Source organism: Bifidobacterium aerophilum (assembly GCF_010667685.1).
GTDB lineage: Bacteria > Actinomycetota > Actinomycetes > Actinomycetales > Bifidobacteriaceae > Bifidobacterium > Bifidobacterium aerophilum.
The window spans coordinates 1-57,671 of the sequence record NZ_WHZW01000006.1 but is presented as its reverse complement, the minus strand read 5'-3'; the positions used below and the strand labels follow the sequence as shown (position 1 = coordinate 57,671).

At 63.5% G+C, this 57,671-nt stretch carries 45 protein-coding genes, 1 tRNA gene and 1 pseudogene; 19 read left to right on the top strand and 28 right to left on the bottom strand.

From position 1 onward, the window contains the following. Positions 1–310: 310 nt before the first annotated feature. From cas2 to GFD25_RS03540, 6 genes and pseudogenes are all read right to left on the bottom strand, one after another. Positions 311–694: a CRISPR-associated endonuclease Cas2 gene (gene cas2, locus GFD25_RS03565; RefSeq protein ID WP_163230051.1), complete on the bottom strand. Its 384-nt coding sequence runs from the start codon at positions 692–694 to the stop codon at positions 311–313. Then, positions 691–1,597, bottom strand: a pseudogene (gene cas1 / locus GFD25_RS03560) (type II CRISPR-associated endonuclease Cas1). The gene cas2 and the pseudogene cas1 overlap by 4 nt, the downstream one beginning before the upstream one ends. A gap of 9 nt (positions 1,598–1,606) precedes the next feature. Further along, positions 1,607–5,017: a type II CRISPR RNA-guided endonuclease Cas9 gene (gene cas9 / locus GFD25_RS03555; RefSeq protein ID WP_204314756.1), complete on the bottom strand. Its 3,411-nt coding sequence runs from the start codon at positions 5,015–5,017 to the stop codon at positions 1,607–1,609. A gap of 187 nt (positions 5,018–5,204) precedes the next feature. Then, entirely contained in the window at positions 5,205–5,789 is a 585-nt protein-coding gene (locus tag GFD25_RS03550; protein WP_163230049.1) for an ACT domain-containing protein, read from the bottom strand. A 78-nt stretch (positions 5,790–5,867) separates the two neighbouring features. After that, positions 5,868–6,632 carry an aspartate kinase gene (locus GFD25_RS03545; protein WP_163230047.1) on the bottom strand — a complete coding sequence of 255 codons (765 nt, stop codon included), beginning with the start codon at positions 6,630–6,632 and terminating at the stop codon, positions 5,868–5,870. A gap of 129 nt (positions 6,633–6,761) precedes the next feature. Next, positions 6,762–7,298, bottom strand: a complete 537-nt coding sequence (locus tag GFD25_RS03540) for a GtrA family protein (RefSeq protein ID WP_163230148.1) — start codon at positions 7,296–7,298, stop codon at positions 6,762–6,764. Positions 7,299–7,444: 146 nt separating this feature from the next. On the opposite strand from GFD25_RS03540, the gene GFD25_RS03535 reads away from it, so the two are divergent. Then, positions 7,445–7,792 carry a tautomerase family protein gene (locus GFD25_RS03535; protein ID WP_163230045.1) on the top strand — a complete coding sequence of 116 codons (348 nt, stop codon included), beginning with the start codon at positions 7,445–7,447 and terminating at the stop codon, positions 7,790–7,792. A 97-nt stretch (positions 7,793–7,889) separates the two neighbouring features. On the opposite strand, the gene GFD25_RS03530 is transcribed toward GFD25_RS03535, so the two are convergent. From GFD25_RS03530 to pnuC, 5 genes are all read right to left on the bottom strand, one after another. Further along, positions 7,890–8,642, bottom strand: coding sequence for a type 1 glutamine amidotransferase (locus GFD25_RS03530; protein ID WP_163230044.1), 753 nt, complete (start codon positions 8,640–8,642; stop codon positions 7,890–7,892). A 28-nt stretch (positions 8,643–8,670) separates the two neighbouring features. Further along, positions 8,671–10,344, bottom strand: coding sequence for a Mur ligase family protein (locus GFD25_RS03525; RefSeq protein WP_163230043.1), 1,674 nt, complete (start codon positions 10,342–10,344; stop codon positions 8,671–8,673). A gap of 2 nt (positions 10,345–10,346) precedes the next feature. Next, complete coding sequence (gene dnaB, locus GFD25_RS03520) at positions 10,347–11,774, bottom strand: replicative DNA helicase (RefSeq protein WP_239512381.1); 1,428 nt, start codon at positions 11,772–11,774, stop codon at positions 10,347–10,349. Positions 11,775–11,903: 129 nt separating this feature from the next. Next, positions 11,904–13,043, bottom strand: coding sequence for an AAA family ATPase (locus GFD25_RS03515; protein ID WP_163230042.1), 1,140 nt, complete (start codon positions 13,041–13,043; stop codon positions 11,904–11,906). 6 nt (positions 13,044–13,049) lie between these two features. Then, positions 13,050–13,874: a nicotinamide riboside transporter PnuC gene (pnuC, locus tag GFD25_RS03510; protein ID WP_239512380.1), complete on the bottom strand. Its 825-nt coding sequence runs from the start codon at positions 13,872–13,874 to the stop codon at positions 13,050–13,052. Between the two features lie 519 nt (positions 13,875–14,393). Here pnuC and GFD25_RS03505 point away from each other — a divergent pair. Next, positions 14,394–15,815, top strand: coding sequence for an MATE family efflux transporter (locus GFD25_RS03505; protein WP_163230041.1), 1,422 nt, complete (start codon positions 14,394–14,396; stop codon positions 15,813–15,815). Positions 15,816–16,108: 293 nt separating this feature from the next. Here the strand turns inward: GFD25_RS03505 and GFD25_RS03500 are convergent, their stop codons facing one another. The 4 genes from GFD25_RS03500 to ftsY all read right to left on the bottom strand — a co-directional run bounded on the left by GFD25_RS03500 (position 16,109) and on the right by ftsY (position 21,545). Further along, the gene (locus GFD25_RS03500) at positions 16,109–17,941 is read right to left on the bottom strand and encodes a [protein-PII] uridylyltransferase family protein (RefSeq protein ID WP_163230040.1); all 1,833 of its coding nucleotides are present in this window, start codon (positions 17,939–17,941) and stop codon (positions 16,109–16,111) included. 355 nt (positions 17,942–18,296) lie between these two features. Continuing rightward, a complete protein-coding gene (locus GFD25_RS03495) occupies positions 18,297–18,635 on the bottom strand; it encodes a P-II family nitrogen regulator (protein ID WP_152357965.1) in 339 nt (112 codons plus the stop codon). A 1-nt stretch (position 18,636) separates the two neighbouring features. Then, on the bottom strand, positions 18,637–19,920 hold the full coding sequence (locus GFD25_RS03490; protein WP_163230039.1) for an ammonium transporter: 1,284 nt from the start codon (positions 19,918–19,920) through the stop codon (positions 18,637–18,639). A gap of 356 nt (positions 19,921–20,276) precedes the next feature. Further along, positions 20,277–21,545: a signal recognition particle-docking protein FtsY gene (ftsY, locus tag GFD25_RS03485; RefSeq protein ID WP_163230038.1), complete on the bottom strand. Its 1,269-nt coding sequence runs from the start codon at positions 21,543–21,545 to the stop codon at positions 20,277–20,279. Between the two features lie 68 nt (positions 21,546–21,613). On the opposite strand from ftsY, the gene GFD25_RS03480 reads away from it, so the two are divergent. The 8 genes from GFD25_RS03480 (at position 21,614) to GFD25_RS03445 (ending at position 30,701) form a co-directional block, all read left to right on the top strand. Further along, complete coding sequence (locus tag GFD25_RS03480) at positions 21,614–22,342, top strand: TetR family transcriptional regulator (RefSeq protein WP_204314761.1); 729 nt, start codon at positions 21,614–21,616, stop codon at positions 22,340–22,342. A gap of 284 nt (positions 22,343–22,626) precedes the next feature. Beyond that, on the top strand, positions 22,627–23,679 hold the full coding sequence (locus GFD25_RS03475; protein ID WP_163230142.1) for a glycosyltransferase family 2 protein: 1,053 nt from the start codon (positions 22,627–22,629) through the stop codon (positions 23,677–23,679). 345 nt (positions 23,680–24,024) lie between these two features. Then, the gene (locus GFD25_RS03470) at positions 24,025–25,977 is read left to right on the top strand and encodes a DUF5696 domain-containing protein (RefSeq protein ID WP_163230036.1); all 1,953 of its coding nucleotides are present in this window, start codon (positions 24,025–24,027) and stop codon (positions 25,975–25,977) included. A gap of 280 nt (positions 25,978–26,257) precedes the next feature. Next, complete coding sequence (locus tag GFD25_RS03465) at positions 26,258–27,034, top strand: amino acid ABC transporter ATP-binding protein (protein ID WP_163230035.1); 777 nt, start codon at positions 26,258–26,260, stop codon at positions 27,032–27,034. A 148-nt stretch (positions 27,035–27,182) separates the two neighbouring features. Then, positions 27,183–28,022 carry a transporter substrate-binding domain-containing protein gene (locus GFD25_RS03460; protein WP_163230034.1) on the top strand — a complete coding sequence of 280 codons (840 nt, stop codon included), beginning with the start codon at positions 27,183–27,185 and terminating at the stop codon, positions 28,020–28,022. Positions 28,023–28,101: 79 nt separating this feature from the next. Next, on the top strand, positions 28,102–28,764 hold the full coding sequence (locus GFD25_RS03455; RefSeq protein ID WP_163230033.1) for an amino acid ABC transporter permease: 663 nt from the start codon (positions 28,102–28,104) through the stop codon (positions 28,762–28,764). Positions 28,765–29,097: 333 nt separating this feature from the next. Beyond that, positions 29,098–30,327 carry a trans-sulfuration enzyme family protein gene (locus GFD25_RS03450; protein WP_163230032.1) on the top strand — a complete coding sequence of 410 codons (1,230 nt, stop codon included), beginning with the start codon at positions 29,098–29,100 and terminating at the stop codon, positions 30,325–30,327. Positions 30,328–30,440: 113 nt separating this feature from the next. Then, on the top strand, positions 30,441–30,701 hold the full coding sequence (locus GFD25_RS03445) for a mycoredoxin (protein ID WP_163230030.1): 261 nt from the start codon (positions 30,441–30,443) through the stop codon (positions 30,699–30,701). A gap of 168 nt (positions 30,702–30,869) precedes the next feature. On the opposite strand, the gene GFD25_RS03440 is transcribed toward GFD25_RS03445, so the two are convergent. Next, positions 30,870–31,259: a hypothetical protein gene (locus tag GFD25_RS03440; protein ID WP_163230028.1), complete on the bottom strand. Its 390-nt coding sequence runs from the start codon at positions 31,257–31,259 to the stop codon at positions 30,870–30,872. Positions 31,260–31,361: 102 nt separating this feature from the next. Here GFD25_RS03440 and GFD25_RS03435 point away from each other — a divergent pair, with 102 nt between their 5' ends. Further along, the gene (locus GFD25_RS03435) at positions 31,362–32,522 is read left to right on the top strand and encodes an ATP-binding protein (protein ID WP_163230026.1); all 1,161 of its coding nucleotides are present in this window, start codon (positions 31,362–31,364) and stop codon (positions 32,520–32,522) included. A gap of 357 nt (positions 32,523–32,879) precedes the next feature. Continuing rightward, a tRNA-Lys gene (locus tag GFD25_RS03430) sits at positions 32,880–32,952 on the top strand. A gap of 150 nt (positions 32,953–33,102) precedes the next feature. Here the strand turns inward: GFD25_RS03430 and msrA are convergent. Next, a complete protein-coding gene (msrA, locus tag GFD25_RS03425; RefSeq protein ID WP_163230024.1) occupies positions 33,103–34,050 on the bottom strand; it encodes a peptide-methionine (S)-S-oxide reductase MsrA in 948 nt (315 codons plus the stop codon). 330 nt (positions 34,051–34,380) lie between these two features. On the opposite strand from msrA, the gene GFD25_RS03420 reads away from it, so the two are divergent. From GFD25_RS03420 to nrdF, 4 genes are all read left to right on the top strand, one after another. Continuing rightward, the gene (locus tag GFD25_RS03420; protein WP_163230022.1) at positions 34,381–34,638 is read left to right on the top strand and encodes a glutaredoxin family protein; all 258 of its coding nucleotides are present in this window, start codon (positions 34,381–34,383) and stop codon (positions 34,636–34,638) included. Next, positions 34,635–35,054, top strand: a complete 420-nt coding sequence (nrdI, locus tag GFD25_RS03415; RefSeq protein WP_163230020.1) for a class Ib ribonucleoside-diphosphate reductase assembly flavoprotein NrdI — start codon at positions 34,635–34,637, stop codon at positions 35,052–35,054. The genes GFD25_RS03420 and nrdI overlap by 4 nt, the downstream gene beginning before the upstream one ends. 115 nt (positions 35,055–35,169) lie before the next feature. Beyond that, entirely contained in the window at positions 35,170–37,314 is a 2,145-nt protein-coding gene (gene nrdE / locus GFD25_RS03410) for a class 1b ribonucleoside-diphosphate reductase subunit alpha (RefSeq protein ID WP_163230018.1), read from the top strand. Positions 37,315–37,878: 564 nt separating this feature from the next. After that, positions 37,879–38,871, top strand: a complete 993-nt coding sequence (gene nrdF / locus GFD25_RS03405; protein WP_163230016.1) for a class 1b ribonucleoside-diphosphate reductase subunit beta — start codon at positions 37,879–37,881, stop codon at positions 38,869–38,871. A gap of 27 nt (positions 38,872–38,898) precedes the next feature. On the opposite strand, the gene GFD25_RS03400 is transcribed toward nrdF, so the two are convergent. The 5 genes from GFD25_RS03400 to GFD25_RS03375 all read right to left on the bottom strand — a co-directional run bounded on the left by GFD25_RS03400 (position 38,899) and on the right by GFD25_RS03375 (position 44,612). Further along, complete coding sequence (locus tag GFD25_RS03400) at positions 38,899–39,672, bottom strand: hypothetical protein (RefSeq protein WP_204314755.1); 774 nt, start codon at positions 39,670–39,672, stop codon at positions 38,899–38,901. Continuing rightward, positions 39,669–41,669 (bottom strand): ABC transporter ATP-binding protein, encoded by a 2,001-nt coding sequence (locus GFD25_RS12115; protein ID WP_338024616.1) that lies wholly within the window; start codon positions 41,667–41,669, stop codon positions 39,669–39,671. Before GFD25_RS12115 ends, GFD25_RS03400 begins: the two co-directional genes overlap by 4 nt. Continuing rightward, complete coding sequence (locus GFD25_RS03385) at positions 41,666–42,457, bottom strand: energy-coupling factor transporter transmembrane component T family protein (RefSeq protein WP_163230014.1); 792 nt, start codon at positions 42,455–42,457, stop codon at positions 41,666–41,668. Before GFD25_RS03385 ends, GFD25_RS12115 begins: the two co-directional genes overlap by 4 nt. Next, on the bottom strand, positions 42,457–43,083 hold the full coding sequence (locus tag GFD25_RS03380; protein ID WP_163230012.1) for an MptD family putative ECF transporter S component: 627 nt from the start codon (positions 43,081–43,083) through the stop codon (positions 42,457–42,459). Before GFD25_RS03380 ends, GFD25_RS03385 begins: the two co-directional genes overlap by 1 nt. A 215-nt stretch (positions 43,084–43,298) precedes the next feature. Further along, positions 43,299–44,612, bottom strand: coding sequence for a putative ABC transporter permease (locus tag GFD25_RS03375; protein WP_163230136.1), 1,314 nt, complete (start codon positions 44,610–44,612; stop codon positions 43,299–43,301). A 291-nt stretch (positions 44,613–44,903) separates the two neighbouring features. On the opposite strand from GFD25_RS03375, the gene GFD25_RS03370 reads away from it, so the two are divergent. The 3 genes from GFD25_RS03370 to GFD25_RS03360 all read left to right on the top strand — a co-directional run bounded on the left by GFD25_RS03370 (position 44,904) and on the right by GFD25_RS03360 (position 50,585). Next, positions 44,904–47,600, top strand: a complete 2,697-nt coding sequence (locus GFD25_RS03370) for a YhgE/Pip domain-containing protein (RefSeq protein ID WP_163230010.1) — start codon at positions 44,904–44,906, stop codon at positions 47,598–47,600. Then, entirely contained in the window at positions 47,597–49,792 is a 2,196-nt protein-coding gene (locus tag GFD25_RS03365) for a YhgE/Pip family protein (RefSeq protein ID WP_163230008.1), read from the top strand. The genes GFD25_RS03370 and GFD25_RS03365 overlap by 4 nt, the downstream gene beginning before the upstream one ends. A 205-nt stretch (positions 49,793–49,997) precedes the next feature. Continuing rightward, positions 49,998–50,585: a TetR/AcrR family transcriptional regulator gene (locus GFD25_RS03360; RefSeq protein WP_163230006.1), complete on the top strand. Its 588-nt coding sequence runs from the start codon at positions 49,998–50,000 to the stop codon at positions 50,583–50,585. 315 nt (positions 50,586–50,900) lie between these two features. On the opposite strand, the gene GFD25_RS03355 is transcribed toward GFD25_RS03360, so the two are convergent. From GFD25_RS03355 to GFD25_RS03330, 6 genes are all read right to left on the bottom strand, one after another. Beyond that, on the bottom strand, positions 50,901–51,458 hold the full coding sequence (locus GFD25_RS03355) for an FMN-binding protein (RefSeq protein WP_163230004.1): 558 nt from the start codon (positions 51,456–51,458) through the stop codon (positions 50,901–50,903). A gap of 15 nt (positions 51,459–51,473) precedes the next feature. After that, the gene (locus GFD25_RS03350) at positions 51,474–52,280 is read right to left on the bottom strand and encodes an ABC transporter ATP-binding protein (protein ID WP_163230134.1); all 807 of its coding nucleotides are present in this window, start codon (positions 52,278–52,280) and stop codon (positions 51,474–51,476) included. 25 nt (positions 52,281–52,305) lie between these two features. After that, positions 52,306–53,583 carry an ABC transporter permease gene (locus GFD25_RS03345; protein ID WP_163230002.1) on the bottom strand — a complete coding sequence of 426 codons (1,278 nt, stop codon included), beginning with the start codon at positions 53,581–53,583 and terminating at the stop codon, positions 52,306–52,308. Positions 53,584–53,637: 54 nt separating this feature from the next. Continuing rightward, positions 53,638–54,987, bottom strand: coding sequence for an FtsX-like permease family protein (locus GFD25_RS03340; RefSeq protein ID WP_163229999.1), 1,350 nt, complete (start codon positions 54,985–54,987; stop codon positions 53,638–53,640). A 206-nt stretch (positions 54,988–55,193) separates the two neighbouring features. Further along, on the bottom strand, positions 55,194–56,462 hold the full coding sequence (locus GFD25_RS03335) for a DUF2318 domain-containing protein (RefSeq protein WP_163229997.1): 1,269 nt from the start codon (positions 56,460–56,462) through the stop codon (positions 55,194–55,196). Positions 56,463–56,748: 286 nt separating this feature from the next. Then, positions 56,749–57,441, bottom strand: coding sequence for an iron transporter (locus tag GFD25_RS03330; protein ID WP_163229995.1), 693 nt, complete (start codon positions 57,439–57,441; stop codon positions 56,749–56,751). Positions 57,442–57,671: the final 230 nt, after the last annotated feature.

The following is a 57,671-nucleotide window of genomic DNA, read 5'->3' as shown; positions in this document are numbered from 1 at the left end:
TTCGTAACTTGCATGAGGATGGGCCAATGCATTTGAAACATTTTGATAACGTTAAACGTGTGGAGTGGGTTCCTGCGGTTCGTTGGGAATTAGCATTCACCCCTCTTGATAAGCTTGATGCCTGGCACGTCCATACACAGCACATGTTGGGAATTAGCATTCACCCCTCTTGATAAGCTTGCAATGAGATTTCACCCAGCGAAGCATCCGTTGGGAATTAGCATTCACCCCTCTTGATAAGCTTGTCCCACGCGGGCGCGGATGACCGCGGTAGTTGGGAATTAGCATTCACCCCTCTTGATAAGCTTGATCACTTCTTGAGAGGGGCTGTTTTCTGCGGCTTACAGCATATTTTCACGATCAAAAAAAGCGTGAACAGCTCAGGCGTTTCCGCATCATCCAACTGCTCCGAATTAGAAAATCGTAACGCCGATGACCACTGATGATCACTGACATGTAGGACACGCACATATCCTTGTGCAGGTAACGCCGCTTTGATCATCTGCACCGTTGCGCGATTGCCCGCCTGAGTGGGCGTATATCTGGCATAGACGGAGTACTGCACCATACCGTAGCCCATATCCAGCAGCATGTTTCGAAAATCAGTAGCAGCATTACGCTGTTGCTTGGTCTTGACCGGCAAATCGAACATCACCAAACACCACATACCGCCGCTATCCTCATCCTTCTTCATTTCACTCCCACATATTCAGGCACGGGAAGCCGATCCATACGCCCTTCGCAGTACAAAACCATATTGTTGCGCAAAATCGTTCAAAGAACTCGGAATCGTCAGACCGGTACCATTCATCTGCTGATTGATCACCTCCACCAAATACCGTTTGACACTCCTTTCAGCAAGAGATGCCTCCGAGCCCAGTTCAGCAACCCGACGATCAATTGCCGGGCGATACGGTTCCAACAGATCATCGGCTAAGCAAAAATAGTTTCCCCGATTATGGTGGTGCATTCCCAATGCGGGAATAAGCCCGGCAGCAATAACAGCTTTGACCGCAAACCCCCGCAATACCGTATATGCATAATCCAATTGCGCATTACGGCCGACACCTTCGCCGGGCATGCGATGAAAATCCTCATCTGCCGGGAACATGAACTTCCAATACTCCCGTGCCGCATGCCCTTCACAATTCGAGGGATCTCCGGATCTTACCGAAGCAGCGATGCCTCGCAATATTCCACCTCCATCAATGCCGAGCGAGTCCAGGCAAGCGGCCTGTCCTCGTATCTTTGCTTGCACGATTCTGCCCCATGCATTCTTCCGACGCGGCAATGTCATATCCGACTGAGCCAACTGACGTTGCGTGACAGTAGTCGGCGTATCCGTCCAAGCATGCAGCGCCGCATCCGGTATCCCACGCCAGTCGCAGAGCATAACCGATACTCCATGACGAGCCATTTCATGCAATGCGGCTGCAGAACATGACACCTTCAACCCAAGCAACACCACAGCGGTCTGCGCCAACGGCACATCCGCAACCGTGTCGTCATCATCACGTTTCACACGCATATTGCCGCGCGTATATGAGATATAGCCGGACATTTCCGTGCAATCAATGACCCGCCATTGACCTTGCATGGCTCAGCCTTACTGAGACCATCGCCACGAGCACGGCATCCCCGCTCGTGAATGCCAACGAGGTTCGGCAAAGGCATTACGACGCACCACAACGGGGAAAGAACTTCCAAGAGCATTTACCGTAGAACGCCAGCCTTTTCCTTCCACTATCTTTCGAACACTCTCCGGCAAAGAAGACATTTCCGGAATATTCTTCAACCCTTCGGAGGCCAACAGTCGGGGACGCATTATTACATGCATGTTGGATTCAAAGCCAACGAGTACCCAAGTACACCGAACAATATCCGCAGAATCAGAATCGCCACACCACTCAGCAAACTCACCAATCTGGCCACTGAGTTTGCTACGCGAAAAATGCACGCGAATCTCGTCCCCAACAACCAGCCAACCAAGATACTCTGCGCATCCATCTTGAATCGCCTGTACGGTACGAGGCTCTCCCCAGCGCATCGATACCGACTGCGGAGGCAGCGGCACCGAGAATAAATCATCGCCATGGTCCTTCAATAAATCCACTTGAAACACGCGAATCATGCCATACCAAGGCTTACCGTTTCGTTTCCAGCAGCGGTACACACGTGCATGGTGAATTGCCGAACCGATGTCGGAAGAACCTCCACGGACGATAATCCGCGCCGACTGACCATCAAAGAAATTCACCTCATCATCAGCCGAATACGTAGTACCGTGCACGACGATTCGTCTCATGTCATCAGATGGCAAACCACTCTTTACGTCATAATCGGGAAGACGAGTCAACGCACACCATAACGCAGGCGTAGAGGCGCGGCGAATCAAGTCGGCGCTCATCGCATCTCCAAGATGAACGCTCTTCAACGCTTTGACGGTCGCATCGTGCGCTATCGAATTCCCAAGCTGCAACCTTACCGACTGTCTTACGGCCACTCGATCGCAGTCAAGAGCCTCATTAAGCAGTTCAAGTAACATCTCCATGCCAATACGCCACCGCTGGAACAAACCGTATTCGTCGCGCCCTTCATACGGGTATTCCTTCCAACTACGTTCGCCTTCGGCCAGCCGTCCCGAAATCATCTGAGCCTCACGTATCGAATCACGTTCGAGCAGCATCTTTGCTACAGACGGCCTCATCAGCGCGATTACAGAAGCATCCACCGCATGATGCCGACGATCGAGACGCGTCTTGTATCGGGCGCCAAAGAAATGGATGCGACCCTCCAATCCGCTTGCCCGTCGCGCTAGGGCTGTGACACGACCTTGGAAAACCAGTACCGTAACTGCGACATGAGGACGCTCCCTGTCATGTTCAGCAAGATACCGTTCCGCATTGAAATACCAGTCAATACGACGATGCAACTCATCGGCCATCCACGCGACCGATTCGATGGAACGGTTATCAATCGGGGCATCGTCTTCGGTCTGCTTGAGACGAGTCTTAACCTCTTGCTTAAAACGACGCCAAGTCTGCGGAGTATCAGCGTTCCTGTCATACAGCATATGGTCAACCCTATTCAACGCATCCTGTAGACTGACGCCACGTTTTTGCGCCTGCTCGGTTTTTGCCCACACCGAGAACAACGTTTTCGATTTGGATCGGTTGCAATCAATACATACTGCAGCCAGATTGGCACGAGTGTTCGTGGACCCCACGCCTTTGCGTGGCACGATATGATCCATTTCGCACGTGTCAAACGTAATCGGCCGGCCGCAGTACAGACATTGGCCATTCTGGCATTGTATTGCTTCAAGCCTGCGGATATCCGACGCACGGACACGGTCACGGTGTTCAGTTTCCCGCAATTGCGCAGCTATTTTAGACCGATATACACTCCGATTCCCCGTACGACGTTCATATTGTCGCGCAGTCGCCACTGAGTCGAATGCAGAACGCACATGCTCGATCTGCACAGACACGGGATCGCCCCAGCGACCACTACAATTAATTATCCACTGATTGACGATCTTCACTACTCGGTCCACCGAAGGATTGCCCAACGGCGCACCGATCGGATCCGCTGGCGGACGCCAATAATCAGACACGTGGAACAATGCCTTGCGCGCAGCATGAAGATCATCATCGGTAGTCAGCATGCGTTCGGTGAGCTTTTGCAATGTCCTCTCACCATATGCAGCACGGCCTGACGGCAAATCGACTGAATCCAGTTTAGCCAGCCCATCGTCATCCAACGAATCGATAAACTCAATGGCTTCAGAATAACTAACATCTTCATAGACATCATCAAAATCTACAGTGTTGGACAATAGTCTGATCATCGACTCCCGTGCAGCATCTGACACTTCCGCCCACCACCGTCGTAACGGTTTGGAGATCTTCCTGTCAGCTTCGCATATTCGTTGAAAAGACGTCATCCTTGGCGGGATGTTTGCAATGCGTTCTTCACCGTCGCCAGCCAATCTGCCAACGCCTCGAATCTGATTCCTCTCAATTCCAAGATGAGTCGCGATATCCGCCCAGGTGATGTCCTCCGCCGAATCAGAGGAAAGCAATGCATATGTCGACCGCTTCTCACCAAGCGTCAACGACCGTTCATGTCCATTCTCTCGAATGCGGAGATTTGTCAGCACATTCGCGATACGATACCGCTGGAACACTAATGATGCTTTTAATGCGCGCAGTTGAGAAGCATCGAATGGATCACGCCCGACCCGCTTTTCGGCAGCTCCCCGAGGTGACACTGAGCAGAATACATAACGAAATAGCGGCTCCCACTCTCTTTTAGGTATGCGCTGCACTGAGAAAATGCGCTTCAACTCATTCGCATTGTCTTCCTGCATCAGTTTCTGCGGCAATAGTCCCTCACCGTACTTGGTACTGGTCCGCAGACGCGGCGATTTCTCATATCCTGCCGACAATACAGAAACGACGAGTTGAGCAGGTGTGAAATCCTCATTGAGAACATGTCCTATACGCTGTTCTGCTCGTGATTTCAGCTCAGCATGCTGACCCGAGTACGGGTTGTCTGCCAACAACGATTCCACGCGATGGTATGGATTGCGCCATCCCCTATGCCGAGCGATATGACGTATAGCGATGGACAGATCCTCGCGACGAGTGGATTCATCCTCGATGAAAGACCCAGCCAATCGCGCGCGGACATGCCACTCTTCAAATGGCATGCTCAATGATTCAGGATCAATGAGCGGATATCCGAGCTGCGAAAGCTTGGCGTCAAGATGGTCGAGACGCTCACGACGTCTACGCACCATTCGTCTCGCCCGCCGACTCACGCCAGAGATATTTTTCCGAGTAATTGCTTCTTTGCTCTTAGTTGGATCAACTCCTCCGTCATGAATGACCGACTGCGCATTGAGAATGCGCATAGGCATGTCGTCATCATCGACCTCTATCGCGGCTAATCCCACCGAATTCAAACCTACATCAATTCCGATTCTGTAACGTGCAGTATGCACCTGCCTCATTTTCCTTCGAAGTCTTGGGTTACAGAAATAGTACCGGAAAAACGGGGCGGACTATAGTCCGCCCCTGACAGAAAACCTGCCGAGCAATCAAAGCGGCTAACTTGTCCGCTCTTATTGAGAATTAGCGTTTCTCAGTCTACTACACAAGACAAGCAGCCACGCCCGACTCAGATGTCCGAAAAGAAAATCAGCGACCGGTGCCGCCGTAGACGACGGCTTCGATCTGGTCGGAATCCAGGCCGTACGCGGTGTGCAGCGCGCGCACGGCGTCGTTGAGCTGTTCGAGCGGCACGAGCGCGGCGATGCGGATCTCGGAGGTCGAGATCATGAGCACGTTGATGCCCTTTTCGCTCAGCGCGGTGAAGAACTTCGCGGCCAGACCGGAGTGCGTCTTCATGCCGACGCCCACCACGGCCACCTTGCCGACGTTCGTGTCGATGTCGAACGAGCGGTAGCCCAGCTCGTCGTGCTTGTCGAACAGCACGTCCTCGACCTGCTTGACGGTCGATTCCGGCACGGTGAACGAGATGTCCGCGGTGCCGACCGACGCGCCGGCCTGCACGATCATGTCCACGTTCACGCCGGCGGAGGCCAGTTCGGTGAACACCTTCGCGGCCATGCCCGGCTCGTTCGGCACGCCGCGCACGGTGGCGAGCGCTTCGGAACGGTCGTGCGCGATGCCGGAGATGACCGGGGCCTCGGGGCCGAGGTCGGGGAACAGGTCGCCCATGGACTTGGCGTCCTCGTTGCTGACGGTGGTGTTGTCGCTCATGATGATTGCCTTACTCGTGAAAGTCTGAAAGTCGGTGATTGTTACGTTCGGTGGTACGTGTGGCGGCCCGGACCGCGGTCAGTCCAGGTTCGGCAGCGTGCGCGGATCGACGCCGTCCGGCACGACGAGCGTGCCCGGCCGATGCGAGAAGGAGCTGCGCACGTGCAGCGGCATGTTGAACCGCTGCGCGTATTCGACGCAGCGCAGCGCGAGCACCTTGGATCCGCAGCTGGCCATTTCGAGGATCGCGTCGTAGCCGATCACCGGGATGCGCCGTGCGGTCGGCACGATGCGCGGGTCGGCGGTGAAGATGCCGTCCACGTCGGTGTAGATCTCGCAGATGTCGGCGCCGAGGGCCACGGCCAGCGCGACGGCGGACGTGTCGGAGCCGCCGCGGCCGAGCGTGGTCGCGTCGCCCTTCGCGTTGATGCCCTGGAAGCCGGCGACGATTGCGACGTCGCCCAGCGACAGCGCGTTCTTGACGCGATCCGGCTTGACGGCCTTGATGTGGGCCGCGCCGTAGCGCGCGTCGGTGAAGAAGCCGGCCTGCTGTCCGGTGAACGAGTGCGCGCGGTCGCCTTCGGCATGGATGGCCATGGCGAGCAGGCTCATGGAGATGCGTTCGCCGGCGGTCATGAGCATGTCCATCTCGCGCTCGGGCGGGTTGGAGTCGATGCTCAGCGCCTGATCGATCAGGTCATCGGTGGTGTCGCCCATGGCGGAGACGACCACGGCCACTTTGTTGCCTTTTTTCTTCGTCTCGACGACGCGCTTGGCCACGCGCTTGATCGAATCGGTATCGGCGACCGAGGAACCGCCGTACTTCTGCACGATGAGAGCCACTGCTGTCCATTCTCTCTTGGGATTACATTGCCGCCTATTCTACGTAAGCGGCACGATTATAAGGATCATGGCATCATTGCCATGAACGCGCACCCATCATGCGGACGCAATGCCTGCCGCCCGAACCGTCTACTTCGGCCAGCCCTTGGGCGTATGCTCCAGCGACCACACGCCGAGACGATGCGAGAAGCTGCGCTCCCACTTGGCTTCGAGCTCTTCGGGGGTCAGTCGGTTCTCGGCCTTCTTGAGGCGGTTCATCGCGTTCGTGTGCGTATCGTCGAGCAGCCACTTGCGGATCACGAAGTTCCACACCATGACCACGGCGGTGGCGATCAGCTTGCCGACGTTCGTGCGCAGCAGGTATTCGGCGTGCTGCGACACGTACGCGTCGTGGTTCATGCCGTACGTCGAGATCCAGATGATCGCGTCGTTCATGAGCAGGCCGACCACGGCGGCGGCCACGAAGATCACGATCTCCATCCAGCGCGCCATGTCGGGACGGTGCTTGAACACGAACTTCATGCTCGCCAGATAGTTGAAGATCAGGGAGATGATGAACGAGATGGTCGCGGCGACCACGTTGTGCATGTGGAACACGCCGACCAACAGGTTCAGGATGCCCCAGTCGATGACGAACGCGATCACACCCACGATGCCGAATTTCATAAGCTGCGCAATCAGTTTCTTCACGGGAAACATTTAACACGTTGCGTTTGACTCGGCCCGATCAGGTGCGGCCGGACCGGATCGCGCGCGGTCGTGCGCGATTAGGATGGAGGGTGACGTTAGACCCATCCGATCAAGGAGGAATCATGCCCGTCATTCACACCCACGTTTCCGTCAAGACCACGCCCGAGCAGCGCGAGGCGCTCAAGGCCGCGTACGGCAAGGCGATCAGCGCCGTGCCCGGCAAGTCCGAGGGTTGGCTGATGTGCCCGTTCGAGGATGACATGCCGATCTACTTCGCCGGCGACGACAGCAAGCCGGCCGCGTACGTCGAGGTGAACGTGTTCGGACGTTCCGTGCCGGGTTCGGCTTGGGAGAAGCTGACCGAGTCGATCATGGCCGCGCTCGAGGGCACGCTCGGCATCCCGCAGGATCGCACGTACATCCGCTACACGGCCACCACCGACTGGGGCTGGAACGGCGGCAACTTCTAGTCGCTCACCTCACCTGCGGGAAGCCTCCGGGCTCCCCGCTTTACGGTTCGGGGCGGCAACTTCCGAGTTGCCCGCAATCACAAATGACCTACGCGGGTCAGCGCGGGCGTGAGGCGGCGACGCGACGCGCCTGTTCGGCGGTCGCGTTGATCCGCGCCAACGCCTCGCGCTGATCCGCATTCTGATGCCGTTCCGGCTCGAACGCACCGTAGCGGCGTTCGACGGCCGTGCGGATCAGGAAATCCGCGACCGCCGGGTTCTTCGGCAATAGCGACCCGTGCATGTACGTGCCGATCACGTTGTTCACGCGCGCGCCTTCGGTATGGTCCTCGCCGTTGTTGCCGCAACCGTCCGCGTCCACCCGGCCGAACGGACGCACGCCGTCGCGCAGGAACGTCTGTCCGGAATGGTTCTCGTAGCCGATCACGTCGCCGAAATCATCGCTGTGTTCGACGAGGTTGCCGATCATGCGCACGTCCTGGCCGACCGTGTACGCGCCGATCACGCCGATGCCGTCGAGCCGCGTGCCGTCGACCGTCTCGAAGTACTCGCCGAACAGCTGGTACAGGCCGCAGATCATGAGCATCGGCACGCCGTCGGCAGCCAGATCGCGCAACGTGTCCGCCCGCAGGAACAGGTCGTCGATGATCTTCTTCTGACCGGTGTCCTGGCCGCCGCCGCCGAGGATCATGTCGACGTGGTCCGGCCATTCGTCGCCCTGGTTGTATGCGGTGACGCGAGGCTCGTAGCCGTAGAGCGCGAGCCGGCGCGTGACGGTGAGCACGTTGCCGGAGTCGCCGTAGATGTTCATGTCCTTCGGGTACAGGGACATGATGTCGATCGTGGTCATATTAAAGCTCCTTGAAAGAACGACTGCATCACTGGCCGACGCCGGCGTCGGCGACGTCGGCGATGCGGGCGAGCGCGGCGCGCACCTTGAGCATGGCGGTGTACGTGCAGTAGATGTGCTTGCGACGGCCGGGCCGCGCCGGGTCAGGCCTGACGAACGCGGCGAGCGCGGCGTCGATGTCGGTGTCGACCGCACCGACCGGCACCCGGTCGTATTCGAGGCGCAATGCCATGTCCCACGCGCGCATGCCGGAGACCTGTTTCACGCCCGTTTCACGCAGGCTGGTGAAGTCGACGTCCCACAGCCAGCTCATGTCGCGGCCGTCGGCGTACTCGTCGTTGATGACGATCATCGTGTCGGTATCGGCGTTCGGCGGGAAGCTGGCGAGCGAGAGGCGGAAGCCCATCGGGTTTTTGACGAGCAGCAGTTCGGTCGGCTGGCCGTTGACGTCGATGACCTCGCCGCGGCCGAATGCCGGCGTGACATGGGAGACCGCGGCGAGCAGGGTTTCGATGCGGGCCTCGCGTACCAGTTGGACGCGTTCGAAGAGGTCGCCGTCATGCTCGATGGCCGACCGCAGTCCCGCGAACGTCCGCTCGCGAGGGGTTTCCTCGCGCGGGCCGCCAATGCCGCCGCATACCGTCAGGATGCCGAACCGTTCCGCATCGGCCTGCACCGCGCGCACGACGGCGAGCGCGGCGGCGGCGTTGTACAGGTTGTACACGCCTTCGAGCCTGACGGTGGTGGTGCGCGGTTCGGATTCGCCGGCGATGAGGAAATCGGCCTCATGATCGCCCACGCGGGTGAGGGTCACGTCGGCGGGGAGCGCGGCCGTCGCGGATACGGACCCCCTCAGTCCGGCTGCGCCGGACAGCTCCCCCTCCCGGGGGGAGCAAGACTCTACTGGAGGCTCTCCCGATGCTCCCCCCGGGAGGGGGAGCTGTCCGCGCAGCGGACTGAGGGGGTCGCTGGCTTCCGCCGTCGCCGCTCCTTCGACCGCGACCGTGGTCGCCATGTCGTCGTCGGACGGGAAGAACGCGCGCAGGTCGTCGCTCAGTCCGAAATACCGCACGTCGGCGCCCGGCTCGCGCACGAGATCGGCCAATCGCGCGATGCGCGGGTCCTCGCGGTTCAATACCACCGTGCCGGTCGTCGCCTCGGCCACATGGCCGAGCAGGCGCGCGGTGTTGTCGATCTCGCCGAACCGGTCGAGCTGGTCGCGCATCACGTTGAGCAGCAACGCATACCGCGGCTTGACCTGCCGCACAAAATGCACGGCGTACGCCTCGTCCAGTTCGAGCACGGCGATGTCGGCGTCCAGCCGGCCGCCGAGCGTCACCTGTTCCAGCAGTGCGGAGACGACGCCGCGCGTGAAGTTCGATCCGGTCGGGTTCGTGAACACGCGCAGTCCCAGTTCGGACAGCATCGACGCGACCATGCGCGTGGTCGTCGTCTTGCCGTTCGTGCCGGAGACGAGCACGACGCCGAGCGGCAGTTGGGCCAGCGTGCGCGCGAGGAATCCGGGATCGATCCGTTCGACGACCTTGCCCGGGAACGCCGAGCCGCCGTGACGGGTCAGTCTTGCGGCCTTGCGCACGAGCTTGCCGATGGCCGGCGTCGCGAAGGAATTCCATGCCTTGCCGTCACGCGCACGTGCCGTATTCGTGTTGTCGTTCGCGTTGCCGTGATTGTCACGTCCCATCGTCACACCCCCTGGCTGTTGTAATCCTGCGGCATGTTGTTGAAGCGGGAACGGTCGCCCTGGAAGACCAGATGGAAGGTTTCGGTCGGGCCGTTGCGGTGCTTCGCCATGATGATGTCCGCCTCGCCGGGCCGGTCCTCCTTGTCGTAGAAGTCCGGACGGTGCACGAGGAACACCACGTCGGCGTCCTGTTCGATCGAGCCGGATTCACGCAGGTCGGACAGCTGCGGCTTCTTGTCGTTGCGCATTTCCGGACCGCGGTTGAGCTGCGAGAGCGCCACGACCGGCACTTCGAGCTCCTTGGCGAGCAGCTTGAGCGCGCGGGAGAACTCGGACACCTCCTGCTGGCGGCTTTCGACGTGCTTGCCGGAGGTCATGAGCTGCAGGTAGTCGATCACGACGAGCTTCAAATCGTTGGTCTGCTTGAGCCGGCGGCATTTCGCGCGGATCTCCATCAGCGACATGTTCGGGCTGTCGTCGATGAACAGGGGCGCGTCGTGCAGCTTGTTCCAGAAGGTGTTGAGCGTGTTCCAGCGCTCCGGCGTGATGTCGTCGGCGCGGCGCATCGCCACGAGCGGAATGTTCGTTTCGGCCGAGATGATGCGCTGTGCGAGCTCGACCTTGCTCATCTCGAGGCTGAACACGATCGTGGTCATGCCGTGGTGCAGCGAGGCGGCGCGCGCGAAGTCGATGCCGAGCGTGGACTTGCCCATGGCCGGACGGCCGGCGACGACGATCATCTGGCCGGGCTGCAGGCCCTGCGTCACGTCGTCGATGTCGGTGAATCCGGTCGGCACGCCCTTTTCCATCTGGCCGTTCTGCAGCTTGTCGAGCTGGTCGAGCGCGTCGTGCACGACCGGGCCGATCGCCTGGTAGTCCTGACGCACCTTGCCGACGGACATCTCGTACACCTCGGCCTGTGCGAGGTTGACGACGTCCTCGGCCTGCGATCCTTCGGCGGAATAGCCGAGCTGGGCGATCTTGGTGCCTGCGGCGATCACGTTGCGCAGCACCGCGCGCTGGTGCACGATGTCGGCGTAGTACGTGGCGTTCGCGGCGGTCGGCACGGAGGCGACGAGGCTGTGCAGGTAGTCGGCGCCGCCGACCTTGTCGAGGTCGCCGTCGGCGAGCAGCTTGTTGGCGACAAGCACCACGTCGACCGGCTGCGACGCCGAGAACAGGCCGATGATCGCGTCGTAGATCGTCTGATGCTTCGGCTGGTAGAAGTCGGTGACGTCGATCATCTGCGACACTTCGCCGATGGCGTCCTTGCTCATCAGCATGCCGCCGAGCACGGCCATCTCCGCGTCGTCGTCGTGCGGCGGGACGCGGTCGAACAGCGCGTCGCGCACCGGCGCATCGCCGCCGGTGCCGCCCGCCGCGGAACCGTTGCCGCGGCGGTTCTCTTCCCAAGTGTTTCCGTCTGCCATAGTCACCGAGTATAGAGCGCCCTCGGCATACCCGGCCGTTTTTTACCGGCGTCTACCGAGCGGGCAGAGCCGGCAGAGCTGGACGGGTTGGCCGGGTTGGCCGAGGGCGAACGGCTTGCCGGCGGCGGTCTACCGCACCGGCCGCGGTTCGAATCCGGTCTTCTCGCCGATCACGCGGATCGCGTGAGCGTCTCGTTCGGCGAACGTGCGGTCGTCGAGCATGACCACGCGGTCGGCGTACGGCGACTCGTTCAGCACCTTCATCAGCGTTTCGTGGAACCTGTACCGGTCGGACGCCCACTGCATCGCACGGAACCCGTCGTCCACGTATTCGGTGACGGGCGGGATCACGAGCACCAGATCGGGCCTCTCCTGCCGGATCACCATGTCGAACGTCGAGTCGAGCCGCGCGGCTTCCTCGGGCGGCAGGTACCGTTCGACGTAGGTCTTGGTGACCATCGCGTCGGTGTCGAGGAAGACGATGCCGTGGTTCGCGTCGGAGGCGAGCGCCTGCTCGTTCTGCGCGAACTTGCTCAGGATCAGCCGCTGGTAGTCGAATGCGGTGAGCTCGTCGTCGTCCACGTTGCGGGCCTCCTCGAACTCACGCGCGTATTCGACGGCGATCGGGGCGTCGAACAGCTTCGACAGGCGCGTGACCATCGTGGTCTTGCCGACGGACGCGCTGCCGACGACGAGCACGATCGTCGTGAATTCGCGGCGGAACGTGTGGTTGATGACCGGCCAGTATGCACGGTTATGCGGGGCGGCGCAGATCGTGCGCTGCAGTTCGTCGGAACCGTCGACGAACTCGCCCACGGACCAATGGTCGTCGCCGTCCCACGCGTTGCGCAGCGCACGGTCGACGTCGCGGATGTCGGTGACGACCGTGAACGTCGGCTTCGCGGCGACGGAGGCCGGGTCGATGGCCGATCGGACGACGTCCTTGAGCTGTTTGATCCACGCGGGCGCGTCCGCGGACGTTTCGGTATCGGACCAGATGAGTTTCTTCGGGCTGATCGCCGGATCGTCGTTGAACGCCTCGCGCAAGTAGCGGTAGCGGTTGCGCGCGCTCAGGCCGGTCAGCGAGTCGAGGCCGATGCCGTCGGCCGGGTCGGGTCGGGAGGCGAGCACGAGGATCACGCCGTCGTAGTTCGAGGCGAGGTCGTAGATGCGACGTTCCAGACCGGCGTGCAGCGGGCTGAACCGGCTGACGAGCACGGCGAAACGCGAACCGGCCAGCGGCGCGGTGGACAGGTTGCAGCTGGGCATCGCGGATCAGGCCTTCGCGACGGCGGGTTGGGCGGCGACGGGCTGCTCAGAGGCACGCTCGGCCGCGGCGGAGACGCTGTCCTTGTGGAACCACACCCACGTGCCGTAGAAGCCGTTGACGAGCATGACGACCTGCAGCACGAACATCGACATCGCGCCCGGGCCGCCGGCGGCGAGCTGGTTCCACCAGATGACGACCTTGATGACGTCGAGCAGCAGCCATGCGATCCACTGCGAACGGTAGCCGTAGGTCATGAGCACCTGGCCGATGATGCCGAGCGGCAGCAGCGTGCCGTCGAGCCAGATCTGCACGCCGCCGGTCGCATGCGAGGTGAACACGACGATCAGGTAGACGGCGACGGTGAAGACGACGGCGAGCAGGCCCTGCCACCAGGTGATGTTGCGGGCCTTGACCTCGGCCGAGCCGACGGCGGACGCGTCGGAGCCGGCGCTCTTCTGGCGGTCGAGCTGGCGCTGCCAGACATACACGCCGACGAACTGCATGACGACGTAGAAGATCTGGGAGAAGATGTCGCCGACGAGGTGGTTCAGCACGGCGACCCACAGCCAGGTGGCGCAGCCGAGGAAGCCCCACAGGTAGTTGGTCAGGCGACCGCGGTCGACGAGGATGAGGTTGAAGACGATGCAGATGCCGGAGATCAGGCCGATCCAGTCGGCCAGACCGTAGGAGCCGGCGAAGACGAAGGAGATGATCTGCGCGAGCAGCATCACTGCGATGAGCAGGAATTCGCCGGGCTTGAAATCGGTCAGTTCGCGCAGCACGCGCTTGGGGTTGACGGCGTTCCTCACGCCGTTCATCAGGTCGTTCATCGGTACCTCTCTCCGTGGGCTCCGCGGTGTCTTGCGTTCGGTTCGCGCCGCGGATGATATGTCATGGATCATGTGTCACGGATACGGTACAACGAGATATAGTCACAACGACTATTAGTCGTCCGACTGTCGGACGCCCCACCTCCGAAGCCCCGAGCAAACGCAGCCGTCATCTTCCGTTCACAGTGGCGCCATCGGCGCGACACGCACGGATTGTGCAATGTGGATAAGAAAATCGAGTTATCCACATTTCGGGGATCAACCTGTGCACAATCCACCGAGTTATCCACATATTGGGGATAACTCGGTGCATAACTTGGGGATAACCCGTGGATAACCGATTGCGCGTGGACAATCCATTTGCCTTTCACAGGTCAATGTGATATAGGCCACATGCGCACATTAAATGCCGCAACAAGACACAACACGACCGCAACCGCCGATACGGAACGCGGCCTCTCCATTACCGTCTCCCGCACGCATCACATTGAGCACGGCAATTGAGTACGGTAGTGGATCATGACCATCACGAACCGCGACGACCAGCCCTCGTCTCGCACGCCAGCGGCCTCGGCGCAATCCGGCGACACTCCCGCTCCGCCATCCGCAACGTCCGCCTCCTCCTTCGCATCCGCGAACCGGCGCATCCTCGCGCTGGCGATCCCCACGTTCGGGCAGCTCATCGCCGAGCCGGCATTCATCCTCATCGACACGGCCATCGTCGGACACATCGACGACGCGGCACTGGCCGGACTTTCGGTCGGTTCGACCATTATTCTCACCACGGTCGGCCTGTGCGTGTTTTTGGCGTACGGCACCACGTCGCAGGTGGCGCGGCTGATCGGCTCGGGCCGGCGACGCGAGGGACTCGAGGCGGGCATCGACGGATTGTGGCTGGCGCTGGGCATCGGCATGGTCGTTTCCGCCCTGCTGTTCACGGCCGCCGGGCCGCTGTGCGCGGCGATGGGCGCACGCGGGGCCGTGCTGGCGAACGCGGTCGCGTATGTGCGGACCGTGGTGTTCGGGTTGCCAGGCATGCTGCTGGTCTATGCGGCGAACGGCATTTTCCGCGGACTGCAGAAGGTGCGGATCACGCTGGTGGCGGCGGTCGCCGGCGCGGTCGTGAACACCGTGCTCGACGTGCTGTTCGTGTTCGGGTTCGGATGGGGCATCGCCGGCTCGGGAGCAGCGACGCTGATCGCGCAATGGTTCATGGGCGCATTTCTCGTCGTGCCGGCGTTGCTGTGGGCACGGTCGGACGGCGCGAGTTGGAGGCCTCGGCCGGGCGGCATCATGCGCACGGCCGGCGACGGCGTGCCGTTGTTCGTGCGCACGCTGGCGCTGCGCGCTTCGATGGTGGGCACGGTGGTGCTGGCCACGCATATGGGAGTGACCGTGCTGGCCGGATATCAGGCCGTCAATTCGAGCTGGAATTTCGTGATCAACATGCTGGACGCGATCGGCATCGCGGGGCAGACGCTCGTCGCCACGGAACTGGGCGCGGGCCGGCGCGACGGCGCCCGGGCCATGACCCGTGTGGCGGGGCGCGCCGGGTTGTTGTCCGGAGCGGCGCTCGGCGTCGGGCTCGCCGTCATCGGGTCGGCCGCGGCGCCCCTGTTCTCCCCCACGCCCGAGGTGCGGCACCTGATCGTCGTGGGATGCCTCGTGCTGGCCGTGTTCCTGCCGCTCGGCGGCTGGATGTGGGCGCTTGACGGCATTCTCATCGGCGCCGGCGATTACCGGTATCTGGCCATCGGCTGTACCGTGACCACCGCGATCTACCTGCCGGCGCTGGTCGCCGTCAACGCGCTGGATGGCTGTCTCATCACGGGCGATACCGCGCGAATGGTCGCGTTGTGGGTCATCATCAACGTGCTGTTCGTCGGCGTGCGGGCCGTATTCAACGGTCTGCGCGTCCGCACCGATCGTTGGATGCGCTGATCGCACCGCCGCAATGAGCCGGTTTGACGATCAAGAGGTTAAAACCGGCCCCGTCAAAGACCGGATTCAGCCTCTCGATCGTCAAACCTCACATCGTTTCGCAAACCTTGAGGCAGGTTCCTCATCCCGCAAGGGTCATTCCGCAAACTCTGAGGCAGCGCGTTCGTCGCACCGCGCTATTTTGGAGCGGAAACGGAGGTCCGGAGGCCTGTTTGAACGAGGGCACTGCCTCAAGGTTTGCAGAAAGACCTCGCCCGCCGAGAAAAACTGCCTCAAGGTTTACGGATTGCACCTCACATGTGGTACCGCGTGGCGTTGTACATGGCCCTCACCAGCGATTCGCGCCACTTCGACCAGCCATACTGCTTGGTGATCTGCTCGCCCGCGGTCGCCCCGAGCGACGATCCGTCGGCACGGGTCAGATCGAACAGCATGTCGAGCAGCACCGGATCATGGTCAAGCCGTCCGGCCAGGTCATCGCCCACCGCCGGATCATTGGGGTTGCGTCCGGTCGCGAATTCGGACAGCGTCAGGTGCTCCCGCACGAGCAGCGTGGCCCAGCGTACGATGGCGGGCGAGAATCCCATACGCTTCAAAATCACCGGCACATGCTTCGCGCCTTCGGCCGCATGATCGGTCACGAACGGCCGCTTGCCGATGTCGTGCAGCAGGCCGGCCAGCAGCAACGCCGTGTAATGATCGTCGTCATACCGCTCGCCGGGCGCCGCGGACGATTCGCGCGTCAGTCGCGTCACCACCTCGATGCTGTGACGGTCGATCGTATACCGATGCGCGGCGGACGCGCTCGGACGGTTGCGGATACCCAGCCATTCGGGGATCCATCGCCCCGGGATGTCGACGAAATCGATCTCGTCCCACACGTCGAGCAGCGCCGGCCCCGATGCGAGAAGCCGCACGAACAGATCGCGCGACTCGTCGTTCCACACCGAATCGCGGATCGGGCACCTCCTGAGGTTCGTCAGCGTGGCCGGGTTGATCGGCAGCTCGAATTCCGCCGCCGCCACGGCCGCACGCAACGCCAGCGCCGCATCCCGCGACGGATCCGCCCCCGGCGCGAGCACCACCTCGCGTTCGTGAGACACCACCCCCGGCGCGAGCACCTCGAACGTCGGAGCCTCTCGTTTGCCGCCGGCGCGCGGGTTCATCATTTGGAAGAACGAGAATCTGGGCTTGTCATGCGTGAGCGAATGCCCGGCGCGCGAGGCCGTCGAATCGAGCGAGAACGCGATCGTGCGGCCGAGACGCGCGAGCCTGGTCTGCAGGTCCTCGACGGATTTCGCCTCGCGTTCCCCTTCGGGCAGGGTCGGATCCGCGAAGCCGAGCATGGCGGCGACCTTGGCCTGATACGGCGGCAACAGCAGGTTCGTGTCCTTGTTCGCGACCAGGTGGATGCAGTCGCGCACGTCGAGCAGCGCCTCGACGGCCGCGTCGTATGCGCCGTGCGGGCGGTCGGCGAGCCATGATGCGGCGAGCGCGGACACGAGTACGGAGTCGCGCAGTCCGCCGCGCGCCTCCTTGATGTCGGGCTGGTTGAGGTATGGCAGCCTACCGAATTCGGTCAGTCGTTTCTCGGCGGATTCGAGCAGTTCGGGCAGGCGCTTGCGCGCGGCCTTGCGCCACCGTTCAAGGATGGATGCGGCCGTGGCGGCGATCAGTCCGGTGTCGCCGGCGAGCGGCAGCACGTCGAGCCATCCCATTGCGGCGGGCAGGTCCTTGTCGGTGACCGCCTCGCACTGCTGGCGCGTGCGTACGGAGTGGTCGAGGTCGAGTCCGGAATCCCACATCGGATACCAGATCTTGTTGGCGAGTTCGTTGAGCTGGGCGTCGCTGACGGCGTGCGGCTCGTAGATGATGACGAGGTCGATGTCGGATGACGGTCCGATCTGGCCGCGTGCGAGCGAACCGACCGCGGCGAGTCCGATGCCGGTTGACGGCACGTCGAAGGAGACGCCGGCTACCGCTTCGGACCACAGTTGCCGCAAGGCACTGACCGCCAGTTCGGTGCGCGCCTTGCGTTTGGCTGCACCGTCACGGTAGATGCCGTCGTCGTCGGGCCGGCTGAGATCCATGAACCGTGCCTTGAGTTTGTCGACCGCCGAAGCCATTGCCGCTTCCTTCCGAAAATGGTGTGATAATAACTGACTCGCATCTTCTGGATGCTCTCCCTGATAGGGGGATGCTCATTGCTCTACTGCTGCGACCTGATGCGTTATGCTGCTCCCCCTGCCAGGGGGAGCTGTCACCGCAGGTGACTGAGGGAGTCAGACGCCAACGCCCCAGACCCCCTCAGCCTCGCTTTGCTCGACAGCTCCCCCTGCCAGGGGGAGCAGGCCTGACGCGAGAACAGCCCCCGCCAAGGAGCCGGGTACGAAACGAAAAATCCCCGCACGGCGTGACGCTGCGTGCGGGGATCTGTCTTACTGATGCCCGAACCGGACGAACGCTCGGCCCGGGAGTCTGTTAGATCGCGGCGGAACCGGTCTCGCCGGTACGCACGCGGGTCACGGAGTCAAGCGGCGCGACCCAGACCTTGCCGTCGCCGATGGTGCCGGAGCCGGCGGACTTGACGATCACGTCGACCAGGGTTTCGGCATCGGCGTCGTCGGACAGGACTTCGATGCGGATCTTCGGGATCAGGTCCACGGTGTATTCGGCACCGCGGTAGACCTCGGTGTGTCCGCGCTGGCGGCCGTATCCGTTGGCTTCCGAGACGGTCAGGCCGTGCACGCCGGCTGCGGCGAGCGCTTCCTTGACATCGTCGAGCTTATGGGGCTGGATGATAGCGGTGATGAGCTTCATCTCACCTCACCTCCTTGAGAACAGAGCTGGCGGTTCCAGCAAAATCGTACGCGCGTTCGCCCTGATCGGCGAGGTCGATTCCACCGACCTCCTGGGCTTCGGTGACGCGCCAGCCGATGGTCTTCTCGAGCGCGAAGGCGATGATCGCGGTGATCACGCCGGAGTAGAGGATCGCGACGAGGGCGATGACGATCTGCACGACGAGCTGCTTCCAGTCGCCGCCGGCCAGCAGGCCGGTGCCTTCGCCGAAGAAGCCGATGAGGACGGTGCCGGTCAGACCGCCGACGCCGTGCACGCCAACCACGTCAAGGGAGTCGTCGTAGCCGAGCTTGAACTTGAGGCCGCAGGCGAGGCAGGTCAGGATGCCGACGATCGCGCCAAGCACGATGGCCCACAGCGGGGAGACGACATCGGCGGCCGGAGTGATGCCGACGAGGCCGGCGACCATACCGGAGGCCGCGCCCATGGCGGTGTAGTGTCCGGTGCGGATCTTCTCGGTGAAGCCCCAGGAGAGCATGGCGGCCGCGGCTGCGGCAGTGGTGGACACCCAGGCGTAGCCGGCGGTGCCGTTGGCGCCGAACGCGGAACCTGCGTTGAAGCCGAACCAGCCGAACCACAGCAGGAAGGCGCCGAGCATGACGAACGGGACGTTGTGCGGGCGGATCGGCTGCGTGCCGAAGCCCTTGCGCTTGCCGATGATGAGGACGATGATCAGCGCGGCGACTGCGGCGTTGATGTGGACGACGGTGCCGCCTGCGAAGTCGTGCGCGGCGGCGCCGATGGCCTGGGAGATCGCGCCGGTGCCGGACAGCAGACCGCCGTTCCACACCATGTGCGCCATCGGGGCGTAGTCGAACGTGATCCACAGGGCGACGAAGATCATCCAGGTGCTGTACTTGACGCGTTCGGCGATGGCGCCGCAGATCAGGCCCACGGTGATCATCGCGAACGTGGTCTGGAAGGCGACGTCGATGCTGCCCGGGTAGTTGCCGTCGGTCTTGACGGCGGTGAAGACGCCGTCCTGCGCGACCATCGAATCCTTGAGCAGGAAACCGGTGGCCGGGTCACCGAAGATTCCGCCGATCGAAGTGCCGGCGTACGCGATCGACCAGCCCCACAGGGTCCAGATGATCGCGGTGACCGACAGCGCGGCGGCCTCCAGCATCAGCATGTTCAGCACGGCCTTGGCACGAACCATGCCGCCATAGAAGAACGCCACACCCGGCGTCATGAGGAAAACCAGGGACGCGGATGTCAACATCCATGCAGCATTTCCGGTGTCCATGTCAACCTCCCTCTCTTTGTCTTGTCCGCCAGCCCGTTGCACGAACCGAGCGGTCGGGTAACTCTTGCCGTTCCCCTTGTCGGGAAACTCACACATCGTATGGAACGCCGCACGTGTTGTGGAAACGTTACGGAACGTTACGCGCATGTAAAACGAGGGAGGACGGATCGCGGCCGGCGCGCGGGCGTGACCACGTACGGGGACGGCGGATTTTCGCGGATTCGTTCGCGCGGGCGATCCGGCGGATGCCGATGTTACGAAAAAACGTCCGCATCCGATTTCTCGGGTGCGGACGTTTCACTGTGCGGACGTTTACCGTTCTCGGCTCCCGCGGTTGAGAGGGAGCCGAGGCAGCCTTACGCGAGTATGCCGTCGACGAAGCCTTCGGGGTCGAACGGCGCGAGGTCGTCGGGGCCTTCGCCCAGGCCCACGAGCTTGACCGGCACGCCGAGCTCCTTCTGCACGGAGATCACGATGCCGCCTTTGGCCGAGCCGTCGAGCTTGGACAGCACGACGCCGGTGATGCCGATCGCCTCGGCGAACACCTTGGCTTGGGTCATGCCGTTCTGGCCGGTGGTCGCGTCGAGCACGAGCAGCACTTCGTCGACGGGCAGGTTCTTTTCGGTGACGCGGCGGATCTTGCCCAGCTCATCCATCAGGTTGGCCTTGTTCTGCAGGCGACCGGCCGTGTCGATGATGAGCACGTCGGCGTTCGCCTCCTTGGCCTTCGCGCTGGCCTCGAACGCGACGGACGCCGGGTCGGCTCCGTCCTTGTCGGACCGCACGACCGGCACGTTCACCTTCGCGCCCCATGTTTCGAGCTGGTCCGCGGCGGCCGCGCGGAACGTGTCGGCCGCGCCCATGACGACCTGCTTGCCTTCGGCGACGAACAGTCGCGCGAGCTTGCCCGCGGTCGTGGTCTTGCCGGTGCCGTTGACGCCGACCATGATGATGACGGACGGCTTGTTCGCGCCGTCCTTGTCCGCGTTGAGTCGACGGTCGACGTCGCGGCCGACGAGGTCGAGCAGCTTTTCCTTGAGGCTCGCACGGACTTCCGCCGCGTCGGCCTTGCCGGCGATGCGGGCGTCCTTGCGCAGTTCGTCGACCAGCTGTTCGCTGGCCTCGGCGCCGACGTCGGCGAGCAGCAGCGTGTCCTCGACGTCCTCCCAATCGGATTCGGACAGGTTGTCCTTGGTGAGGATGGAGAACAGCGCCTTGCCGAACGGGTTGGAGCTGTTGGCGAGCTTGGCCCTGAGCCGCTGGATGCGCGAGACGGCCGTTTCCGGGGTTTCCGCGGGCTTCGGCGCCGGCTCCGCAACGGCAACCTGCGCAGCCTCGGCCTCTTCCTTCCCTTCCGGGGGGAGGTGGCGAGCAGCGCCGGAGGGGGTCTCATCCGAACCGCCCGAGCTTGATTCCGCGGCCTTTGCACTCTCCGCCACAGCGGCCTGAGCCTTGCGTTCGGCCTCCTTCTCGGCCGCGATCCGGGCGTCGGCACGCGCCTTGGCCTCATCCTCGGCACGCTTGAGCGCGGCCTTGCGCGTGCGGTCGTTCCACACGCCCCACGCGATCAACAACACGGCGATGGCCACGACGGCCACAATGCCGATAATCACATTCGTATCCATGGTTCCAGCCTAAAAACCGCAAGGGACAGGCCGTCGTTACACTGGTGGGCATGGCCAATGCTTCCCGTATGACATCGTTCCAACGCCGCGAACAGCTGATCCAAGTCGGTCGCGCGCTGTTCGCCGCCAAAGGCTTCGAGGCGGTGAGCGTGGAGGAGATCGCCGCCAGCGCGAAGGTGAGCAAGCCGATCGTCTACGAGCATTTCGGCGGCAAGGAAGGCCTGTACGCGGTGATCGTCGACCGCGAGATGCGCGCGCTGACCGGCACGATCACCGCCACGCTGTCCGAGCCGGACGTGCACCCGCGCCAGATCGTGGAAAAGGCCGCGCTGGCGCTGCTCACGTACATCGAGGAGAACGCCGACGGCTTCCAGGTGCTGGTGCGCGATTCGCCGAGCACCGATCCGGCCGGGTCGTTCAGTTCCCTGCTCGGCGACATCTCGCTGCAGGTCGAGGACCTGCTGACGGCCGAGTTCAAGCGGCAGAAGCTGTCGACCAAGGGCGTGCCGTACTATGCGCAGATGCTCGTCGGGATGATCGTGTTCACCGGCCAGTACTGGGCCGACCGGCCGAAGGTGAGCAAGGAGCAGCTCGCCGCGTACATCGTCGATCTCGCGTGGCACGGCCTGTCCAGGCTCGATTCCAAACCGGAGCTGCGCTTCGAAGGCAAGCGCGCGAAGAACCGCCCGGCGCCGGCCGCCGCGCACGCCGATGCGGCGACGTCCACGGAAACGCCGGAATCATCGATGTCGCAGGAAACGTCGCCCGACGGCACGCGGGACGATTCGTCCGACTGACCGTCACCCACGCGACCGACCGGACGGCCGGCTTCTTCGTCCCATCCGGGAACGTCCCCCCCCCCGGCCGCGCATCCGACCGAACGAACGCGTCCCCGCCGCGCCCCTGCCGCATCCCCGCCGCAAACGGTCGTTCATGCCGCGAAACCGGCCGATCATGCGCGATCCTAGCGTCACATAAGACGCTGGTGGTAGGTTATGTGAGGAAACAGGAGAACGCCCGCCGCATGGTGGCGGCGAAAGCGGCACGGCGCACGGCCATGCCATACGGCATCGAGGAGACCATGACCCAGACGGCGAAGCAATCCACGGCAACCCCCACGCTCACGTTCATCGTGCCCGCATACAACATGGAGGAGTATCTCGAGCGTTGCGTCACCTCGCTGCTGCAGGCGTCCGACACGCATGACATCGAGGTCCTCATCGTGGACGACGGCTCGCACGACGCGACCCCGGCCCTCGCCGACACATACGCGAAGCGCTGGCCGGCGAACGTGCGCGCGATCCACCAGCCGAACAAGGGCCACGGCGGCGCGGTCAACACCGGCATCGCCAACGCGCGCGGCGCGTACGTCAAGGTCGTGGACGCGGACGACTGGATCGACTCGCAGTCCATCGACACGATGATGGACACGCTGCGCTCGCAGCTGTCGTCCGACAGCCCGGTCGACATGGTCGTCTCCAACTACGTCTACGACAAGGTCGGCAAACGCCGTCTGCACACGGTCAACTTCCGTCATGCGATGCGCGCGGGCGAGATCCTCACGTGGGACGATCTCGGCCATTTCGGCCTCGCCGAGTACATTCTCATGCACGCGCTCACGTTCCGCACCGAGGTCGTGCGCGCATCCGGCATGGTGCTGCCCGAGCACACGTTCTACGTCGACTTCATCTACGCGTACCAGCCGTTCACCAAGGTGCGCACGATGATCTACCTCGACATGCCGTACTACCACTACTTCATCGGCCGCGAGGGCCAGTCGGTGCAGACCGACGTGATGATCCGCCGCGTCGACCAGCTGCTGACCGTCAACCGCTGCATGCTTGAGGCGACGCCCGAGCCGGGCACGGTGCCCGACGGCCTGTACAAGTACATGATCCATTTCCTGTCGATCGAAAGCTGCGTGGCGTCGGTGTTCCTGATCCTGTCGCGCGATCCGGAGAACTACGAGAAGAAGAAGCGGCTGTGGGCGTCAATCGAGGCGCATTCCCCGGCGATCTACCGCGACGTGCGACGCAAGGTGATGTCGCGCGCGATCAACCTGCCCGGTTCGGTCGGTCGTTGGATCGTCCGCCACGGCTATCTGATCGCCGAGCACGTCGTCGGCTTCAACTGACGGACTGCGGGCGCAGGCGGCAGACGGCGGGCGGGGCCAGTTCCTTTCCTTTTCCGGATTCTGCCCCGCTAAGACCTCCCCTCGCGGGGCAGAGTCCCGATGATTTCCGAGCTTTACCCCGCTGAGACATCTCCTCGCGAGGCCAATTCCCGACGATTTCCGGATCCCGCCCCGCCAAGAGACTGCCTCGCGGGGCAGATCCCGGAAGTCACCGGCATCCGACCCCGCGCACCGTACCGGCGTCCCCTGTGCATGGCACCACCATCCCAGTGGCGGTTTCCGCTCGCTGAGGGTATGGTGAGCGAGAGAAAACCGCCACGCATACCGCCAAAGAGGGAGACGCCCATGCAGTTCACCTGCGCAGGAACCACCGTGCTGTTCGATGAGGAGACGCTGCGGTTCACGTTCCGCCGCGACGACGCCGAATGGTCATGGCGCGAAGGCTTCGTGCCGACGATCGCGACGGACCATGGCACGTTCGCGTTCACGGACGCGACCGCCGTCACGCACGAACACCGCACGACCGGCACCGGCGAAGGCGTGCGCAGCACCTACCGCGGATTCGGCGACGCCGCCGATTTCGCCTTCTCCACCTACGTATGGGCCGAAAAGGCGTCCGGCGACGTGATCTTCGAATGGATCCCGCTCGACGAAAGCGGTCTGACCGTGACCCGCATGGACTGGCCCGGCGAGATGGCCTTCGACGGCGCGGACGGCCGCGACGAAACGCTCATCACCCACGAGCAGGGCGTGCTGATCCCCAACGACTGGCCGACCGCTGTCAGCTCCGCGCACGGCGACATCTCCTTCGACGGACGTTTCGAGACGGCGGGCGGCTACATGCCGTGGTACGCGCAGATCCGCGGCGGTCAGCCGAACCACCCCGGATACGTCGCGATCTGCGAGACTCCGTGGAACGCCGGATACACGATCGAGCATCCGGCCGGCGGCATCGACGCGACGAACGGCAAGACTGACGGCGAGCATGTCGGCACGCGCATCGGCATGTGGTTCGAGCCGAGCCTGGGCCGCATGGACTACCGCCGCATCGTGCGGTACCGCTTCCTCGCGAACACCGATCACACGGCCGCCGCGAAGGCGTACCGCGCGTACGTCAACGAGCGCGGACGGCTGCGCACGCTGGCCGAGAAGGCGGCACGCAACCCGTCCATCAAGCGGCTCATCGGCGCCTCGTGGGTGCATGTCGGCATCAAGACCGTCGTCCAGCCGGATTCGTCGTTCTTCGACCCGGCCGATCCGGAGAAGAACAACAAGCTGACCACGTTCGCCGCGCGCGAGCGGCAGATCGACACGCTGCACGAGCTCGGCGCGGGCCGCATCTACCTGCATCTCGACGGCTGGGCGGAGCCGGGCTACGACAACGGCCATCCCGACTACCTGCCCGCGTGCGAGGAGGCCGGCGGCTGGGCCGGCATGAAGTCGCTGGTGGACGACTGCCACCGTCACGGCGACCTGTTCGGCACGCACGACCAGTACCGCGACTACTACTTCGCGGCACCCACGTTCGACCGCGACAACGCGGTGCGTCTGACCGACGGCACGAACCCGGAGCATTCGCGCTGGGCCGGCGGCCATCAGACGTACCTGTGCGCCGAGCTCGCGCCCGACTACGTGCGCCGCAACTTCGGCGAGATCGCCGCGCACGGCGTCGAGCTCGACTGCGCCTACCTCGACGTGTTCACCTGCAACGAGGGTGACGAATGCGCGAACCCGGAGCATCGCATGAGCCGCCGCGACTGCTACGCCAAGCGCGCCGAATGCTTCGAATACCTGCTCTCGCATGGCATCCTGTCGAGTTCCGAGGAGGTGTCGGACTGGGCGGTGCCGAGCCTGGTGTTCTGCCATTACGCGCCGTACGACTTCCAGATGCGCGACCCGTCCGCGCCGCGTCAGGGCGTGCCGGTGCCGCTGTACAACCTCGTGTATCACGACTGCGTGGTCGAGCCGTGGATGATGGACCGCGTGATCGGCGGCGACGACTACATGCTGTACGCGCTGCTCAACGGAGGCGCGCCGTACCTGGTGCGCGACCCCGCGTACGCCGGCGTGGACGGCGACATGGACGAGGCGCAGCGCGCGAAGGCCGAGGACGACATCGAACGGTGCAACATGGTCGCCGCGCTGCACGAGAAGGTCGCCATGAGCGAGCTCGTGCGGCATGATTTCGTCGACGGGGATCCGCTGGTGCAGCGTTCGACGTTCGCCGACGGCACGGTCGTCACCTGCGATTTCCACGCGCAGACGTACACGGTGGACTCGGCGGCCGCGGCGGCGTGACGCCGGCCGTTACTGTGCGCAAACCAACGCAATCGGCCCCTTCTCCGTTGGTTTGCGCACAATACGGGCAATAATGCACATGGTCGCAGGCCAGCAGCGCCGCCGATAACGGTCTATAGGCAATTCATATAGCCACACCGTCCACGTTATGTTCTCTGTGGGCTAAGGTGGGCGGCGTCGACGTACTATCGACTGGTTTTGTCGTACCCGGAAACGGTCGACGACAGAGATGACCGAGGTCCGCCACGCCACGCGCGGCCGGCAGGACAGGGAGGACGACATGATCGAGATCAGGGGCGTGAGGAAAAGCTTCGGCGGCACCACCGTGCTGGACGGAGTCGATCTTGACATCCCGCGCAGGAACGTGGTGACCGTGATCGGCCCGTCCGGCTCCGGCAAGTCCACGCTGCTGCGCATCCTCGACTTCCTCGAACACGCGGACGCCGGCACCATCGACTTCGGCGACGGCGCGGTGGACCTGACCTCGACCAAGTCGGCAGACATCCGCAAGGTCCGTTCGAAGATCGGCTTCGTGTTCCAGAACTACAACCTGTTCCTGAACAAGACCGCGTTGCAGAACGTGGCCGAGGGACTGATCTACGCGAAGGGCGTCAAGGCCGACGAGGCGAAGCGGATCGCACGCGAACAGCTCGACCGTGTCGGCCTCGCCGATTTCGCGGACCGCTATCCGAGCACGCTGTCCGGCGGCCAGCAGCAGCGCGTGGGCATCGCCCGCGCCGTCGCGCTCAACCCGGAACTGCTCGTGCTCGACGAACCGACGTCGGCGCTTGACCCGGAGATGGTCAACGGCGTGCTGGAGGTCATCAGGCAGCTCGGCTCCGACGGCATGACGATGCTCATGGTCACCCATGAGATGCGCTTCGCCCGCGAGGCATCCGACAAGGTCGTGTTCGTCGAGGGCGGTTCGGTCGTCGAGCAGGGTTCGCCGGAACGGATCTTCGAGCATCCCGAGCAGGAGCGCACCCGCGAGTTCCTGTCGTCCTCGAATAACGTGCTGATCGTTCCCGCCGCCGGATCGGCGGGCGCTTCATCCTGATCGCCGATCCGACGTGAACGGCGATCGGATCTGATCACTGTTCACGGTTTCGACACGACGACACCAGATCGACACAACGTCATCATCATTCCCACATATGTATCACCACTGATCAAGACACGGTAACCAAGAAGAGAGGGTTTTCATCATGTCTCAGCATCACGGCATCATCCGCAAGGCCATCGCGCTGGCCGCGGCAGCGGCAGCGCTCGTCTCGCTCGCGGCGTGCGGCTCGTCCACGTCCGGCTCCGGCTCGACCGGTTCGTCCGACGCGTCCGCGCTGGAGCAGGTCAAGTCCGCCGGCAAGATCGTGTTCGCCACCGAAGGCACCTACGCGCCGTTCAGCTACCACGATTCCAGCACGAACGAGCTGACCGGCTACGACGTCGAGGTCGCCAAGGCCATCGCCAAGGAGATCGGCGTCAAGGCCGAGTTCGCCGAGGGCAGCTTCGACTCGCTGCTCGCCGGCGTGGACGCCAAGAAGTACGACACGGTCGCCGACCAGATCAGCGCCACCGACGAGCGCAAGCAGAAGTACGACTTCTCCGACGCCTACACCTACTCGTACGGCGTGGTCGTCACCACCAAGGACAACCCGAAGGGCGTCTCCTCGTTCGACGACGTCAAGGGACTGAACGCCGCCGAGACCGGCACGAGCAACTGGAACAAGACCGCCCAGGAGAAGGGCGCGACGATCGTGCAGGTCAACGACTTCGGCCAGGCCGTCGAGGCGCTGCAGTCCGGCCGTGCCGACGTGACCCTCAACGACGGTCTCGCCGTGCTCGACTACCTCAAGCAGAAGCCGGACGCGAACATCAAGATCGCCGCGAAGTCCGAGAAGACCCCGGCCGCGCAGCTGCCGTTCCGCAAGGGCAGCGACGACCTGGTCAAGGCCGTCAACGACGCGATCGCCAAGCTGCAGAAGGACGGCACGCTCAAGTCGATCTCCGAAAAGTACTTCGGCGAGGACTTCTCCACCGCCGACTGACGAACGGCCGTCGGCCGGCATGGCTTCCGCACACGCCACAAGCACACAGTTTCCGCACAACTAGGCAAAGGACGACACCATGGACGCACGGGTATGGGGAATCGTCATCGATTCCTTCACGAAACTGATCATTCCCGGACTGACCGTGACCATTCCGCTCACGCTGGTCTCGTTCGCGATCGGCCTGCTGCTGGCCATCGTCACGGCGCTCGTGCGCGTGGCGAAGGTCCCGGTGGCCTCGCAGATCGCCTGGCTGTACGTGTGGGTGTTCCGCGGCACGCCGCTGCTGGTGCAGCTGTTCGTGATCTTCTTCGGCCTGCCGTCGATCGGCGTCACGATCCCCGCGCTGCCATCCGCCGTGATCGCGTTCTCGCTCAACGTGGGCGCCTACGCGGCCGAGACGCTGCGCGGCGCGATCCTCGCCGTGCCCAGGGGCCAGCTGGAGGCCGGCGAGGCGGTGAACATGCCGTACGTGACGATCATGCGGCGCATCATCCTGCCGCAGGCGTTCCGCTCCGCGTTCCCGGCGCTGTTCAACACGTTCATCGGGCTGGTCAAGGACACGTCGCTGGCCGCGAACATCACCGTCGTGGAGATGTTCATGGCCGCGCAGCGCGTCGTCGCGGTCTACTACGAGCCGCTCGCGCTGTACATCGAGGTCGGTCTGATCTACCTGCTGTTCTGCACAGTGCTCACCTGGCTGCAGGGCTACTGCGAGAGGCAGCTGGCCAAACATTTCTGATCGTTTCCGATCAGGACCGACAGCCAATCGTTCACATTGCGTGAAGGCCGCATCCCCGGCATTGTCCGGCGGATGCGGCCTTTGTCATACGCGGCGCATGCGTCATACGGAGCAAAACGTCAGCGTCGTCGCTGGCACGGCCGCCGATTCACGCAACGGCCGGACGGAACGAGTCGCGGCAATCAAGTCCCGCACATGACCGTACGGTAACGCGCGCACCCGAATAACGTCGTATAGGCAACGCGTATAGCCACGCCGCAGCCGCCGCTCGGCGCATCGGCTAGGGTCGTTCGTATCGCAGGACAGCACCGCATTCGTTCGCAAGGAGAGACCATGGCCCGTTACGGATTCGACACCCAGCTCGTGCACGGCACGCGCGTGTACGACGACCCCGCCAACCCGGTGAACCCGCCGGTGTACACGGCGAGCACGTTCGCGTTCCCGACGGCCGATTCGTCGCCGCAGTGGGATTACGCGCGTTCCGGCAATCCGACCCGCCAGTTCGTCGAAACGCAGATCGCGCGTCTCGAAACCGCCGGATTGGACGAGGACGCCGTCGCCGACGTGCGTTCGTTCGCGTTCGCGTCCGGACTGGCCGCGATCCATGCGATCCTGTCCACGTTCGCGCCGGGGGACGTGATCGTGGCAGACAAGACCGTGTACGGCGGCACGTACTCGCAGCTGCAGGATCATTTCACGCGCTGGGGCATCGTCGTGCGTCTGGTCGATTTCGACGACGTTGACGGCGTGGAACGCGCGGTCGCCGGAACCGGCGAGTTCGCGGGCGCGGACGGAGCGGACGGAGCGGTTGCGAAGGCCGTGTATTTCGAGGCGCTCACCAATCCGCTGCTCGCGTTGCACGACGTGGCCGCGGTCAGCGAGATCGCCCACCGTCACGGCGCGATCTCGATCGTCGACAACACGTTCCTGACGCCGTATCTGCTGCGTCCGCTGGAGTTCGGCGCGGACGTCGTGCTGCATTCGGCGACCAAGTATCTTGGCGGCCACTCCAACGTGATCGCCGGTCTGGCGACCGTGCGCGGCAAGGATCTCGCCGACCGCGTGTACTTCGCGCAGAACCGTCTGGGCGGCATCCTGTCGCCGCGCGACTGCGAGGTGCTGCGCACCGGCATCCAGACGCTGGCGCTGCGTCTCGACCGCCAGAGCGCCAGCGCCGAGATCGTGGCCCGCACGCTGGCCGATGACGATCGCGTCAAGACCGTGAACTATCCGTCGCTGGCCGAGGCCGGTTCTCCGACCGCCGAGGCCGCGCGCACGCTGGGCGTCACGGCGTTCGGCGGCGTGCTCTCGTTTGAGGTGGCGGACGGCATCGACCCGCTGGCCGTGCTCGACGGCCTGCACCTGTTCACCCGTGCGGTGAGCCTGGGTGCGGTGGAAAGCCTGGCCGAATACCCGGCGCGCATGACGCATTTCGAGATTCCGAAGCCGCAGCGTCTCGAGTTCGGCATCACGGACGAGCTGCTGCGTCTGTCGGTCGGCATCGAGAACGTGGACGACCTGCTGGCGGACCTGCGTCAGGCGCTCGACGCGGCGGCGAAGTGATCGGACCGTCGACCATCCGGCCGTTTCCTCAGGCAGCGAACATCGCTGTGTCCGTCCCGAACACGCCTCGCGAATCGACTACAATCAGGCAACACAAACGAAAGGGGCAACACATGACCAACAGCAACATTGACGTGTACGGCGCCGACTGGTGCGGCGATTGCAAGCGTGCGAAGGCCGCTCTGGAACGCTTCGGTGCGGCGTATACGTGGCACAACATCGAGACCGAGGACGGCGCGGCCGACCGTGCCGTCGAGATCAGCGGCCAGAAGCATATCCCGGTCGTGCAGTATGGCGACGGCGCGTTCCAGGTCGAACCGTCCGCGACCGACATCGAGAACAAGCTCAAGGAGCTCGGTCTGCTCGCCGCGTGACGCGGGTGGCGAGATAGCGTCACGAGATAGCGTACGGCGCGTGACCGTTTCGCGATGCCGCCGGTTTTCCGGCGTTCGCAAGGTGGTCACGCGCCGTTTCGTTAGCGTTCTCATGAAATTCTCAGGGAACACACACGACTTCCTAAAGTAAGAGGGGTTAACTATATTTCAGGTCGCAAGGCCGATATAATTGAATCCCTTCTCTCTCTTCTTTCTCTTCTCTGTAAGCCCGGTCGCAAGACCGGGCTTTCTGCTTTCCTGTCTGGTCTCGGCCGTCTTGGCGTCGGCGCCGAGACAACTACCGATCAGCAGTTCAGCACCGCATCCCCGCGCGTGACGCCCAAGCGTCCACGTAAAGGAAAAAGCCCGGCCGGGGAGGCCGGGCTTGATGAGAGAAGGAAGAAGAAAGAAGAAAGGATTTTCAGTTATAAGGTGCGGCCTTGCGGCCGTGACTCCATATAACCGCCCCAACTTCAACGCAACGTTCCCATTACCTGAAAAACCCATGAGCAACCGGCGAGAATACCCCGCGGAATCAGGATGCCGGCGTTCGACCATTGTTCTACTGATGAATTTGCAAGAGTTCTACTGATGAAATATCATTAGTTCTATTGATGAATCTGCAAGCATGCTGCTGATGAATCCGCAAAGGAAGGCACGATGATACCGAGAACCTTGGCCGAACAGATCCCTTCCATGCTGTCCTGGTTCCCGGTCGTATCGATTACGGGTCCCCGTCAGAGCGGCAAGTCCACCCTGGTCAGAACGCTGCTGCCCGATTACGAATACGTCAATCTCGAAGACGAGACAACGCGGCTCAGTGCGCTGAACGATCCGGTCGGGTTCATCCGATCCCACAACGATCGGCTCATCATCGATGAGGCCCAGTATGCGCCCGGATTGTTTTCCCAGATCCAAGTTGCCGCGGACGACCGGAAGACGATGGGCCAGTACGTGCTGTCCGGATCACAGAATTTCCTGATGGAGAAACGGATCGGACAGTCCCTGGCCGGCCGCGTCGGCATGCTGCAGCTGCTGCCGCTGTCCTATCAGGAGGCGGCATCGTCGCAGGAGGATTTCGACATCGACGACTTCATGTTCCACGGCGGCTATCCTCATCTCTACGACGTTCCGACCCCGAACGACGTGTATTTCCGCGACTATGTGGCAACGTATGTGAAACGGGATGTTGCGGACTATCTCGACGTGCGCAATCTGTCCGATTTCAATACGTTCATCCGTTTGTGCGCAGAGAACGCCGGCGCCATGCTGAATCTCAGCGCACTGGCAAGGGATACGGGGATATCGTTCAATACCGCAAAGGGATGGCTCTCCATATTGGAGGCGAGCTTCATCGTGTTCAGATTGCAACCGTATTCCACCAATTCGCGCAAGCGTCTTACCAAAACGCCCAAACTGTACTTCTACGACAACGGCCTGCTCAACTATCTGCTGGGCATCCGTTCCGCCCGAGAATTGCAGGACGATCCCAAACGCGGGGATATCTTCGAGAACCTGATCGTCTCCGAAACCGTGAAACGGTATGCGAACGCGAACAGGGAGGCCGATCTGTGCTTCTACCGGGACTCCGCACAGGCCGAGATTGATCTGATGGACCTGACACGGCGCCGCTCTCCAGAACTTATCGAGGTCAAGTCCGGAATGACGCCACGACCCGACTTTTTCAAACATCTCGCGACCATCGGAGAAGACCTGAACGTGCCTCCCGAACGACGCACGGTGGTCTATCGCGGAACGGAAACGTTCTCCACCAAAAATGGACGATACGTCACCGCAGAAGACTATCTGCGCAACGCATAGAGATACACTCGCCGCTCACCGACAACGTCATCGTCGATTTCGCCGGCGGAGGAGACTCGATCAAAGGTACCAGGCAAAGAAAAAGCCCGGCTGGGGAGGCCGGGCTTGATGAGAGAAGGAAGAAGAAAGAAGAAAGGATTTTCAGTTATAAGGTGCGGCCTTGCGGCCGTGACTCCATATAACCGCCCCAACTTCAACGCAACGTTCCCATTACCTGAAAAACCCATGAGCAACCGGCAGGAATTGCATGACAACCGGGAATTCGCCGAAGCCCCGACAGCCTCCGCCTGCCTTCCCCTCGCATTCCCGCAACGCCGATTTGGATTGTCTGACGGAAGTGTGTATCTTGGTGCTGTTGCCCCTCTAGCTCAACGGTTAGAGCAGCGTCCTTTTAAGTCGTGGGTTGTGGGTTCGAATCCCACGGGGGGCACCGCAAAGCCCTTGGAATCATTGAGATTCCAAGGGCTTCGTCATATCCACCGACCATTGGGCGAACGCATTTCGGGCAACATTGACACACGGGCCGCCCGTCACAGCCACAACGGACATGCTGTCCTGGGACGGACCCGGGAAAGGCCCGTCACTCGCCGTCAACGACGGGGAGCCAGTCGGCGTAGCCTTCGGCGGCCATGCGCGAGCGTGGCACGAACCGCAGCGCGGCGGAGTTCATGCAGTAGCGCAGGCCGCCGCGGTCGGCGGGGCCATCGGTGAACACATGGCCGAGATGCAGCTGCGTTTCGGCGGTGCGCACCTCGATGCGGTCGCGGCCGGGGATGCGATGGTCCTCATGCTCGGTGAGCGATTCCGCATCGATCGGCTTGCTGAACGCCGGCCAGCCGCATCCGGAGTCGAACTTGTCTCGCGACGAGAACAGCGGCTTGCCGCTGACGATGTCCACGTAGATTCCCGGCTCGAATTCGTGATCATATTCGTTCACGAATGGTCGTTCGGTGGCGGCGAGCTGGGTGACCGCGAACTGTTCGAGCGTCAGATCCCAGATCTTCTCGACGTACTTTTGCCGGTTCTTCACGTTCATGATCGCCGCGATCGGAATGTGACAGTATCCGCCGGGATTGTTGATCAGATAGTCCTGGTGCCGGTCCTCCGCCGGGTAGAAATTGCGCAACGGTTCGATGAGCACGGCCGGACGCTGCGGCTGACGGTCGACGAGCTGTTCGAGCGCGGCGATGTACGCGGCCCGCTGCGACTCGTCCGTGTACCACATGCCGGTACGGTACTGTCGACCGCGATCCTCGCCCTGTTGATCGACGGAGAACGGGTCGATGACTTCAAGGAACAGCAGCGACAGCGTGCGCAGGGTGACTCGGTCCGGATCGAACACGACCTTCACGGTTTCGGCCGCATCCGTCACGCCTGAGCAGACCTGTTCATACGTGGGCGATTCCGTCTGGGATTGAGCATATCCGACCGTTGTGTCGGTCACACCGTCCACGTTCTGGAAATACCGTTCCAGACCCCAGAAACATCCCCCGGCGAAATACGCCGTCTGCGTCGCGCGTTCACTCATGTGGCTTACGTTACCCCACACTCCGTATCGCCGCGTGGCAGAAAGCGCTCGCTCTCCACTCGTTCAGTGAGCATTATCCGCCGCGAGACGACGATGTGATTTATCTGACATTTCAGATCCCAGCGCCACGCCAAACCGCCGTCCCCTCCTACGACACGCTTACTGCCGACACGATTCCAAACACTACATCTAGTGTCACAGCACTCGACACGCCACAAGAACTAGTGGTCACGAAGGAAACATGTGGTTGTACTATTGGTCAACTGTCACCGACCGCGTAACGAAATCACAGGGTACACGGGACTCACTCGATACGAAATGGAGGCAACCATGACCGTCACCGTCTTCACCAAGCCGCGCTGCCCGCAGTGCGATGCCACCAAGCGCCAGCTCACCAAGCTCGGCGTGCCGTTCGAGACCGTCGACCTCTCCGAGAACCCGTCCACCCTCGAACAGCTGCAGCAGGCCGGCTTCAAGCAGGCGCCGGTCGTGATCACCCCGGATTGCTCCTGGACCGGATACCGCCCCGACCTGATCCGCGAACTGGCCAAGGCCGGCGCGGCCCGCCCCGTACCGGTCGCCGCATGACCGGCGCCGTCGTCTACTTCTCCTCCGCGTCGGAGAACACCACCCGCTTCGTGGAGAGCTGCCGGTTCGACGAGCTGGGCATCGCGACCTACCGCATCCCGCTGCGGACCGGCGACGGACCGCTCGCCGTACGCGAACCGTACGTGCTGATCGTGCCGACGTACGGCGGCGGAGTCGTCGCCAAGGCCGTGCCGCCGCAGGTCAAGCGGTTCCTCAATGACCCGGACAACCGCGAGTGGATCCGCGGCGTGATCGCATCCGGCAACACGAACTTCGGCGAGGCGTACGCCGCGGCCGGCCGCATCGTCTCCGCGAAATGCAAGGTGCCGCTGCTGTTCACGTTCGAACTCATGGGCACGCCGGAGGACGTGCGCAAGACCCGCGAAGGACTTGCCCGGTTCTTCACGCAACAGTAACGCCGACCGATCGTTCTTCACGAAAACCACCAGCGCCGTCCGTAACCTTCACACCACGACGACCAATCCCGTCGTCCTTCACGATTCCAGCATCAACACTCACGAAAGAGCAACCATGCCCATCGCCTACGATCCGTCCACCGACTATCACGCGCTCAACGCGATGCTCAACCTGTACGACGAGCACCACCGCATCCAGTTCGGCAAGGACAAGGAAGCCGAACGCGCGTACGTCACCAGCGAGATCGAGCCGAACACCAGGCACTTCGACTCCACCGCCGAACGCCTCGCCTACCTGATCGGCAACCAGTACTACGAGGCCCGCGTCTTCGAGCAGTACTCCCCCGAGTTCCTCGACTCGTTCTACGCCCGCGCGGCCGCGAGCAACTACGAGTTCGAGACGTTCCTCGGCGCGTTCAAGTTCTTCCGCTCCTACGCGCTCAAGTCGTTCGACGGCAAGCAGTACCTTGAGGATTTCCCGCAGCGTTGCGCCGCGGTCGCGCTCGCACTGGCCGCCGGCGACGAGAACGCCGCCGTCAGTTACCTCGACGAGATGATCGCCGGCCGCTTCCAGCCGGCCACGCCCACGTTCCTCAACCTCGGCAAGGCGCAGCGCGGCGAGCCGGTCAGCTGCTTCCTCGTGCGCATCGAAGACAACATGGAGTCGATCTCGCGCGGCATCAACGCAGCCCTGCAGCTGTCCAAGCGCGGCGGCGGCGTGGCTCTGTTGCTGAGCAACCTGCGCGAGCTGGGCGCCCCGATCAAGCACATCGAGAACCAGTCAAGCGGCGTCGTGCCGGTCATGAAGCTGCTTGAGGACTCGTTCTCGTACGCGAACCAGCTCGGCGCGCGCCAGGGCGCCGGCGCGGTGTACCTGAGCGCGCACCACCCCGACATCATGCGTTTCCTCGACACCAAGCGCGAGAACGCGGACGAGAAGATCCGCATCAAGTCGCTCGCGCTCGGCGTGGTCGTGCCGGACATCACGTTCGAACTGGCCAAGCGCAAGGCGCAGATGGCGCTGTTCAGCCCGTACGACGTGGAGCGCGTGTACGGCAAGCCGTTCGCCGATGTGCCGATCAGCGAGAACTACGAGAAGATGATCGCAGATGATCGAATCCGCAAAACATACATCGATGCACGCAAGTTCTTCACCACGCTCGCGGAACTCCAGTTCGAATCCGGCTACCCGTACATCGTGTTCGAGGACACCGTCAACCACGCCAACCCGATCGACGGCCGTGTGACCATGTCTAACCTGTGCTCCGAGATCCTGCAGGTGCAGGAACCGAGCGCCTACAACGAAGACCTCACCTATGCACACGTCGGCCGCGACATCTCCTGCAACCTCGGCTCGCTCAACATCGCCAAGGCGATGGACGGCGGTCTCGGCAATACGGTCGAAACGGCGATCCGCGCGCTCACGTCGGTCGCCGAACAGACGAGCATCAACGCGGTGCCGTCGATCCGCCGCGCCAACGAGGAGGGCCACGCGATCGGTCTCGGCCAGATGAACCTGCACGGCTTCCTCGCCCGCGAAGGCATCCGGTACGGCTCCGACGAGGCGCTCGACTTCACCGACATGTACTTCATGACCGTCGCCTACCACGCCTACCGCGCGTCGCACGACCTCGCGGTGAGCCGCGGCCGAGCGTTCGCCGGCTTCGAACGTTCCGCGTACGCGAAGCCGGCCGGTCAGGGCAATTATTTCGACAAGTACACGGACGGCCGCCGCTCACTGGAGCCGCGCACCGACCGCGTGCGCGACCTGTTCGCGAAGTACGGAGTCGCGATCCCGACCGCGGACGACTGGGCCGCGCTGCGCGACGCGATCCTTGCCGACGGCATCTACAACCAGAACCTGCAGGCCGTGCCGCCGACCGGCTCGATCTCGTACATCAACCACAGCACATCGTCGATCCACCCGATCGTCTCCAAGATCGAGATCCGCAAGGAAGGCAAGATCGGCCGCATGTACTACCCCGCGCCGTACATGACGAACGAGAACCTCGAATACTTCAAGGACGCGTACGAGATCGGATGGAAGGCGATCGTCGACACGTACGCCGAGGCGACGCAGCACGTCGACCAGGGCCTCTCGCTCACGCTGTTCTTCCCCGACACGGCCACCACCCGCGACGTGAACAAGGCGCAGATCTACGCGTGGCGCAAGGGCATCAAGACCCTCTACTACATCCGCATCCGTCAGCAGGCGCTGGAAGGCACCGAAGTCCAAGGCTGCGTCTCCTGCATGCTCTGATGGTGCGTTATCCGCGTTGCTCCTCGGTCGCGGTACTGAGTACCGCTTCCCTCGGTGCGCCTTGATACCGCACACATCAGAACATTCTCGACAGTTCCTGCACCGGCAGCTCTGCCGCGGATGGGGCGGGGCATACGTTGCGCGACACACTCAAGGCCGTTCGGCCAAGCCTACGGTCTCGCAACATATGCGCCACCCCATCCGCTCCGTAAAAAGCAACGAAACGCAATGAAAGAAGACTCATGTCGAAAACCATCTATCGCGCACTGCTGCGCCTCACGGCGCCGGAGGAATTCGCCGATCGAGACGAACGCGACAACATCGACGAACGCGCGGAACAAGTCAAATAGGCAGCTGAACAAACGCAACGTCACACAACGCAGCCGAGCGAAGTCGGCCGGTATATGTTGCTCGACCGTAGGCTTGGCCGAACGGCCTTGAGTGTGTCGAGCGACATATACCGGCCGACTTCGCGGCCACCGCACCAAACCGTTCGATTCAACGGTCAACAGCAAGCGTCATCGTAACCAACCAAACGACCAAACCTACAAAAGGAACCCGCACATGGCACCGATCACCGTCCCGCGCAAACCGCTCAAGCTCATCGACCGCGTCTCCGCGATCAACTGGAACAAGCTTGAGGACGAGAAGGACCTCGAGGTCTGGGACCGCCTCACCGGCAACTTCTGGCTGCCCGAAAAGGTCCCCGTCTCCAACGACATCCCCAGCTGGCAGGCGATGAGCGAGGAGGAGCACACGCTCACGATGCGCGTGTTCACCGGACTGACGCTGCTTGACACGATCCAGGGCACGGTCGGTGCGGTAAGCCTCATTCCGGACGCGCTCACCCCGCACGAGGAGGCCGTGTACACGAACATCGCGTTCATGGAGTCCGTTCACGCGAAGTCGTATTCGAGCATCTTCTCGACGCTGTGTTCGAGCGAGCAGATCGACGCGGCGTTCGCTTGGAGCGAGGAGAACGAGTTCCTGCAGAAGAAGGCGCAGATCGTGCTCGATTACTACGAGGGCGACAGCCCGCTCAAGCGCAAGGTCGCCTCGACGCTGCTCGAGTCGTTCCTGTTCTACTCGGGCTTCTACCTGCCGATGTATTTCTCGAGCCATGCAAAGCTCACGAACACGGCCGACGTGATCCGCCTGATCATCCGCGACGAGGCCGTGCACGGCTACTACATCGGCTACAAGTACCAGCGCGGTCTGGAGCTGGTGGGTGACGCGAAGCGCGAGGAGCTGCGCGAGTACACGTACGACCTGCTCAACGAGCTGTACGACAACGAGGTGGAGTACACCGAGTCGCTGTACGACGGCGTCGGCCTGACGGAGGACGTGGAGAAGTTCCTGCGCTACAACGGCAACAAGGCTCTCATGAACCTCGGCTATCCGGCGCTGTTCCCGGCGGAGATCTGCGATGTGAACCCGGCGATCATCGCGTCGCTGTCGCCGAACGCGGACGAGAACCACGACTTCTTCTCCGGGTCCGGCTCGTCGTACGTGATGGGCAAGGCCGAAGAGACCGACGACGAGGACTGGGATTTCTGATTCGTCCGACACCGGCCGTCTCTGCGTCTAGTCGTCGGGCAGACGTTCCCACGCCGGCAGGTGGTGCAACGCACGGATGATGTTGCACTGCGCGAGCAGATCGCCGTCGGCGGAGCACATGGTCGGGTACCACATGCGATGGCGCAGTCTGGCGGCCGCACCCTTATCCGGACCGCGCAGCAGTGCCGCCTCGCTGCTGCCATATTGGAAATGCAGATGGCTGAGCAGACCGCCCTCGTCCAATTCCGCGCGCGCAGGCATCGGATCCATCGCGATCAGCACGCGGAACGGGCTGCCGTCCGGCGCGGAATCGGCGTGGAACACGTAGCAGGGCTTGCCTTCGAGGCCACGGTCGATCATATGGTCGAGCTGGTAGGCGTAGCGGCCGATCACCGTGGATTCGTCGCTTCGCCATTCGAGCGCGAACCCGTTGCCGGCGTTCTCGCCGTATTCCAACGGTTCGATATGCCATCCGGCTATGGGCACGTGGCGGTTGGCCCGGCATGTGGTGCGGCACGCCCAGCGCCAGAACCGTCGCATGCTGCCGCCGAAGAACGGCAGCATGAGCGAGAACGCCGACCGTCGGCCGCGCATCGCCGCCTCCGATTCGGTCCACGCGCGTTCGATGGCGGGGTCATGGCTGTCGATGAGCCGTTCGAAGCTGATCCAGTCGCCCGTCCATTCGCTCACCGTGAGACCCGAAGCAGCGGCGTCGGCCTGTGCGACGGCCTGATCGTCGTCCGGCACGGGGTTTGCGGGTTGCGCGATATTCGTCGCAACGTTCTTCACGGGTTCCGTCATATCGTCTCCTTGGTCAGGCTCGGACTGCCGTCCATGTCGATGATCCGGTCGCACCACAGCGCGGCGAGTTCCTCGTCGTGCGTGACGACGAGCACGGCCTTGCCGTCGTCCGCCAATCGCCGCAGCAGCGCGCCCACCTGCATCATGTGCGCGCGATCGAGCCCGCTGGTCGGCTCGTCGAGCACGATCAGCTCCTTGCCGCACATGATCGCCGACGCGATCGCCAGCCGCTGCTTCTGCCCACCGGACAGGCTCATCGGGTGACGGTCCGCGAATGGCAGCAGATCCAGTGCGTCCAGCACGCGGTCGGCCTGCTCGCCAAGCGTTGCCGGGTGAAGATACGGCATGCGGGCGGCCTCGGCAGATTGCGCACCGGCGATTCCCGAACCGGCGGTTTCCGTGTCGGGTACGGCCGCCAGATCGATTGGCCGACGGATCACGTCGTCCGCGTCACCGAGCCCGAGCAGCAGTTCCTCACGCGCGCTGTCGGCGAAGAGCTGGTAGTTGACGTCCTGCATGACGAGGAATCCGGCACGGGTGAGCGCGGCCGGCCTGACGGAACGGCCATGCAGCAGGACCCGCCCGGCGAGCGGCTTCTGCAACCCGCACAGCGTGCGTACCAACGTGCTTTTGCCGGCACCGTTACGGCCCATCAGTCCGATGATGTCACCGCCGTACAGCGCAAGATCGGCGACCTCGCGGCGGAACGCACGCCGATAGCCGACGACGAGATCGTGCGTGGCGATGATGGCGGCACCGTTCGGCGATTGATGTTCCGTTTGCTGCACAGAAGGATTGGCAAGCACGGACGCAGCAGACGGATGCCGACTTGCCGAATCAATGACCGGACCGATCGGCGATGTGACCGGCATATCGGACGCCGTTTCGGTCTCTGCGTTGACCGCCGCGATGACCGAAGGCTGCGACGTTCCCCGTTCTGAGGGAAGTCCGTCGTTGAGTCCGCGAGCCGACCGTGGACACCCGGCCGACATTCGCCCAGCCATCTCGGCGACGTCCGGCGCGCCGCCGGTCACACCAACTTTCGCTCGCAACGCCGCGCGGTACGGCGCGAGGTCGAGCGCGCGCAATCCCCATAATTCGAGCTGTTCCGCGCCCAGTTCGGCAAACTCGGCGGCCGTGTATTCGCCCGCCACCGCACCGTTCTCGAATCGCACGTACCGGTCGATCAGGTCGGCGCACCACGCGAGCCGGTGTTCGGCGATCACGACCGTCACGCCCGCACGTTTCAGTTCGGCGACCATGTCGTGCAGGTCGCGCATCGCGGCCGCGTCGAGATTGCTGGTCGGTTCGTCCATGACGATGATCCGCGGGCGCAGCATCGTTGCCGAGGCGACCGCAAGCCGCTGTTTTTCGCCGCCGGACAGCTTGAAGACGCTGCGGCCGAGCAGATGACGGATGCCGAATCGTTGCGCGGTCTCGTCGACCCGCTCGCGGATGGCCGCGGACGGCATGCCGACGTTCTCGCACGGGAACGCAAGTTCGGACGTCGTATCGGCGTTGAAATACTGCGTTTTCGGGTTCTGGAAGACGCTGCCGACGAGCGGCACGAGCGATTCGATCGGCACGGGAGCGGCAACGTTCGCATCGCGCGCGCCGGCCGTTGCGTCGCCCGACGTATCACCGTCGCCGCCCAGCCCGCAGACGACTTGCGTTCCGGTCAGCGGACCGTGGAAGAAATTCGGGATAAGACCGTTGATGAGCCGCGTGATGGTGGTTTTGCCGCAGCCGGACTGCCCGCACAACATGACGGTTTCGCCGGGACGAACGGCGAGGTCGACGTGGGTGAGGGCGCGATCGGTGGGAGATGCCACGTTGCCGGATACGGGGTTTGCGACGGTAGGATTGACAGCCGCAACGCCGGCGTCATCGTGCGCGTATCGGAATGACGTGTCGGCGATCGCGATGATGGAATCAGCTGAGGTGCCGAACGGTTGGGATGGTACGGCGGAAGTAATGGACGATGACGATGCGCTCACAGCACGCCTCCGATCGCGAGCGCCAGCGGCACAGTGCACACGGCCATGAACGCCCAGTCGAACCAGCTCATGCGGATCACGGTCATACACGTGTGCTCGCCGGCGATGCCGAGTCCTTTGGTGAGCGCCGCGACAGACAGGTCGCGCGACACGATCGTCGCGTTCATGAGCAGCGGCACGAGGATGAACTCCAGTGATTGCACCGGATGACGCACCAACGCGAACCGTCCGGCCGCGATGCCGCGCAGGGCCATCGCGTTGCGGATCTGCCGATAGTCGTGCACGATGGTCGGGAAGAACCGGATGACGACCATGCAGGGGATGACGATCGCCTCCGGTACGTGCATGCGCCGCATCGCGCATACGAATTCGCTGATCGACGTCGTGGTGAACGCATACGCGCCGGTGATCAGGCACGGCATCATCATGCGGATGCCGACCGACAGCAGTCCGGCGACGTGGCCGGCGGTCACGGCGAACGTCGCCGCGCCGCCGTCGTTCGCGCCGCCGTCCATCATGCCGATCAGTGATCCGCCGGAACCGCCGCCCGCGCCGTCCAGCGTCACCGCGTCCGACCATAGTCCCAACCCGAGCAACGCGAAGTACAGCACGGCCAGTCGCAATCCGTTCTTCCAACGTCCGGCCGCGAACAGCGGCAGCAGGAACAGTGCGACCATGATCGCCTCGCCGCGCGTGTCCACGTGGAAGAACAGCAGCAGGTTCGCAAGCAGCAGCAGATACAGTTTCGCTCGCGGGTCGAGACGGCGGGACGCGGCGGTGACTGGCATCAGGCGATGCCGGCCTTGACGAAGTGCTTCTTGAGGATGCGCTGGCCGAACCAGCCGCCGATCAGGCCGCACACGAGGATCGCGGCCATCGCCACGAAGAACGAGCCGACGCTGATCTGTGAGAACAGGTCGTTGATGTATGCCGCGCTTTTGCCGCGCGCTTCCAGGGAGGCGACGTACGCGTCCTTCATGAACCACAGCGGCAGGATCGGGCCGGTCAGGCCATAGCAGAACACGACGTAGCCGATGAGGATGGTGACGCGGTTCTTGTAGTTGCCGATGCGGGCGATGAGGTCGCCGGCGAGCGGGAAGACGACGCTGGCGACGAACGACAGCGCGAAATGGCCGGACACGAACAGGAACAGGCCGATCACGACGCCCATCACGGTGATGCCGCCGAACTTGCCGACGCGCGCGACCGACAGCATGAACACCGGTCCGCAGATCAGCGCGGCGACGGCGGGCAGGAAGATCGTACCGGCGCCGGCGATGAGCGTGGAGACGAGCGTGGCGACGCACACGCACACGAAGTACAGGGCGGTGAAGATGCCGATCGAGATGAGGTCGGGGACGGCGAGACGGGAGGATTTCGGGGACTGGACGGCGGGCTGGTTGGGCTGGTTCATGCGATCTCCGATGCTGTGCATATGACGTCCGCGTCGACGAACCGCGCGGAACGGACAAACTCCACCCAATCTATCGGGCTTCGGCCCGCGACACAATACCCCCCGTTCCCAGGCGATATCGTCTTCTCCTCAGCCGTCCCACCCTCGTGGCGGTTTTCGCTCACCGGCATCCCCTCAGCGAGACATTTCCGCCACGCGTCGACTCGGCCGCGCCGCTACGCGCGCCCGGCCTTGGACGGGTCGAGGTGCATGGTCTGGAAGCGGTTCGCCATGAACTCGTTGTCGAAATGCGTGGCGAAGAAGCGCGAGACCGGCGAATCGGCCGAAATGCCCGCCAGCCGCGAATACCACGCGTCCAGCGCCATCAGGGTCATCGTCGCGTCCACGACCATGAACACGAAGAACACCAGCGTGAGCATGTATCGCCACCGCCACGGGATCCGCTGGATCATCGCCAGCAGATGCGGCAGGATCAGCTTGATCCATGCCAGCCCCAGCACGCCCCAGAAGAACATGAACTTGCCGGACGTGCGTCCGTCGATCGACAGCCACTGGCCGGTGTAGTCCCACGCGGTGATGCCGAACGCGACCTCCATGAACCAGCTGGTCAGGTATTCGAACGTGCCGCCGATCACCGCGCTCGCGCAGAAGATGAGCAGCCAGTTCTGCCGCCACAGCCGGTTGAGCAGCACGGTCAGAATCACCGCGCCGCAGCCGTAGATCGGCGAGAACGGCCCCCACAGCAGTCCCGCGCGATCCTGCCATTCGCCGCCGTACATCGCCAGATGGTAGAGAGTCTCGACGGTCAGACCGAACACGCAGCCGACCACGAACAGCCAGAACAGGTTGAAGAAGTCGAGCGAGATGTAGCCCTTGCCGCTCAGGTCGCGTCCGGGCATGCCCTTGGCGAGGCCCTCCTCGTAGGCGTCGCGCTGGTCCATCTGCCAGAGGGCGGTTTTCAGGCGGCGTTCCTCGCGCAGCGCGGGATCGACGGTGATCGACAGCGTGACGAGGATGATGAGCTGGACGATCGGCTGGAGCAATGGCGAGGCGAGGCCGTCGAGCATGACGACGAACAGGCCTTCGGCGATGGTCAGCGGGATGAGCGCTTCGGTCCAGCGGGCCGCGTGCCGGCGCCGGTTGAGGATCAGCAGGACGCCGAACACCATGAGGATGACGGTGGTGAGCGAGTTCACGCCGGCCGACAGCCAGCTGAGGATCGCGGTGAGGCCGGGCTGGCCGATGATGACCGTGCCGGATATGAGGTCACGCACGACGTCGATGACGGCGAACGCGATGCTCGGGATGGTCGACAGTCCCTGGATGATCAGCAGGACGCCGTAAACGCGGGCGACGAGCGGCAGCCGGCGGTCGTCGATGTCGACGACGCCGTCGCCGTTCACGTCGCCGGGGATCGGCTTGTCGGTTTCGGCCGCCGCGTCCGCCGACGTGTCCGGTTCCGGCTTGACCTCCCCCGGGATACCGATGATCGGCGCGATGTCCGACGCCTGTTCGGCCCGCTCGCCCATGACCGGATCCGCCGCGGCCCGTTCCGCACGCTCGCCCGCTTCGGCGACGGACGGCTTGCCCAGACCGGCTCCCATCGGGTCGGATTCGTTCGCTTCGCACTGCGCTGGGGTTTCGCTCATGGCATCCACGCTAGCAGCGCCGCCCAACCGCGTGCCTCTGTCGGACGCCCGACGAAAGACGATCCACCCCCGGATATACACTACGTGATGCGTAGCGCTACGCAATCCGTAGCGCGCAAGAACCATCATCCGCGACCAACCGCGTCAACCCATCCACACGAGAAGGACGACATGAGCAATGTGCTGAAGATACTGCGCCGCGACGCGCTGCGACTGCTGCGCGTGCCGACCGCATGGATCATCATCGGCGGCCTGACCGTGATCCCCGCCCTGTACGCATGGTTCAACATCGTCGGGTTCTGGGATCCGTACAGCAACACCAAAGGCGTGCAGGTCGCCGTCGTGAACAACGACAAGGGCACCGACGACGCGATGCTCGGCACCCTCAACCTGGGCGACCAGCTCGTCGCCCAGCTCAAGGAGAACCACGACCTCGGCTGGCAGTTCGTCGACGAGGCCGAGGCTATGCGGCTCGTCGAATCCGGGCGCAGCTACGCGGCCATCGTCATCCCCAAGGACTTCAGCGCGGACATGGCCGGCGTGATCACGAACGGCGAGAAACGCCCGACGCTCGAATACTACGTGAACGAAAAGGCGAACGCGGTCGCCCCGAAGATCACCGACACCGGCGCGTCCACCGTCGACACGCAGGTCAACAACGCGTTCGTCTCCACCGCCAGCGAGGTCATCTCGAACGTCGTCAACCAGGCCGGCGACAAGCTCGGCGCGCAGATGGACGAGACGACGGCGCGCACCGTCAAGCAGCTCACCGACGCACAAGGCAGGATCACCAAGGCACGCAAGTCGATCGACGACCTCACGAAGACGCTCGACACGATCCCCGACAAAACCAAGGACGCCCGCACCACGCTCGCACAGGCCAAGATCGTCGCGGCGAACGCCGGCAGCGCGCTCGCATCCACATCGCAGCTCATCACCGACACGCAGAACACGGCCAACGCCTTCGTCTCCGACTCCTCCTCCGCGTTCGACCAAGGCACCAGCCTGCTCTCCCAGGCGAGCGCAAAGGCCAACCTCGGCATCTCCTCGCTCGCGTCCGGCATGACCACCGCGAACGGCGTGGTCGGCGACGCGCTCGACGGCGCCAAGCAGACGAACGACGCCACGAAATCCCTTATCGAACAGCTGAAAAAGCTGCCGTCCACGATCGTTGTCACCGACCTGATCAACCGTCTCGAAACGCAGAACCAGAAGGTCGGCGATTCGATCACGCGACTGCAGGCGCTCAACAGCGACACCGGTTCGCTGATCGGCACCACGGCGAACGCCGCCGACTCGCTGAACACGGCCACGCAGACCACGCTCGACGCGACCACGTCCGCACGCAAGACGCTGTCCGGCGACGCACTGCCAAAACTCAACTCGGGCCTGACCTCGCTGTCGCAGACCGCGACCACGCTCGCCGGCACCGTCACCAGTCAGGACGCGCTGTTCAGCCAGACCGAAACCGTGCTCGACCAGCTCGACCAAGCGGCAAAGGACACGAAAGCGGCCCTCAAGCAGACCGACAAGGGCCTCGCCACGATCGAAACCAAGCTCGGCACCACCGCCACCGATCTGAGCGCGCTCGGCACCTCCAGCGCGCTGTCCGGCCTGTTCGGCACCGACGGCAAGCTCGACGTCTCCGCGATCTCCGAGTTCATGCTCTCCCCCACCGTGCTCGACACGAAAACCGTGTACCCGGTAGCCACGTACGGTTCCGGCATGGCACCGCTGTTCACGAACATGGCGCTGTGGGTGGGCGCGTTCGCGCTGATGGTGATCGTCAAGCTCGAAGTCGACGACGAAGACCTGCCCGAAGCCCCGAACGCCACCGAACGCTATCTCGCCCGTTTCCTGCTGCTCGCCGTCCCGGCCGCCGCGCAGGGCGTCATCACGACCGCCGGCGACCTCATCCTCGGCGTGCAGACCGTGAACGCGCCGCTGTTCGTCCTCACCGGCGTGATCACGTCGCTCTCCTACCTGAGCCTGATCTACATGCTGTCATCCACGCTCATGCACGTCGGCAAGGGCCTGTGCGTGGCGCTGATCATCGTGCAGATCCCGGGCGCGTCCGGCCTGTACCCGATCGAGATGATGCCGCGCTTCTACCGCGTGCTCTACCCGTTCTTCCCGTTCACGTACTCGATCAGCGCGTTCCGCGAGACGATCGGCGGCTTCTACCAGACCCATTGGATCCGCAACATCGCCATGCTGTTCGTGTTCGCTGCCGTCTCGTTCGCGATCGGACTCGCCGTGCGGCCTCTGCTCACCAATCTCAACCGCCTGTTCGCGCGGCAGCTCGCGGAAAGCGACATGTTCGTCGGCGAGGAGGTGCACATGCCGGACCGTTCGTTCAGCATGGCGCAGGCGATCCGCATGCTCGCAGACAAGGACGTGTACCGCGCCGGCATCGAACGGCGCGCGGCCGCGTTCATGGCGCGCTATCCGCGGCTCAAACGCGGCGCGCTCGTGGCCGGACTCGCGGTGCCGGCGATCCTTGCGGTCACGTTCTCGCTGGTGACCGGCGCGAACGGCGCTGTCGGCATCAAACTCGTCGCCCTGGCGACATGGATCATCTGGATCCTGCTCATCATCGGCTTCCTCATGACGATCGAGCTCATGCGCGACAGCTTCGAACGCCAGACCCGACTCGGCACGCTCAGCGACGAGGCGATCCGCGAATTCCTGTACACGGGTGAACGCGCGAAACGCCGCCGCCATGCCAAGCCCGGCGCCCCGGCGACCACGCCGCTGCGCGAGTCGCTCGCGGACACGCAGCCCATCGAACCGCTGCTCGGCAACCTCGCCGAGCTCGCCAACCGTCTCAACAACTCCGATCACAAGGAAGGCAGGCACGCGCAGTGAGCACGATCCTCAGACTGTTTCTCGGCGACCTGCGCCGCATCACCGGCAACGTCGTCTCGATCATCATCGTGATCGGACTGGTCACGATCCCCGGCCTGTTCTCGTGGTTCAACATCGCGGCGAGCTGGGATCCGTTCTCGAACACCGGCAACCTGAAGTTCGCGGTCGCCAGCGTCGACGAGGGCTACCAGTCCGACCTGATCCCGGTGAAGATCACCGTCGGCGACTCGGTCGTCAACGCCCTGCGCGCCAACAGCCAGCTCGACTGGACGTTCACGAGCGAGGCCGACGCGATCGACGGCACCAAATCCGGCGAATACTACGCCGCCGTGATCATCCCGAAGGACTTCTCCGAGAAGATGATGACGTTCTTCACGTCCGACAGCGTCGACCACGCGAAGCTCACGTACTACACGAACGAGAAGATCAACGCGCTCGCGCCGAAGGTGACCGGACAGGGCGCCGACCAGGTGGCCGCGCAGATCAACGAGATGTTCGCCGAGACAATCACCGGCACGGCGCTGTCCATCGCGTCGAGCCTGATCGACCGGCTCGACGACCCGCAGGCCACGCAGATGCTCGGCACGTTCAACGCGAAGGTCGGCGATTTCGCGACGACGCTGACCGACACGGCGTCGATGCTGACGATGTACGGAACGCTCACCGATTCGGCAGGCTCGCTGATGTCGAGCTCGGTCGACCTGATCGACACGGCGTCCGACTCGGCCGATGCCGGCAAGAAGCAGATCGACGCGGCGAAGTCGGGCGCCTCGTCCGTGACGGCCGCGCTGGACTCGGCGTCGGACGCGCTGTCCGACGCGCTGGCGACCAGCGCGGACAGTTTCGACGCGGTGTCGAGCAACATCGACGCGGTGTACGCGAGCGCCGGCCAGTCGACCGCGGATCTGGCGACGTCGCTGCGTGCGCAGGCCACGAACGTGGACGAGCAGCGCGCGCAATACCAGTCGATCCGCGACACGATCGCCGCACTGGATCCGAACACGACGATCGGCGCGGACGTGCAGACCGCGCTGCTGGACGGGCTTGACCGGATCATCGCACGGCAGACCGCGCTGCGTGACTCGCTCAACGGCGCCGCCGGCGATCTGGAAACGAAGCAGTCGAACGCGCAGGCCGAACGTCAGAAGATCAAGGATCTCGCGAACCAGGCAAAGTCGAGCGTCACCTCGGTCAAGTCGCAGTTCGACGATTCGCTCAAGCCGCAGCTGAACTCGCTGGCGGCGTCGGTCAAGGACGTGACCTCGACGCTGGAATCGTCGTCGGCGTCCGATGCGATCGGCGACCTGCGCAAGGCGTCCGACTCGGCCGACGCCAAGCTCGCGGACGTGAAGGCGACGCTGAACGACACCGCGGCGACGCTGACCAAGGCGAGCAAGCGGCTGACCGATTTCACTGCGAAGATGAAGACCGCGCTGAACAGCGGCGACATGGGACAGGTCAAGGAACTGCTCGGCTCGGACACGGAGGCGTTGGCGGCGACGCTGGCCGCGCCGGTGCAGCTCAAACGCAAGGCCGTGTTCCCGGTCGCGAATTTCGGCAGTTCGCTGGCGCCGCTGTACACGTTCCTGCCGTTGTGGGTCGGCTCGCTGCTCATGGCGGTGACGCTCAAGACGTCGGTGTCGCGGCGCGTGCGTGACGAGCTCGAAGCAGCCGCCGGCGGGCGTCGAGTGCGGGCGCATCAGCTGTATCTCGGCCATTACGGCGTGTTCGCGACGATCGCGCTGCTGCAAAGCACGGTCTCGTGCGCGGGCACGCTGCTGTTCATGCGCGTGCAGGCCGTGCACCCGTGGCTGTTCATGCTCGACGGCTGGGTGAGCTCGCTCGTGTACTCGTTCTTCGCGTACACGATGGTGGTGAGCTTCGGCAACGTGGGCAAGGCGATCGGCGTGCTGTACCTGGTGGTGCAGATCTGCGGGTCGGGCGCGGCGTACCCGCTGCAGATCCTGCCCGATTTCGTCTCCGCGCTCAGCCCCTGGCTGCCGGTGACGCATTCGGTGACGATGGTGCGCGCGGCGATCGCGGGCATCTACGCGAACGACTACTGGATCGCGATGGGCAAGCTGCTGCTGTTCGTACCTCCGCTGCTGCTGCTCGGCCTGTTGCTGAGGAAGCCGCTTGTCGGGTTCAACAAGTGGTACGTGGCACAAGTGGAAAGCACGAAGCTGCTGTGAGCGGCCGTCGCATCGGCACCGTCAGCTTCGGTAACAGCTCCGGGGCGCAAGAGAACTAGCGCCTGCTCCCTAGCGCTATCATCCGCCCCTTGATGGAGCACCATCACTTGCTCCCTCCTGCACCAGGGGAGCTGTCAGCGAAGCTGACTGAGGGGGTCAGTATCCGCTGCACCCGCCATATCATGAACGTAACGAAGAAGGAATCATGACCGATTCATCGCATGCAACCGCGTGCCCGCCTCGCGCCGCTCGCACGCGCGAGGCCACGGATCGCAAGATCGCGCAGGCGACGCTCGACATTCTCATGTCGGAAGGCATCGGCGCGATGACCATCGAGGAGGTGTCGCGCCGGTCGGGCGTGGCGAAGACCACGATCTACCGGCGGTATCGCAACACCGACGACCTGCTGCGACACCTGCAGATCGAGGCGGTGAGCCTGCCGGAGTTCGGGCAGTTGGAGACCACACGCGAGGGTCTGCGCACGTTGCTGGAACGCGTCGCGGCCAGCTTCAACGACGAGATCGGTCTGAAGGCGGTGGGCGTGGTGCTGTCGACCAGCAACCAGGCCGTGCACGGGCTGGCGCGGCAAATTCTTGACCCGGCGCAGCAGCGATTCGCGCAGTTCATCGCGCGGGGTGTGGAATCCGGCGCGTTCCGCGCGGACGTGGACGCACGCTTCCTGTTCGGCACGACGCTTGGCTCGATGCTCGCCGCCAAGGCCCTCGCCCCGGACGCGGCCGCCGACTGGCCCGAACGCATGACCGCGCTCCTGTGGCCGGCGCTCGAAAGGTAGGATCCGTCACACCTTGCGCGACGACAGGCATTTTGCGATGGTGCGACAGGATATCTTGTCACGCCGTCGCAAATGCAGCGTATTCGTCAAGGTGTGACAGAAAAATTGTCACACCTTGACGAATCCCCGTCACAGATGCAAGGTGAGACAACGGAATCCCTTGAAATTCCAACAATCCTCAATAACGCAGAGGAATGCCATCTGTCACACCATCCAAAAATGTCGCACTTTTTCAACAGTGCGACATGAAATCCGCGCCACGCTTCTCCCGCAATCACCGTTCTACGGAGAATCTACGGCGAACAAACCCTGCCGCTACTGAATGGAAGCCTCCTGGCGGGCGACTTCCAAAGCGGCGTTGAACGCGTCGGTGGTCCAGCTGGCGCCGGCGACCGTGTCGACCTTCAAATCCTTGAGCGGCTGGCCGTCGACCACGCCGTTGATCGCCTCGGCGAAATCGGTCTGATGCTTCTTCGAGATGCTCGTGAACGGGTGCCCGACGATCTCCACCTTTTCGACGTTCTGATCCTTGACGGTCACGTGCACGTCGATGGTGTCCTCGCCGATCGGACCGTACTGGCCGTTGACCGAATACGTGCCGTCCGCGTAGTTGCCGGTGTCCTTCTTGTCGGATTTCGTGCCGGTGTCGCGGCTTCCCGCGCCCGTAGAACCGGACGACGAGCCGGAAGACGAATCATCGCCCGAGTTCGACTGCTCCTCCTGCGACTGTTCGGTCTCGCCCGAATTGCCGGAATACTCGTCGTTCATCGGCGTGGCCTTCGGCTCGCCGCACCCGGCCAGCATCGCGCCGGCCACCACCAGTCCGGCCGCCGCAACGACCGCGGACTTCTTCAACGTGTTCTTGTCGTTCATGCCCGCAACCTTACCTTATTCCGCATCCTCAGTTCCGCCGGTTTTCGCGGCCTTGGTCGGGTCCGAGAAACCGATCGCGGTCTCGCCGGTCTGCGCGCCCTCGACCTGGGCACCGGTCGACGCCGGACGACCGCCAGCCGCCTCGTACGCCTTCCGCGCGGCCTCGTCGTTCCATTTCTCGCCCACGAGCACGCCGTGGTTGAGCATGATCTCGCGTTCGGCGCAGCTCGCCACGAGCGCATCATGGGTCACGACGATGATCGTCGTGCCCTGCTCGTGCAGCTGGCGGAACAGGTCGAGCACGATCTTCTCGTTCTTCTCGTCGAGGTTGCCGGTCGGCTCGTCGGCGAGGATCAGCTTCGGATCGTTGATGAGCGCACGCGCGATGCACACGCGCTGCTGCTCGCCGCCGGACAGCTGGCTCGGCAGGTGGTGCGCGCGATCCTTGAGCCCCACGCGATCCAACGCCTCCAGCGCCTGTTTTTCGTCGACGACCGAGTGGTAGTACTGCGCGACCATCACGTTCTCCACGGCCGTCAGATGCGGCACGAGGTAGAACTTCTGGAACACGAGTCCGATGAGGTTCTTGCGCACGTCCGCGAGCTGGGATGCGTTGAGGTCCTCAAGTTTGCGGCCTTCGAGCTTGACGGAGCCCTTCGATGGCGTGTCCATGCAGCCGATCATGTTCATCAGCGTGGTCTTGCCGGAGCCGGACGAGCCGACGATCGCCAGCCACTGCCCGGCCGGCACGGTCAGGCTCAGGTCATCCACGGCATGCAGGTCGCCGTAGATCTTCGAGATATGGTCGAGTTCAAGCAGCATATCCATGATGTTTCCTTACGTTGGTTTATTCCTCGCGCAGCACGACGGCCGGGTCGATGCGCGTGGCGCGGTGGACGGGCGGAATGCTCGCCACGACCGCGACGAGCGCCGCGAGCAGCACGGACGCGACGCCGAGCCACCAGTTGAAGCCGATCGACCGCTCGAATACGGCCACGCACAGCCATTGCGCGAGTCCGTAGCCGATCGCGGTGCCGAGCAGACCGCCGATGAGGCCGTACATGGCCGATTCGACGTAGAATTCGATGCCGATCGCCGACGAGCTCGCGCCGAGCGCCTTGCGTAGGCCGATCTCGTTGCGCCGCTGCGAGACGATCGAACTGATCGTGGTGCCGACGCCGACGAGCGTGAGCACGAGCACGACGAGCGAGACGATCCAGAACAACGTCTGCAGCATGGTGATGATGCGCGTGTCGGATGCGGTGATCTTGGTGACCTGCTGCGCCTTGACGTGCATGGACGTCATGTCGTTGATGCTTTGCACCAGCGCGTCGAGATCGCTTGCGCCGGCGGAGTATTCGATGACGTCGACGCCGCGCGTGACGCCGGTGAGCTTGTTGACGTCGGAGGCGGTGGCGTAGATGATCGAGTCCTCGCTGCCGCCGGTGTCGACGATGCCGGCGACGCGGAATTCGGTGCCGGACGTGTCCATGATGTCGCTGGAGACGCGGCCATCCTGCGTGGGCTGGCCGGAGGACTGCTGGGACTGCGATTGCGACGACGACGCGCCGGTGGAGTCCGTGTTCGCGTCTTCGGCCGACGTTGACGACGAAGACGACGCATTGTCGGATGCTCGATAGCCGATGGTGATGCGCGAGCCGACCTTGAGGCCGATCGCGTCGGCGATGTCACGGCCGATGAGCACCTTGCCGTCGGACGGCCACGAGCCGTCGACCACCCAGTGATGGTTGAGGTTCTTCACCTGCTTGGCGTCCACGCCGGCCATCACGTACGGCGCGGCGTTCACGCGGACGTTCTCGTAACGGTAGGTCGCGTGCTTTTCTGAGCCTTTCGCCGCGACCATTTCGGTGGTGTGCTCGACCATTGCCTCGTCGATGCCGGCCTTGTCGGCCGACGCGGTGGACGAGGTCGGCGTGACGATCAGGTTCGCGCCGTACGCGCGCATCTCCTCGTTCATCTGCTGCGGCACGGCGATGCAGATCATCGCCAGGCAGAACAGCGTGGCCGCGCCGACGAGCGACGCGACGACCGCCATCATCGCACGCGAACGCCGCCGGAACACGGCGCTGAACAGCATGCGGAAGAACATCCCGGTATTCGTCATCTCACCACTCCTTTCCGTTCATCGCGATTCCCGGCTTCCGACACGATCCAGAACTCACCGGCCATGCAGCACCTCCGCGGGACGCAGGCTCAGGATCGAGCGGATCGACGACGCGGACGCGACGAGCACGGTGATCGCGAGCAGCACGAACACGAGCACGAACACCATCGGCCGCATCGTGATGCCCGAACCGAACACCACGTGCCCGATCAGCTGCGCGACTCCAGAACCGAGCCCGGCACCGACCACGGCACCGAGCAGCGCGATCGCCGCGGTCTCGGCCATCATCAGCCGCGACACCGCGCCGTCCGTCGCGCCGATCGCCTTGAGCAGCGCCAGTTCGGCCGACCGCTCCCCGATCGAGGCGACCATCAGGTTCGCCACGGCCACGGCCGCCGCGATCAGGCTCAGCACGGTCATCAGGATCATCACGGCCTGCGTCTTCTGCAGGACGTTGCCCTGCAGCGCGGCGACCTGCCGCACCTGCTTGGCGACCGCGTCCGGGATCACCTCTTCGATCTGGTACGCGATCGAGCTCGGGTACGCGGTGCAGTACCACGTCTCCCAGTCGTCCTGGCTGAGCGCGGCCGGGTTCTGCGCGGCCTTGCGCGCGAGGTCGTTCTCCGGCGTGGTCAGGGCCTTCACCTCGATCTTGTCGGCCGCGTCGGGCAGGTCCGCGAGCACCTGCGCGACCGAACTCGACAGGTACAGCGAGCCGTTCTCGTCGTCGCCGGAATCATAGATGCCGACGATCGTGATCGGCTGTTCATTGTGCTTGCCGGACGCGGTGGTCTTCTTCAACGTCACGGTATCGCCGATCTTGACGCCGAGCTGTTGCGCGAGCGTCGAGCCGATCATGCCCTGATCGGTGTCGTCCTTCGGCCACGCGCCCTCGATCTTCCACCACGAGCGCATGCCCTCGACGCCGACTACGGTCGTCTCGCCGGACGCGAGCTTGAGCTCCTTGTTGAACCACGTGCCGACGATCGGCACGTTCACCGACGCGCACGACGAGCCGGCAGCGCCCGAGTCCGTGCAGTTCGCCACCGCGGAGGCATGCACGTTGAGCTGCGGCGCGAAGTTGGTGATGTTGAACGCCCAGAAGATGGTCTTGATCTTGGCCGCGTCCGATTCCTTGAGGAACGCAGTCGGGTCGGCCTGGGCGGCCGCGCCGGTAAGCCCCGTCGTGTTGTACAGGTCGGAGACGACCGCGTCGGCCTTCGGCTGCACGATGATGTTCGAGCCGTACGTCGACAGTTCGGCGTTGAGCTTGTCGCCGACGTCGAAGACGACGCCCAGCATCGAAACGCTGACCGTGGCCGACAGGCACACGGTGAGCGCGATGAGCAGCCGCCTGCGCAGCTGGCGCGTGAACGACCGCGCGATCATTCGCAGAAAGAACAACGTGTTCCTCCTTTTCCGTTTTTCTTGGCCCTTGTGCAGGGGACCAATGAGCCGGCTTCCTTCTTTTTGCTCCCCCTAGCAGGGGGAGCTGTCGCCGTAGGCGACTGAGGGGGTTGTTGATGCCGCAGCCTCGTTACCCCCTCAGTCAGCTTCGCTGCCAGCTCCCCTTGCTAGGGGAGCAGACTAAACACCTTCACCGCACACCCTCACTGGAAGTGGGCGCTCAGCGCGTCCAGATCCGCAGTCTGAATGGTGATCTTGCCGTTGCCGGTCTTGTACGGGAACGGCACCGGGTTGCATCCGCCCTTGAAGCCGATGGTCGCCAGGTTGATCGCGACTTCGCACTTCTTGCAGATGATCTTGCCGTCCTTCTCGTAGTAGCCGGCGTCGCCGCAGTTGTCGCACGCGTCGAGGCCGATGCCGTACGCGCCGCCGTTCTTCTTGATGATGATGAACCGCATCACCGTGCCGTCCTTCGCCTTGTATTCGAAGCGGTGCAGGTGCCCGTCCTCGACCTGGCTGAACGGGATCGTCGCGACGCCGTCCTTCAACGAGTACGCTTCCGGCGGCGAGAGCGTGACCTCCTGCTGGGTCGCGGCCACGCCCACCGTGAGCGTCAGCGTCACACCGATCGCGGCGACGACGCTCCACGCGGCGGCCGCAATCGCGCGGCGGCGGAACGCCTTGTGCTTGCGTACGGTCGCCTCGTTCGGACCGGTCATCGGCATGCGGAATCCGGCCACGACCGACGCGACGGCCGGGATCAGGAACGCGAACGCCTGCGCCATGATCATGCCGCGGTTGTTGTTGATCGACCATGCGAGCAACACGAACTCGGTGTGGTTCATCGGGAATCCGCGCGCCTGCAGGATCTGCGCGAGTCCGGTCAGGTGCTGCACGAACAGGATCGCCATCGTCAGCACGACGGCGGCCGTGAACGCGAGCCGCACCGCGGTCGAGCGCATCGTACGGAAGATCGCGGCGACGATGATCGACATCGCCAGTCCCAGCGCGAAACCGAGCGCACGCAACAGCATCGCCGACGTGAAGATCGGGTCGCCGGGCTCGACCCAGATCGTCAGCTGCAGGATGACGTCGGGCAGCGCGTAGAACAGCGTGAGCGCGATGTCGATCGCGGCGATCGCGTTCGCGACGTGCATCCAGACCGCGTGCCGCTGCCAGTTCGCGGTGATGCGCCGCGCGCAGACGACGACCGCGATCGCGAGCAGGTCGACGACGACCGCGACGCACAGCACCGGATAGTTGACGAACGTGCGCTGGTTGATGACGGCCGACGCGCGCAGGGCCGCGAACACAATCGCGGCGACGACGCCGACGCCGACGCCCCACAGACGCCAATGCGTGCTGATCGGCTTGTCACGCCCCTCGCCGACCGTGAGCATCACGCTCAGGCACATCACGAGCAATGCGGGGGCCAGCGTCCCCGGCATCACCGCCACGAATTGTTCAAGCATTCGCGTCCTTTCCGTATTTCTGGCTGCCGGCGATTCATGTGGTCGGGTGTTGACCCCCTCAGTCAGCGTTGCTGACAGCTCCCCCTGACAGGGGGTGCAAGGGCCGTGGCTTCCGCATCTCCGACCGCTACGACCTGCTCCCCCTACCTAGGGGAGCTGTCAGCGCAGCTGACTGAGGGGGTCGCACCCGACCAGCCTAATCAACCCAGCCTCCCAAAAAACAGCAAAAGCTCCCCTCGTACGGAAGGGAGCGTTCTGCTATGCGGTCATGCTTTGATGACCCGAATCACCACTGGCGAGGAGTGTAATCCCAGTTGTCGAAGGTGACCTCGATCGGCTCGGTCCAGAAGCGGCCCTTGACGCCGGTCTCCGGGTCGACGTGCAGCATCCAGCCCTTGGCGGCCGGGGACTCGATCGAGAGCTTCAGCTGGTAGGTGCCGGCCTTGTCGAGCTTGACGTTGGCGCCGTAGTGCGGGCCGTCGGAGGCGTTCATCTGCATGAAGGTACCGGAGGTGGCCTTGCCGCCCTCGACCTCCTTGCCGGTGGACTTGTCGATGATCGTGTAGTTCACGGTCAGGTCCGGCACGAAATCGCCCTTGCCGTAGCCGAGCTCGGTGCCCTTCTCGTTGGCGTGGATGTCGGCTTCGAGGTGGAAGGAGGCGTCAGCGGCCTTCAGGCCGGAGGAAGCCGGCTCCATGTCGATCGGCTGGAAGTACACGGCGCCGACGGTCAGCGGGCCGTTGTCCTGATCCTGCTCCTCGGCGGTGCCGGACGGGCCGACCGGGACTTCCTCGAAGCCGGCGCCGGCGTCGGAGGAGCCGGAGTCCGACGATGTGTCGTTGGACTTGGTGTCGGAGGTGGAGGTGTCGGACTTGGTGTTGTCGTTCGACGCGGTGGTCGAGCCGCAGGCGGCCAGCGAGAAGGCCATCGAACCGGCGAGCAGCACGCCCAGCAGGGCGGCGATCTTCTTGTTCTTCATATTTCTCTTCCTTTGTTGTTGGATGAAATGTTGGGGTAAATCTTGGGTTACTTGGTCGCGGCGGCCGATTCAACCGATCCGGAACCGCCTGCGGCCAATTCGGCCTTGGCCTTCACCGTGTTTAGTTAACTGATGGATTGAGTGGCGACGCTAACGCTCGCACCATGCGTGGTGTTGTTTGAAAAACGTACGCACGGGAGTGGACGTGGTGTCAGCGTGCGGAGCGTCGT

Excerpts from the sequence above, each read along its gene's own strand:
- GFD25_RS03375 (WP_163230136.1), bottom strand. The coding sequence starts at position 44,612 with ATGGGCGAGCGGGCCGAACAGGCGTCGGACATCGCGCCGATCATCGGT.
- GFD25_RS03440 (WP_163230028.1), bottom strand. The coding sequence starts at position 31,259 with ATGGTCGAACGCCGGCATCCTGATTCCGCGGGGTATTCTCGCCGGTTG.
- ftsY (WP_163230038.1), bottom strand. The coding sequence starts at position 21,545 with ATGGATACGAATGTGATTATCGGCATTGTGGCCGTCGTGGCCATCGCC.
- GFD25_RS03490 (WP_163230039.1), bottom strand. The coding sequence starts at position 19,920 with ATGGACACCGGAAATGCTGCATGGATGTTGACATCCGCGTCCCTGGTT.
- GFD25_RS03330 (WP_163229995.1), bottom strand. The coding sequence starts at position 57,441 with ATGAAGAACAAGAAGATCGCCGCCCTGCTGGGCGTGCTGCTCGCCGGT.
- GFD25_RS03335 (WP_163229997.1), bottom strand. The coding sequence starts at position 56,462 with ATGCTTGAACAATTCGTGGCGGTGATGCCGGGGACGCTGGCCCCCGCA.
- msrA (WP_163230024.1), bottom strand. The coding sequence starts at position 34,050 with ATGAGTGAACGCGCGACGCAGACGGCGTATTTCGCCGGGGGATGTTTC.
- dnaB (WP_239512381.1), bottom strand. The coding sequence starts at position 11,774 with ATGGCAGACGGAAACACTTGGGAAGAGAACCGCCGCGGCAACGGTTCC.
- GFD25_RS03380 (WP_163230012.1), bottom strand. The coding sequence starts at position 43,083 with ATGAACCAGCCCAACCAGCCCGCCGTCCAGTCCCCGAAATCCTCCCGT.
- cas2 (WP_163230051.1), bottom strand. The coding sequence starts at position 694 with ATGAAGAAGGATGAGGATAGCGGCGGTATGTGGTGTTTGGTGATGTTC.
- GFD25_RS03345 (WP_163230002.1), bottom strand. The coding sequence starts at position 53,583 with ATGACGAATACCGGGATGTTCTTCCGCATGCTGTTCAGCGCCGTGTTC.
- GFD25_RS03550 (WP_163230049.1), bottom strand. The coding sequence starts at position 5,789 with ATGAGCGACAACACCACCGTCAGCAACGAGGACGCCAAGTCCATGGGC.
- GFD25_RS03530 (WP_163230044.1), bottom strand. The coding sequence starts at position 8,642 with ATGACCACGATCGACATCATGTCCCTGTACCCGAAGGACATGAACATC.
- GFD25_RS03385 (WP_163230014.1), bottom strand. The coding sequence starts at position 42,457 with ATGCCAGTCACCGCCGCGTCCCGCCGTCTCGACCCGCGAGCGAAACTG.
- GFD25_RS03400 (WP_204314755.1), bottom strand. The coding sequence starts at position 39,672 with ATGACGGAACCCGTGAAGAACGTTGCGACGAATATCGCGCAACCCGCA.
- GFD25_RS03450 (WP_163230032.1), top strand. The coding sequence starts at position 29,098 with ATGGCCCGTTACGGATTCGACACCCAGCTCGTGCACGGCACGCGCGTG.
- GFD25_RS03470 (WP_163230036.1), top strand. The coding sequence starts at position 24,025 with ATGCAGTTCACCTGCGCAGGAACCACCGTGCTGTTCGATGAGGAGACG.
- GFD25_RS03505 (WP_163230041.1), top strand. The coding sequence starts at position 14,394 with ATGACCATCACGAACCGCGACGACCAGCCCTCGTCTCGCACGCCAGCG.
- nrdF (WP_163230016.1), top strand. The coding sequence starts at position 37,879 with ATGGCACCGATCACCGTCCCGCGCAAACCGCTCAAGCTCATCGACCGC.
- GFD25_RS03515 (WP_163230042.1), bottom strand. The coding sequence starts at position 13,043 with ATGCCCAGCTGCAACCTGTCCACCGCGCCGCTGGCCGGTTCGCGTTTC.
- pnuC (WP_239512380.1), bottom strand. The coding sequence starts at position 13,874 with ATGAACGACCTGATGAACGGCGTGAGGAACGCCGTCAACCCCAAGCGC.
- GFD25_RS03465 (WP_163230035.1), top strand. The coding sequence starts at position 26,258 with ATGATCGAGATCAGGGGCGTGAGGAAAAGCTTCGGCGGCACCACCGTG.
- GFD25_RS03535 (WP_163230045.1), top strand. The coding sequence starts at position 7,445 with ATGCCCGTCATTCACACCCACGTTTCCGTCAAGACCACGCCCGAGCAG.
- GFD25_RS03500 (WP_163230040.1), bottom strand. The coding sequence starts at position 17,941 with ATGGCTTCGGCGGTCGACAAACTCAAGGCACGGTTCATGGATCTCAGC.
- nrdI (WP_163230020.1), top strand. The coding sequence starts at position 34,635 with ATGACCGGCGCCGTCGTCTACTTCTCCTCCGCGTCGGAGAACACCACC.
- GFD25_RS03525 (WP_163230043.1), bottom strand. The coding sequence starts at position 10,344 with ATGGGACGTGACAATCACGGCAACGCGAACGACAACACGAATACGGCA.
- GFD25_RS03480 (WP_204314761.1), top strand. The coding sequence starts at position 21,614 with ATGACATCGTTCCAACGCCGCGAACAGCTGATCCAAGTCGGTCGCGCG.
- nrdE (WP_163230018.1), top strand. The coding sequence starts at position 35,170 with ATGCCCATCGCCTACGATCCGTCCACCGACTATCACGCGCTCAACGCG.
- GFD25_RS03350 (WP_163230134.1), bottom strand. The coding sequence starts at position 52,280 with ATGCTGCTTGAACTCGACCATATCTCGAAGATCTACGGCGACCTGCAT.
- GFD25_RS03540 (WP_163230148.1), bottom strand. The coding sequence starts at position 7,298 with ATGAAATTCGGCATCGTGGGTGTGATCGCGTTCGTCATCGACTGGGGC.
- cas9 (WP_204314756.1), bottom strand. The coding sequence starts at position 5,017 with ATGAGGCAGGTGCATACTGCACGTTACAGAATCGGAATTGATGTAGGT.
- GFD25_RS03420 (WP_163230022.1), top strand. The coding sequence starts at position 34,381 with ATGACCGTCACCGTCTTCACCAAGCCGCGCTGCCCGCAGTGCGATGCC.
- GFD25_RS03455 (WP_163230033.1), top strand. The coding sequence starts at position 28,102 with ATGGACGCACGGGTATGGGGAATCGTCATCGATTCCTTCACGAAACTG.
- GFD25_RS03370 (WP_163230010.1), top strand. The coding sequence starts at position 44,904 with ATGAGCAATGTGCTGAAGATACTGCGCCGCGACGCGCTGCGACTGCTG.
- GFD25_RS03475 (WP_163230142.1), top strand. The coding sequence starts at position 22,627 with ATGACCCAGACGGCGAAGCAATCCACGGCAACCCCCACGCTCACGTTC.
- GFD25_RS03360 (WP_163230006.1), top strand. The coding sequence starts at position 49,998 with ATGACCGATTCATCGCATGCAACCGCGTGCCCGCCTCGCGCCGCTCGC.
- GFD25_RS03495 (WP_152357965.1), bottom strand. The coding sequence starts at position 18,635 with ATGAAGCTCATCACCGCTATCATCCAGCCCCATAAGCTCGACGATGTC.
- GFD25_RS03460 (WP_163230034.1), top strand. The coding sequence starts at position 27,183 with ATGTCTCAGCATCACGGCATCATCCGCAAGGCCATCGCGCTGGCCGCG.
- GFD25_RS03445 (WP_163230030.1), top strand. The coding sequence starts at position 30,441 with ATGACCAACAGCAACATTGACGTGTACGGCGCCGACTGGTGCGGCGAT.
- GFD25_RS03435 (WP_163230026.1), top strand. The coding sequence starts at position 31,362 with ATGATACCGAGAACCTTGGCCGAACAGATCCCTTCCATGCTGTCCTGG.
- GFD25_RS03355 (WP_163230004.1), bottom strand. The coding sequence starts at position 51,458 with ATGAACGACAAGAACACGTTGAAGAAGTCCGCGGTCGTTGCGGCGGCC.